A 54,791-nucleotide genomic window follows, 5' to 3' on the forward strand; every position below is an offset into this window, starting at 1 on the left:
TTCATCTAATCATCTCTTTCGAAGGGACAAAGATAATGATAAATATGAAGCTTGCCCCGGTAGGTCTGCCGTAAATCACAATTTATCGCAAACTAAGCCGTTTATAATATGCAAGTAACAATAAAACAATATAGAATGGAAACACCGGAAAACAAAAGCTGGAAAGTACTGAAAAGCGAATATCTGTCCCGTAAACCCTGGTTTACCGTACGCCGTGAAGAAGTGGAATTGCCGAATGGGAACAAAATACCCGAATATTATGTGTTTGAATATCCGGAATGGATCAATGTAATCGCAATTACCAAAGACCGGAAATTTGTCTTTGTAAGCCAGTACCGTCATGGACTGGGGATTGCAGCCTATGAACTTTGTGCCGGTGTCTGTGAGAAAGAAGACGCATCCCCGCTTGTTTCCGCCCAGCGGGAACTGTTGGAAGAGACCGGCTACGGAAATGGGAACTGGAGCGAACTGATGGTAGTCGGCGTTAATCCCAGTACACATACCAATCTGACATATTGCTATCTTGCCACCGATGTAGAGCCTGTCACGGCCCAACATCTCGAAGCAACGGAAGATCTGAGCGTCCATCTTTTGACACTCGATGAAGTAAAAGAACTCCTAATAAACGACCGGATCAAACAAGCGCTTCATGCCGCCCCGCTCTGGAAGTATATGGCGTTAAATCATCTTATCTGATTATTGTAGTACCTCACGAAGTACAATAGGTTCAGTTTTTGCCAGATATGAAACACACAGACCTCGTAGGGGCGGTTCGCGAACCGCCCTCCGTGTCAACAAATATGTCCTTTGTCGCTACCCGGGCAGTTCGCGAACTGCCCCTACGAAGCCTGCTCTTTTGATTCAAATATTCTTAAATACGAATTTCTATTTCTTAAATATGCTCCCTTTCAACTTTCAACTCCCGGGGGGGCTTATTGTATAAAACGCATTTTTCAAGCTCAAAAGACATCCGAAACAAAACAAATGTTAATCCGTTTTTTTGACCTCAAAAAAGGACTTTTTCCTCTTTTTTGAGTGTTTTCAACAATTACGACCGTCCTCTTTGCCATTATGACCGTGCTAATAGGTAGTGCACTCGGCACCTCGCGAAGATTAGGACGGTCGTAATGGCGATTTGCACGGTCGTAATTGAAAAGAGGACTGTCTTTAGGGCAAAAAAGTCCCTGAATTTCCTTGGGATATTCGGAACGCCGTCCGTTTTATTTTTAAATATTCGATTCTCCGGGAGTTAAGCTTTATCACTTTGTCGCTGTTTCCGGTTTTCGACAAACAAATTGCATACTTTTTGGAATGGGTTCGGCAGCTCATTTTCTCTGTTGTCATCCGTAAAAGCTAAAACCATGAAAAGAGTCAATCCAAAATCGATCAAGATTTCGGACGAAATAGAAAAACGGCTGAAATAGGGGGTTATTGTAATCTTTTTATTAGCAATAGGGTTCAGTATTGCCGATTTTTTCTATCTTTGCAGCCGTAAAAAGTAATTATAAATTATGGACGACAGTATTCCGCGAGAAACAAAAACAGTAAGTAACAAGTAACGTCGGAGAGGTTGTAGCATTGCCTCTGCGCGTTGTAAAACAACGAAAGGAGGCAATAATGAGATCATTTCTTTATTGTGAAGCCGGTTTTGTGGAAAAAGACCAATGGCTTCCAAACAGCTGGATTAATGTAGAATGTCCCACACCGGAAGATATCCATTACCTGACAAACGAATTCAATGTTCCCGAATCTTTTTTAAGTGATGTGGCCGATACGGACGAACGCCCGCGTATCGAATACGAAGGCAACTGGTTACTGACAATTATCCGTATCCCGGTACAAAGCCAGGAGCACGGCATCCCTTTTACGACTATTCCTTTGGGAATCATGACTAACAACGAAGTGATCGTTTCTGTCTGCTATTACAAGACGGAACTGATCCCCGATTTCATTCGCTATACACGTCGTAAGGAAGTGGTGGTACGCCATAAATATGATTTGATCCTGCGACTTATCCACTCGTCTGCCGTCTGGTTCCTGAAGTATCTGAAACAGATCAATAATGAGGTGGCACATGCTGAGAAAGCCCTGGAAAAGAGCATCCGGAATGAAGACTTGCTCCGGCTGATGAAACTGGAAAAAAGTATGGTTTATTTCAACACTTCCATTCGTGGCAATGAAGTGATGCTTACCAAACTGCAAAGTATTTTCCAGGAACCGATCTATATGGATAACGAGCTATTGGAGGATGTGGAAACCGAGTTGAAACAGGCGCACCTGACAGTCAATATCTACAGCGATATCCTGACCGGTACGATGGATGCTTTCGCCTCCATCATTTCCAACAATGTGAACACCATCATGAAGCGCATGACCTCGATCTCTATCATTCTGATGGTCCCCACTCTTATCGCCAGCTTCTACGGGATGAACGTCCCGGTTTATGGTGAAGGTATGCCCCACGCCTTTGCCCTGATCGTCCTGGTATCGATCGCATTGTCTGCGTTGTCGTTCCTTATTTTCAGAAAGATCAAATGGTTCTAAGAACAAGCTACTTTTGATTACCAATATGGCTCGAACCGTATTGGTAATCAATTTCGATGTTCATGCCGCTATATCTTTTGTATTTTATTTGTCTGGTAACCCAAATACCTTGAAACATTAAAATATACTGAAGCGATACATCGTCCACGCGGGTAAAAAATTTAATGGTCATTTTCGTATCTCCACTGACCTTTGCGATACCCAATGGGACATCTGTTTCGCTAATCCCCGCTAAAGAGCCGTTGACAGAGGCTAAAACTTTGTATAAGGATTTAGTTGTATATTCGCAATCACTGTCTATCAGCCCCGGATAAGTAGAATAATAGGAATCCATATCAGACGTAATCTCCCAGCCCATTTTTTGTTTTGACATGATCTCGACCTCTTTGGCAAACAAACTACCCAAGTTATCGATGACCACCTCTCCCGCGCTTTCGAAAGATGTTAGAATAGTGTCCACCTCCAATTTAGGTCCTATCGAATGTATCGCATAAGAGGACTGTATAGTCGCCTCATGAATATTACGCAGCCAGTTAAAAGTTCCAATCGTTCCCGCCATCTCTTTCCATTGCCCGTCCACTTCTACGCAATGCACAAGCTGTCCGACGTGCAAGAGAGGGTTCGCCTGGTTTATTATTTCTACCGGGAGCGTTTTCTCCGGCCCGGACACTTCCAGATCAAAGGTAACCAAACCGGCATGCTCGATATCTACCATAGGACCGTTGATAAACTCTGTAGCAGAGACATCTATCGGTTGATCGGATATACCGGCGGGGAATATAATGGAAGTCCGTTTATCCGCTCCCGGATAAACAATAACCGTATCCCTGGATGGATCAATCGTAACAACAGGATTCTTTTTTGCCATCTGCAAGGGAAGTGCCACACTGCTTCTGGTTTGCATTTCTTCCGGTATCGAGACAGTTGTAGTAATCGGGATATACCCTTCTTTCATATACGAAACGGTACATTTTCCCTTTTGGTTTACAGGTAATTGATACCATCCATTGTATGAGGTTTCAACTTGGGTGTCGGGAGAACTCACCACTACACCTTCAACAGGGCTATTTTCCTCTTTTATTTGCCCGATAATATAATAGACTTCTTCCTCTAACGGGTTATTCACGATCTCCGGCCTATAGCCTCTGCTACAAGATATAAATCCCATGCCTGCCACAAGCACAGATATGATAGCCATTATTATTTTCTTGAATTTCATATTAGATTTATTTATTCTGTAAATGTAGTAAAAAAACGGTAGCAACCCCTTGTTTTTCAATAAAAAAATCCGCTTTACCTTCACAGGCGAAGCGGATTTAATCGATAAGCTTTTTCTAATCAAATATCTAATCAGAAAACAATATCTCGGGAAGGATAATATCTAATTCTGATAATAATAAAACAAAGAGTGTGCCGGAAACGGTCAATGAGATGCCATACATGCACTAATAAACTGAAATACAATACAATAAAGCGCGATTAAAGAAAACGGGGGAAATAAGAAAAGTGTGGAGTCGATTGTAGAATGTGTGTAAAAATTCCACACTCTATGGGGAATGCTTATTCTTTAGCGTAGAAATAACAATAGCGGTCAACCGCCTTTTTCAGCAACTCTTCCGGAATATCGGAAACATCATTGAAGAAAGAGACTTCAGGCGCCAGAGCTTTTTTCTTTACAGCTTTTTTCCAATTGCCGATGATGCGGCCATTATGGAGGATAACCGGATAGAAAATGCCGAAAGTATTGAACGCCTTGGGATGATGCTCCCGGAGCAGGACGGTTGTCCGGTCTTTGTAGCTGATCAGATATTCGTCGTAGGATGGCAGCAAGTGGAGCACTTGCCGGCAACGGGCTTTCAGGTCACAGGAAGTATGCAGGTAGAAAATTTCCGAATCATACTGTTCCGTAAGCAAATCGCATTCGATCAGGCCGACCGCATGGCGGGCATCGGTCGTTGTCAGGCCGGACCACCAGATAAAATCGGCTAACGTAGCAGGGGAATGGCTTTGGAAATAGAGGGTAGCCAGACGGGCAAGCGCCTCTTCCCGGTGCAGCTCCTTTACCGGCGGCACCCGTTCATCCAAGAGGGCATAGGTAGGCTTTTTCCCTTTGTCGACACCGCTGCAAACAAGTCCATCCACTTCTGCACGGATCAAGAAAAGATGCATAGGGTAATTGCCGGCCTCGAGTCCGGATCGTGCAAACTCCTCTCCCAGCTCTTGCTTGGTTAAGCTCTTATTGCCAGCCAACAGCTTTTCCAAAAGATTATAGCTCTGGATATAAAGGCTTTCGGGGATTTCAATTTTATTGCTTCTGGCATACGACTCAAAAGCCGTCTTTATCCGCCCACCGGACAATTGCAGCATCCAACGGATATCCCCGGCGGCAACAAAATGCCAGGTCGGACGCAAGATATGGGTGCGCAGGATTTCGCCTTTTGCAAGTGCATTGTCTACAGCTTGCAATGTGGCAGACTTCAAACGGCAACCGACCGCCCATTTCGCCATTGTGTACTCCTGAGCCTGGATAGCGCCCATCCAGGCAACCACCTCTTCAGGAGTTTTGAACTTTGGTTTTGCCAATTGCTGGCTTAACAGGCGGATATCGGTCAGCATATTTCTTTCTATTAGCAGGATTTGCCGGTCATAATGTCCAACACCAACTTATCGGTCGCTTCCATCCCTTTGGAGCCGATAGAGGTCAGATTGATGATCGATTTGTCTACATCTTCGTCGATAATGCCTTCAACGGGAGTGACGACTTTGTTTTCCATCGCCATCAACGCAGACAGCATGGCTGTTGAAACACCGCTGGAAACTTTCATGGCGCAACTGGGCTTTGCGCCGTCGCAGATCATGCCGGTTATGTTACCGATCATATTCTTGATGGCATAAGAAATCTGCACCTTATTACCTCCCATCAGATAGGTAATCCCGCAACTGGCTCCTGTAGCCGCCACCACGCATCCGCAAAGGGCGGACAGGCGTCCTAAGCTTTGCTTGATATAAATGACCATCAAGTGGCTTAACATCAGGGCGCGGATCAACTGCTCTTCCGTACATTCGATGTCTTCGGCAAAAGAGAGAACAGGAAGCGTCGCTGCAATTCCCTGGTTACCGCTGCCGGAATTGCTCATTACAGGGATCATCGCCCCGTCCATGCGGGCATCGCAGGCTGCAGCAGTCATCGCCAGCATATGCGTATAGGCGGAATCGCCCATATATTTCCGTCCGTAGACACCGGAAACAGTCTTGCTCACCGTATGACCGAAATTACCTTTGAGCGAAGCTTCGGCAGCTTTCCGATTCAGGTCGGCGGTTTCCAGGATGAAACGGATTTCATCGAGCGGCATCTCCATCGCAAACTCATAGACGGTCGAGAAAGAGAGTTTCAGTTCGTCTTCTTCGGCGGAAGCATCGCAGGTGACACCTTCCTTCCGCAGGTCGGTCAGAACCGAGCCGTTCTTCTCCACATAGACGATATTCGTATGTTCATGGCAGATAATCACCCGGGAGGTTTCGTCTCCGGCTGAACAGAGCACTTCGATATACAGTTTATCTACATTCTCCTTTAAAGCGATATGAATACATTTATCTTCAATCATCTGCTTACCTCCAGTAAGCGCTTCCGGCGTCAGGTCGCGCAAGACTTCAAGGCCATAAGCCGACTTACCGATCAACGTACCTAAGGCAATCGCGATCGGCAACCCGACCATTCCGGTTCCGGGGATTCCGACACCCATTGCGTTCTTCAGGATATTGGCACTCAGGAATACTTCCGTCTTTTCCGGACGGCAACCTAAAACTTCGGCAGCTTTAGCAGCAGCCAGTGCGACAGCAACAGGTTCCGTACAGCCGATAGCCGGGATTACTTCCTGATGTATAAGCTTGATGATTTGTGTTTGAGTTGTTTTGTTCATGGACTTAGAGTTTTTTCCTTAATTATCCGGCAAAGATAGTTATTTATCATTATTGCCTGCGGTTTCGACGGTGAAAGTTTCTTCATCCGTCCCGTTGCCGCGTCCTTCCAGAAGGCGAACACTGAAGACGACTTCGCCGGTACGCAACTTCGGTGATGCCTGTACGGTAACGTTGTATGTGATACGGTCTTCACGCGTGATTTTCGCTATCCGCACCGGATCGGACAGTTTGATGTTTTTCCCCTTCTTTACTTTCACTACCGGTTCGACATCCAAAGCATCCTGAAAGCTGTTGTTGACAATCACTAAGGAGATATGACAGGTTTCCCCGGCATCGATCTTTTGGTTACGGGCGGTGCTGTCTTCCACCAGGAAAATATCTTCTATCTGCAAATCGGGAAGAAGGACATGTGACGAAGGCGTATAGTTTCCGGGCTCTCTTTTCTCTACCTTCACTTCGCCTGCATTGGCAGCAATCGAAGCGCCGGCAATTCCTCCGACAGCTGTCCCGACAAAAGAGCCGATATCAGCCCCTACTTCGTCGTCAATAGCATATCCGACAGCCCCGCCAAAAAGCCAGCCGACAAACGACCCGATCTGCGCACCAAAGCCGACCCGGTCTTCCCGACTCATGTTCTTCATCGATCCGCAACCCGTCAGAATCAACAAAGACAACGATATAGACAGTACTTTATTTTTCATATTTCACTCTTTTAATCCTTCTTATTCCATGAACAAAGATAGTCATCTGTTCGACTTTATGACACCGGAAAGGGCGAAAACCCCTATCCGATTGCATTTTTTTATGTAAGTTTGCGACCGATTAAAACGAGAATAATGACAATTCAATATAAGACTCCATCCGCAGACTTGCAGCATCAGTCGGATCTTCTGCAAAAAGAATTCGACTACGAAAAGGAGATGTACAGGGAACAGACCGAGCGGACCGGAATACACCGGCGCATCCAGCAGGGACTTTGCTGGTATCCCGTCTTGCCGGGAAGGAGTTACTATAATTCACTTAACCAACTCGTCATCGAGATCGAACGGCGGGAAGACAAAGAGATAGAACACAACTTCGAATACGGGCGCCCGGTTTGTTTTTTCACAACGGGCGCAAACGGGCAACCTCAAATCCTGAACTTCTCAGCAGTTATCAGTTACGTGCAGGACGACCGCATGGTTGTAGTATTGCCCTCGCCTTCCGCCCTGTTCGATATTCAGGGAAAAAGCGAGATCGGCGTACAGCTCTATTTCGATGAGACCAGCTATAAGACGATGTTCAGCGCCTTATCTGCCGTCATAGGTGCCAAAGGAAACCGCCTGGCTTACCTGCGCGATGTGTTATTAGGAAAGACACCGGCAGGCAGGCGCACGCTTTTCCCGATCCGTTTCCCCTGGCTGAACGGGTCGCAGGAAGAGGCTGTCAACCATGTGCTGGCGGCCAAAGACGTTTCGATCGTACACGGCCCTCCCGGAACCGGAAAGACAACGACTTTGGTAGAGGCGATCTACGAGACTTTACACCGGGAAAACCAGGTGATGGTCTGTGCACAGAGTAATACGGCCGTAGACTGGATCGCGGAGAAGTTAGTGGACCGCGGCATAAACGTCCTGCGTATCGGCAATCCGACGCGGGTAAACGACAAGATGCTTTCCTTCACCTACGAACGGCGTTTCGAATCGCATCCCGACTATGCCGAACTGTGGGGCATCCGCAAAGCGATCCGCGAGATACAATCCAACCTGAGGAAGAAAAGCCACAGCGAGAAAGAGACAGCACGCAACCGTCTTTCCCGTCTCCGCTTCCGGGCAACGGAGTTAGAGGTGAAGATCGATGCGGAACTGTTTGCCGAAGCGCGCGTCGTTGCTTGCACACTGGTCGGCTCAGCCAACCGGGTGCTGATGAACCGTAACTTCACTTCCTTGTTTATCGACGAAGCGGCCCAGGCGCTCGAAGCAGCCTGCTGGATCGCCATCGGAAAGGCGGACCGCGTTATCCTGGCCGGCGACCATCACCAGCTCCCGCCTACTATTAAATGTATAGAGGCGGCACGGGGCGGACTGGACTGTACGCTGATGCAAAAAGTGACGGACAGCAAACCGGAAGTTGTCTCGCTGCTGAAAACACAATACCGGATGCACGACGACATCATGCGCTTCCCCTCCCACTGGTTCTATAACGACGAATTACGGTCTGCGCCGGAGGTGAAACATCGCGGCATCCTGGAATACGACACGCCTGTCGTCTGGCTCGACACGGCGGACTGCCATTTCACGGAAGACCAGCTTGCCGACAGCATGAGCCGTATCAATAAAGACGAAGCGAACCTGCTGGTCTCAACCTTGCAGACTTATATAGGGAAGATCGGAAAAGAGCGCGTCCTGGACGAGAGCATCGACTTCGGACTGATCTCGCCCTATAAATCCCAGGTGCATTATATCCGGGGACTGATCAAACGCAATGCCTTCTTCAAACCTTTCCGCCGTCTGATCACCGTCCACACGGTAGACGGTTTCCAGGGGCAGGAACGCGACGTGATCATGATCAGCCTCGTCCGTGCCAACGACAAAGGACAGATCGGCTTCCTCGGCGACCTGCGCCGCATGAACGTAGCCATCACCCGCGCCCGGATGAAACTGATAATCTTAGGCGATGCACCGACGATGACACGGCATGCTTTCTATAAGGCGCTTTTCCAATATATCCGGCAGAACGGGCAAGTGATAACGCTTACACCTGAAGAATAGTTCGCCCGGCAGGAAGGAAGGGAAATAAATTTTCCCTATATTTGTATCATTAACAAAAAATACAGAGAGGCCATGAAGTATAAATTATTAGTTCTCGACGTAGACGGGACGCTGCTCAACAATAACAAAGAGATCAGTCCCCGTACCCAAGCTGCCCTGTTGAAGGTACAGCAAATGGGCGTACATATCGTATTGGCATCAGGAAGACCGACAAATGGCGTCATGCCCATCGCTGAAAAGCTGGAACTGAATCATTACGGAGGTTATATCCTTTCCTACAACGGCGGTCAGATCATCAACGCGCAGACCGGCGAACTTCTATTTGAGAAACGTATCGATCCGGAATGGATTCCCTATTTCGAGAAGAAAGCGAAGAAAAACGACTTTGCCATCTTCACCTATCACAAGGACTTTATCCTGACGGATAAGCCGGACAACAAGTATGTCATCCAGGAAGCAAACCTGAACAAGATGCAGATTATCGGTGTCGACAACTTTGCCGAAGCCGTCGACTTCGCCCCCTGCAAATGTATGCTGGCAAGCGATGACGAGGAGGCGTTGGTAGGACTGGAAAACCATTGGAAGAAACGGCTGGACGGAGTCTTGGAAGCCTTCCGTTCGGAGCCCTATTTCCTTGAGGTCGTGCCCCAGTTTATCGACAAAGGAAACACGTTAGGCGTGCTGATGACCAAATTGGAGATTCGCCCGGAAGAGGTGATTGCCATGGGTGACGGCGTTTGCGACGTAACAATGTTACAGTTGGCCGGCGTCGGCATCGCAATGGGCAACGCACAAGATTCGGTGAAAGCCTGTGTGGACAAAACGACGCTCACCAACGAAGAAGACGGCGTTGCCTTCGCCGTAGAAAAAGCAATCCTGGCAGAAATACGTCCGACGGAAGTTCCGCTCGACCAGCTTAATATGCGCGCCAAGCATGCCTTGATGGGCAACCTCGGCATCCAATACACCTACGCATCGGAAGACCGTGTGGAAGCAACGATGCCCGTGGACGAACGTACGCGCCAGCCTTTCGGAATCCTGCACGGCGGCGCAACGCTTGCACTGGCTGAAACGGTTGCCGGACTGGGTTCGATGATCTTGGCAAAGCCGGACGAGATCGTTGTCGGCATGCAGGTCAGCGGCAACCATATGTCGTCCGCCCACGAAGGAGACACGGTCCGCGCCGTCGGAACCATCATTCACAAAGGTCGCTCCTCGCACGTATGGAATGTGGATGTCTTCACATCAACCGACAAACTGGTATCATCCATCCGCGTGGTCAACAGTATATTAAAGAAGAAATGACTCCCGACGAAATCAGCACTTGCCATATAATAGACGCATTAATCAACGAGAACCGGAGTTTTGCACTCTGGCGCATACCGGGAGAATCGCCCTGTTTCGCCATGCAGACCTCCGGTTCTGCACGTCTTCTCTATAACATCGAGGAACTGGACGGGCAAAGCGGTTTCGTCATCGCTCCGTTCCATGTCAGCGAACAGCATCCGATTGTCCTGATCCGTCCCGACACAACCGTTGTGCCATCGGCATGGCACAGCCGTGCCAATAGCATGACACAACCGTGTCACCGTCATGGCACAACCGTGCCAACAGTGGGAAATGACAAGGAAGACTACGCTTATCGCTTCAACCTCTTTATCGAACCGCTCCGCAAGAAGGCATTCGACAAACTCGTCCTGTCGCGCCATCAGGTCGTGGACGGACAGCCGCTCTCCTTCTCGCCTGCCGCCACGTTCTACGAGGCTATCAAGCGGTATCGGTATTCATATGTCTACCTTTGCCATACGCCGGCAACAGGAACCTGGCTCGGCTGTACGCCCGAAATCATCCTCTCCGGGGAAAAGGGCGAATGGCACACGGTGGCCCTTGCCGGGACACAGCCGCTTCAAGACGGAGAGTTGCCGACGGAATGGGACGACAAAAACAGGGAGGAACAGGAATACGTGGCATTCTACATCCGCAAACAGCTACACGCATTAGGCATCAAGCCGGAAGAGTCAGCCCCGTCTCCGGTTCGCGCTGGGGAGTTGGCGCATCTGAAAAGTGATTTCAGCTTTCCCCTGCCCGACAATAGAAAGCTGGGCGACCTGTTGAAACGACTGCATCCCACACCGGCCGTCTGCGGATTACCAAAAGAAGAAGCATACCGTTTCATCCGGGAGAATGAGGGCTACGACCGGAGCTACTATTCCGGTTTTATCGGTCTCCTGGCTCCCGAAGGCAGAAGCGACCTGTATGTAAATCTACGCTGCATGAACATCCTTGCCAATACGCTTGTTTTGTATGCAGGCGGCGGCATTCTCGCCTCTTCCGAGCCGGAAAGCGAATGGCTGGAAACAGAAGCGAAAATGCAAACCATGAAACGGTTGCTGGAAATATAATTCATAATTCTTAATTCATAATTCGTATGGCACATATAGCAAAAAAGCTGACCGACCTCGTCGGTAACACACCGCTGTTGGAGTTCTCTAACTTTAACGCAAGTAAAGGGCTGAAAGCAAAAGTAATCGGCAAGCTGGAATATTTCAATCCGGCTGGTAGCGTGAAAGACCGCGTGGCACTCGCCATGATAGAAGATGCAGAAGAAAGAGGGCTCCTGAAACCGGGCGCTACCATCATAGAACCGACCAGCGGAAACACAGGTGTCGGACTGGCTTTCGTCTCGGCTGCGAAAGGTTACAAATTGATCCTGACAATGCCCGAAACCATGAGTCTCGAACGGCGTAACCTGTTGAAGGCATTAGGTGCAAACCTCGTTCTCACTCCCGGAACGGAAGGGATGAAAGGAGCTATCGCGAAAGCGGAGGCTCTGCGCGACAGCACACCGGGCTCCATCATCTTGCAGCAGTTTGAGAACCCGGCAAACCCGGCGCAGCACGTAAAAACGACCGCACAGGAAATCTGGCGCGACACAGACGGTCAGGTCGATATCTTTGTGGCCGGTGTCGGAACGGGCGGAACTGTCAGCGGTGTCGGCAAAGGCCTGAAAGCCCACAATCCGAACATCAAGATCGTTGCCGTCGAGCCAAGTGACTCGCCTGTCCTCTCCGGCGGCAAACCGGGACCACATAAGATTCAGGGAATCGGCGCCGGCTTTATCCCCAAAGCTTATGACGGTACGGTTGTCGATGAGATCATACAAGTAGAAGGAGACGATGCGATCCGTACATCCCGCGAACTGGCACAAAAAGAAGGTCTGCTGGTTGGCATCTCATCCGGCGCTGCTGTATATGCTGCTCTCCAACTGGCCCGGTTGCCGGAAAATGAAGGAAAAACGATTGTCGCATTACTGCCCGATACGGGAGAAAGATATCTTTCGACGGTCTTATATGCGTTCGAAGAATATCCGCTTCTTTAATTAACAATGGACAATTGACAATTTGAATGACTTTGATGATCGTTTCTTTAATTGTCAATTGTCCATTGTCCATTGTCAATTCTCTTTGTAGTTCTTACGAAGAGAGCAACTTGTCTCCGTCGGGAAGTCTTTCGGGACTTTCTGTGTCACCTTGCCGGTAGCAGCCCATTCGGCACCGCGAAGCAAAAGAACCTGGAAACCGGTGCATTGCATGGCGATGTTGTCTTCCGACGTCGGACCGGCATGGCCGAGCATCGTGTGGAAAATACGGGCGTTACCGTAATCGACCGTAAAGACCAGCGGTTCTTCACGTCCGGAGCCATTCGTTTCTTTCTCCGAATAAGCGGTGTATAGAATATCCTGGATGTTGCCGGGGCCACGCATGCGGTCGTAGAGTTCGTCCTGGGCATGACGCCATTTCACGGGCAGGCCTTTTACGATCGGATGTACTTTGTTACGGCCGTTCAATACATATTCATGCTGGCGTCCGTGCGAACCGCCTACACCTGCCGAACTGTCCTTGATCAATTTGCCATCCTGCCAATAGACATAAGGACCTGCATTCTCATTACGGCCTTCCCAACCGCCCAGAGCGCAAATCTTATTAAATTCCGGCCATTTGGAGAAAGCATTATCGGCGGCATGATAAATCACGACACCTCCGCCGTTCTGCACAAACTCCAGAAAGCGTCGGTTTGTTTCTTCCGGCCACGAATCGCCGTTATAATCCAACACAACTAACTGGTAAGGGGTGAAATCGAGCACAAAACCGGACATATCTTTTCCCTGCCCGGGAGAGACTGCAAAGTCGACATCAAAACGGCCGGAGTTCTCCAATATCTGCTTCAACACGACATGGCTCACTTGCCAGTTATGGTTGTTTTGTCCGGTGATTAATAATGTTTTAATCGGTTTACGCGCTGAAACCGTACAGGCTAACAGAAGGGAAAAAACTACTAATAAGAGCTTTCCTAAGTGTAAATGTCTCATGGTATTTTATGGTTTAAAGATTTGTATGAGACAAATGTAGTAAATCAATATGAAATATGTACTTTTGTTGCCGAAAGAAAAGAACCCTCTATATGAAATATCTATCTCAAACACTACTGATTGCACTTGTAATTCTATTTTCAGCACTTGATTGCCATGCCGATGATTGGCGCGACAAAACGAAACTGCTTATTTACTCCCCTCGTTATTTCGGTCCGAATGCATTCCCGATTCCGGAAATGAGGGACGGACAGGTCAGCCAGCGCTATGAAGTGGAAGTGCGGGGCGAATATCATTATTATACAGGTGATAAGACCTCGGATATAATAGGACGCGCCTTGTTGCCGTTCTTCCGGGGACGCGCCGGAATAGAAATAAACTGGTGCTTCAAGGAAAAATATAAGATGACGCCGGAGACACGCGACGAACGTTTTGCCGTAGAGACGGAAAGCCCGATCAAATATAATGGCGATATCGTCATCAGTTCCTTCTTTCAAGTCCTGAGTAGTGAGAAATGGGTGGATGCTGTTGTCAGCGCCAATATTAAGACAGCCAGTGGCGGACGTTTGTGCGACGCCCGTTTTACGGATGCCGCCTCTTATTGGTTCGATGTAAACGTCGGACGAAACCTTTGGAAAAGTACAGACGGAAAGGCGTCGATCCGTATGCAGGCATTGGCGGGCTTCTACTGCTGGATGACGAACGACATGGTACACCGGCAGAACGACGCAATCTCATACGGAGTCGGTTTCACAGGCAAGTACCGGGGATTTACGCTCGCTACCAACCTGGCGGGTTTCTACGGATATGAAAACAATGGCGACCGCCCCATCCATTGGCGAAACAACCTGAGATATGAGATCAAGAAGAACATTATCTCTTTCCGCTACACACACGGAATGAAAGACAACCTCTATGAAACCTATTCGTTAGGATATATCCGCTGCTTCTAAACCAACCGGAACGCTCCCTTGTTTAAAGGGGAATGAAGGTTAATCGGATAGTAAAGCTGAAACTGGTAGACGCCAGGCTCTATTTCGTGAGCCTGATCGTGGGGCTGCTGACCGGACTGGTGGCAGTGCCCTATCACTATTTGCTGCAACTATTCTTCGATATGCGGAAAGAGTTCTTCCGCTCTTCCCCTCCCTGGTATTATCACGTCGCCCTGTTCCTTGCCTTGTGGGGAATACTTTGCTTTGTCGCCTGGCTGGTCAGGCGATGGCCGTACATATCGGGCGGAGGTATTTCCCAAACACGCGGAGCCATCAACGGACGGATCGAATATAAGCATTCCCTCCGGCAATTGCTGGCCAAATTTACAGGCGGCGTCCTGACACTCAGCAGCGGATTGTCGATGGGCCGTGAAGGCCCTTCCGTACAGATGGGTTCTTACATTGGCGACCTGGTAAGCAAATGGGGACATATCCTGAGCGGAGAACGCAAACAGCTTCTTGCAGCAGGCGCAGGTGCCGGGTTAGCTGCCGCTTTCGCAGCTCCTCTTGCGGCAGCCACCTTAGTTATCGAGTCGATCGAACGTTTCGATGCACCCAAAACAGCCATTACAACGATTCTGGCAGGTGTCGTCGCCGGAACGATTGCGAGCACTATCTTCCCGATCAACCCGTATCACGAGATACAAGCCATTGTCCCTGATCTTGCGTTAGGGCTACATATAAAGCTGTATCTACTCTTTGCGGTTATCGTATCGGTTTTCGGTAAGTTCTATTCCCTCCTGATGCTCTATGCCAAACGTATGTATCCGGCTATCCGGCAACCGGAATACATCAAACTGTTGGCCCTTCTGGTCATGGCTTACGTCATCTCGCTGACAATAACCGACCTGACGGGCGGAGGTGAACAGTTTCTGATGCAACAGGCGGAAGGGGGCAACAACAATATTTACTGGATTGCAGGCATGATGCTCCTTCATATGGTGTTTACCGTTTTTTCCTTCTCTTCGGGACTGCCGGGAGGAAGTTTCATTCCGACACTGGTGACAGGCGGACTGATCGGCAAACTGTTCGCCCTCGTGTTGGTGCAGCATGGCGTGATCGAGATGGAGAATGTAAGCTATGTCATGCTGATCGGAATGGCTGCATTCCTGATCGCCGTCGTCCGTACGCCTATCACGGCAATCATACTTATCACGGAGATAACTGCACATTTCGAGGTGTTCTATCCTTCCATCGTGGTCGGAGGCCTCACCTATTATTTCACGGAACTGCTGGAGATAAAGCCGTTCAACGTCATGTTCTACGAAGAGATGATCAATAAGCCGGTATTCCGTGAACAGAAACGACTGATCCTGAATATCGAAATCATGGCAGGCGCTTACTTCGACGGGAAAGACGTCGACACACTCGAACTGCCCAATCATTGTGTAATCCAAAATATCCACCGCGACCATAAAGACATCTCTCCCGCCGGGCAAACCATTCTCCCCGTCGACCAGCTCACGATCGAACTGGATGCCCAGGATATAGAGAAGCTGTATGAGCCGTTAGTGAGTATGGCTAATATCCACTAAAGGCTTTCTACAGGCAAAAAGTCCCCGTTCATTGATTTGTTTTTCTCTTCTCGCAATAAGCCCCTACATTCGTTTCCGGCAAAATATTAGCGAACGGCTTATAGTGCCCGGTGTGTTTTTACGTACCTTTGCAGGATACGGACAGAGACACCGGTTACCCGTATAAATTCTGACAGATATGGAAAGACAGGAACGCAGGCTCCGGCTATTGGAAAATCTCATCTACCTGATTATTTGGGTAGTGGTGCTGGTCGCGCCTATATGGGATTTTAATGCAACAGAAAACTCATCCGGAATTGACTGGAAAGCGACTATTTATGCATGGAAAATGGTCTGCCCGCTCCTGATATTATTCCTGGTTAACAACTACGTCCTGCTCCCGTTCCTGCTGATCCGTAAGAAATCATGGCTATATTTGCTGTTCACCCTTTGTGCGATCGCATTGACTGTGACCGTCTGTGTCTATAACAGGCCTAACCGGGATATGCCCAATCGTCCTCCCTGGGAAAACCGGCAACCGGAACAAATGATATCGGGACAGCGTCCTCCGGCTCCATCCATGCCGGCTCCCCAGTTCAGGCCGGAAGACCGCCCGATGAGGGGATTCTGGTTTCCTCTACTTTTCCATTTCCATATTCCGACAATCCTGTTGATTATAGGACTGAACGTGGCAATTAAGTTCCTCTTTAAGTCTATCCGTGACGACCATCGGATGAAGGATTTGGAAAAACAGACCTCGGAGACGGAACTGGCTTATCTGAAACACCAGATCAACCCGCATTTCTTCATGAATACGCTGAACAATATTCATGCACTGATCGATATAGACAAGGAAAAGGCCCAACAGACCGTTTTGGAATTATCGAAGATCATGCGATACGTCCTATACGAAGCATCCCTTCCTTCCGTCCCACTCGAGAAAGAGATTCATTTCCTCTCGAATTACATCGAGCTGATGAAGATCAGATACACGGAACAGGTCGATATCCGTGTCTCCCTGCCCCAACAGATTCCGGATACACAAATCCCGCCGCTGCTCTTCATCTCGTTTTTGGAAAATGCTTTCAAGCATGGCATCAGCTACCGGAAAGCCTCTTTTATCCACCTCTCGATGGAGATAAAAGAGCTGGAGTTGCATTGCCTGTTCGTAAACAGTAACTTCGATACGCAAAAGGCACAGGAGGCAGGCTTCGGATTGGAAAACACCCGCAAACGTCTCCATCTGCTTTATAATACGAATTACACATTGCACATAGAGAATAAAGACAATCAATATCGCGTACTTCTGATAATCCCCATACAATTATGATACGATGCATAACTATTGACGACGAGCCCCTGGCACTCATACAGCTGACAGGATATATACAAAAAGTTCCTTTCCTGGAACTGGTCAAGGCCTGCAACAGTGCGCTTGAAGCACTCGACCTGTTGGCACGGGAACCTGTCGACCTGATCTTTGCCGACATCAACATGCCCGACCTGAACGGGGTCGACTTTGTCAAGTCGTTAGTGAACCGGCCTATCGTTATCTTTACAACCGCTTATACGGAGTATGCCATAGAAGGATTCCGGGTGAATGCCCTCGACTATCTGTTGAAACCATTCGGTTACAACGAATTTCTTACGGCAGCCAACAAAGCATTGCACCAGTACGAGCTTCAGTCGAAAGTACAGCTTCCTTCCACGCCCTCCGTACAGGAAACACCGGCTGAAAAAGAAAGTCTCAATCTGTTTATCAAAGCTGATTATAAAATGATCCGGCTGGACATGAATAAGATTATCTATATGGAAAGCCAGAACGAATACATCCGTATCTTCCTGGAAGAACAAAAGCCGATCATGACGTTGCTGAGCATGAAGAAACTGGAAGAGCGGCTTCCGGCAAGCCAGTTTATGCGCGTCCACCGTTCCTATATCGTCAACCTCGAAAAAATAACGGCCGTAGCGAACAACCGCATCATATACGGCAAGGATACTTACATTCCCATCGGCAATCAATACAAGGATAAGTTCAACGAATACCTGGAAAAACATTATTTAGGGAAATTATAAGGCAACTATAGGCATTGACTCCATTATTTTATACTTTTGTCGGAGTAACAAACGCCATATGCTGCCATGAAAGTATTTATTTGCTGTTTCAGCCTTCTGCTCCTGTTCCTGTTTCCCCCGCTTTTTGCCATGGAGGGCGCCGGTGTCGCTTTTAAGGTCAGCTTATCCGGGAAAATATACAAACGGTTTTCATTCCTGCTGGAAGAAGATGTCCGTCCCCGTGATGATTTCCGGGAAGCCGGCTGGTTTCTCTCCACAGGGGAAATTAATTACCGTATCCTGCCGAACCTGCGGGCAGGTGCAGGTTATATGTCGCTGGTGCGGTATAAGGCTTCGGAAGAGGTACGCAACCGTTATTACCTGTACGCATCCGGCTCACACCGGTTCGGGGCATTCAAAATCGCCCTTCGGGAACGCTTCCAAAGCACTTATAAAAAGGGATGCCTGCATCCGACCAACTACCTGCGCAGTATGCTCACACTTTCCTATCGCATCGCCTCTTCGGGATTCGAGCCGTTTGTCTATATCGAGCCATTCAATAATACGGGTTATAAAGGAAAGATGCGCGCCGACAAAATTCGTTACTCTACAGGTTGCGACTACCGGATGAACCCCAAAAACAATTTGCAGCTGTACTACCGTTACCATACATTTAACGTATATGATCCGGTCAACTACCGCCACGCGATCGGGCTGACCTATTCACACAGGTTCTAATATTGCGATCAATCAGGAAATAAATTACTATCTTTGCCGCCTGAAAAAGCAATCCTTTTTCTTATTATTTATTCACCGAGTGCTTGATAAACCTCGTTAAAAACAAGAATTATGCAGAAGACATCTACTGTAACCGTACCGTTCATGCTGTTGGGCATCCTGTTCAACATCTGCCTGGTAGCTTCCAACCTGTTAGAAACCAAAGTAGTCCAAGTATTCGGGATCACCGCTACCGCCGGACTGATCGTATTCCCGATTTCCTATATCATCAACGACTGTATTGCCGAAGTGTGGGGATTCAAAAAAGCACGTCTGATTATATGGAGCGGATTCGCCTCCAACTTCCTGGTAATCGGGTTTGCACAACTGGCCGTCATGTTGCCGGCAGCCCCGTTTTGGGAAGGCGAAGAAGGGTTTAACTTTGTATTCGGCATGGCACCGCGTATCGCTATTGCCAGCCTGATAGCCTTTTTGGTCGGTTCGTTCCTGAATGCTTATGTGATGAGTAAAATGAAAATTGCTTCCGCCGGAAAGAATTTCTCGTTGCGTGCCATCGCCTCTACGCTTGTCGGTGAGAGTGCCGACTCATTGATCTTTTTCCCGATTGCTTTCGCCGGGCTGATCCCAGCAGGCGAACTGTTTATTATGATCGGGACGCAGGCGGTCCTGAAATCGCTCTATGAAGTAATAATCCTTCCCGTCACCATCCGTGTAGTGAAATACATCAAGAAGGTAGACGGGAATGATGTGTACGATGTGGGGACATCATACAATATATTGAGGGTAAAGGATATTTAAACCCGGGGATTATATCGCAGGAGGAAAATCGATTATCTCGGTACTTTCCGTCCAGTTCTCTACCTCAAAACCGTCGGCAGAGGTCTCTTCGGAATACAGATCACCCAAGGTAATACTAAGATTTAAGCGGTTTCCGGCAGTCAAAGCATCTGTTAACGGCTTCCGGAAATGCTTTACCTGCCCGTTTTTCAACGTCAGCAAGATTGTGAGCGGAGGATTGGCCGAAGATGGAAAAACCATCACAGTTGAATTGGCTGACATCGAAAGGCTGTCGACAGACATACTCAGCGGGAAAGCGATCGTCTTGGTGAAGTCGCTGGGTTCGGCTGTGTAATAATCCAGTTGGGATGCGATATTACCGACCAAAATACGGGCGGATGCGATACTGGAATCCATCTTCGTACCGTTTTTATTAGTCAACTTTATTCTCAAACCGGCCGAGGCATGCTTCAGAGTTGCCCGCATCTTGTCGGTACCCACCTTGATAGGACTTACGGCATGCAGAAAATCATAAACCGGCATATAAGTCGTATCAGAATAATTATCCAGATATAAAGTCATATATAACCCGGATAAATTAGCCCCCAAACGTAACCCCGGTTCCCTGATGGCAGCGGCAGCATATACAGAGTCAGTCTGGCTATTCTTGGATAAACCCCAGTACAGGAAATTATAATTCCCTAAAGGAAGCCTGACGGGAGCAGTCGCTTTATAGATAGAACCATCTTTTATGCTATATGTCGCGTTGACCGGCATTAAAGTTCCATTACTTGCATAATTCCCATAATAAAGGCTGGTGTCTTCCGAACAAGGATAGACCATCAAAACGCCGGTAAATGAAGTAGTCTGACCACCGGATGTGACCGTCATTTCTGCTAATTCCGGACTGATCAGATCGTCATTATTCACACATCGGCAGTCATCATCTTTTGAACAACTACCCAGAAACAGGGCCAGCAACAGCACATAAAAAACCATCTTATTCATAATCACCAAATGTTTGTTTAGATTTGTGCTTATTAAACAGCTAACCTGCTATTTGGTTTTTAGAATAAGGCGAATTAACAATGCCCGGCGTTACTTAAACAGGAAAGACCAGTCTTCGCGAGGTTCCGGCGTGTAGGTATGAAGCCCTAATGATTCTGCGGTGCGGCAGTTGGGCGTAGCGTCGTCGATGAATAAGGTTTCTTCGGGCTTTATCCCGGCATCCTGCAAGACATATTCGAAGATATCGGCATTCGGCTTCAGCATGTGGAGCTTATAGGAGAGATAGATGCGGTTGAAAAAATCGGAAACATGGTGGCCTTTATAAGAGAAGCAAGTCCGCTCGGACCATTCCCAATGAATTTCATTCGTGTTACTGAGCAGCATCGTGTTATAATGCTTACGGAGGTCGAGCAGCAGATTCAGCTTATAATCGGGTACATCGTCGAGCATCGCAATCCAGGCGTTATCGATCTGTTCGTCCGTCAGCGCCTGTCCGGACAAGCGACGGATACCGTCACGGAATCCGGCAGTTGTAATGGAACCGATCTCCACCTGCATAAAGAGATCCTTATGCTGATAGTTGTTTACGATCTGTTCCCGGATATCTTTGACACCCAGACTCTCGAACGCTTCAATGCAGCGGTTACGGGTGAGATTGATAATCACACCGCCAAAATCAATAATCAAATTCTTAATGCCTTCCATATTATCCTCCTTATGCGGAAACTTATCCCCTTCCCTGTTTACCAGCGGCGACGGCGCCTGTGGTGGCGTTTCCGCTGTTTATATTCACGTATCCTGCGATATACCAACCATACGAACAAAACACCGAATACGGCAAATATTAATAATACGATTCCTGTATTCAGATTATCGCCCTTTACACGACTCCACATCTCGAGCACCAGTTCCGTCCTGTCTCCGAAATCCCGGATCATGGCACAACGTTCCACCACCTGCCGGTCGGGATATTGCACCGGATTGATCCGGATGCTGTCGGCCCCCGGACCAAAGAAATAGCTCAGGTCGGAAACCTTCTCCACAGTCGAATCGATCTTGGCTTCCAATATCTCGGGAGTGGCAATGGCACTGACATAACCGATTGCATCCATGTTACGCAAAGCCACATCCGGACGACAAAGATAATCAATAAAATAACTGGCTGCCTTCACATTGCGGGCATATTTTGGGATTGCCCAGCCGTCGTACCAGATATTACTGCCTTCGCGGGGGACCTCGTAGTCCAGCTCCACACCGACCGCCTCCGCTTCCTCCATTGCCCAGACTGCATCGCCACTCCAGGTAAAGTTGAGCCAGGCCTTGTTTTTCGTCATCATCTCCTTACCGAAGTCGGCTTCCCAACCGGCGATATTCGGTTTCATCTTTTTAAGGTAGTCCTCTGCAATGGCAATCGCTTCGGGAGAGTTATCGTTCATTAGCTGCTCGACTGTCACCGTTCCGTCTGCTAACTCTTTCGCGTGGGCATAGATAATGGCCGTGCCATAGGCGTCACGGTAACTGTCCTTCATCAGGATCTTATTCTTGTATTTGGGGTCCCAAAGGCATTCCCAGCTCTCGACAATATCTTCGGTAACAAACTTCTTGTTATACAGCAGGCCCGCCGTTCCCCACATATAGGGCACGACATAATCAGTCGTTTTCCTTCCCGGTTGGCTCAGTTTGTTCAACTGTTCCTGAATATAAGGAGAGACGTTATCCAGATAGTCCGGCGTTTTACCAAAGTTCCGGTCTATCGGGACGAGCAGGTTCTTCTTTAACATCCGCTCGATGATATATTCGGAGGGACAGATCAAGTCGAAATCCTCATGCCCGCGCTCAATCTTGGTCAGCATGATTTCATTGATATCGAATACTTGATAGATGATGCGGATATCCTCGCCGGTTTGTTCCTTATACCAGGCGGGGAACTCGGCCAGGACATCTTCGTCGATATAGTCCGCCCAGTTATAGACTTTCAGGATATGGCTGCGTTCTTCCTCCGAACGTCCGCATGAAGACATGATGCCTAAAAAGAGAATCAGCCCTGTTGCTATTTTTAATAATCTGTTCATTTCCTGTTTTCCCTTTATTAGCTTTCGGATTTCTCCGCCCGTTTATTAATCACAATCAGAAGGACGAGTACCGTCACAAAGATAATCGTCGACAACGGACGCAGTTCCGGAGTCAATCCGCCTTTACGTGCATCCGCATAAATAAAGGTCGAGAGAGTTTCCAATCCTTCATTGCCGATCGTAAAGATTGTTACGGCAAAATCGTCGATCGAAAGCGTAAAAGCAAGTATAAACCCGCTGATCATTCCCGGGCGTATCTCCGGTAATATCACCTTGCGCAATGCCTGGAAAGGCGTTGCTCCCAAATCGAGCGCCGCCTCATAGACATTCTGGTTCATCTTCTTCAAGCGCGGCATCACACTCAGCACTACATAGGGAGTACAGAACGTGATATGCGCCAATACGACTGTCGTAAAGCCCTGCGAAACGCCAAAGCTCACAAACAGCAGGAAGAGGGAAACACCCGTAATGATATCGGCGTTCATCATCGGGATGGCATTTGCGAAATTCATCACCTGACGCGTCCGTGACCGCAGGTTAAAAATCCCGATTGCCGCAATACTGCCTAACAGTGTGGAAACGGTTGCTGCAATCATTGCAATCGCAAACGTATTCCAAAGAGCGCTCACTAACGAACGTTGTACACCGCCTGTAAACAACGAACTATACAGTTTGGTTGAAAATCCCGTCCAATTTCCCAACACCTTGGCTTCGGTGAACGAGAAAATCATGATAATCAGAATCGGGGAATAGAGCAGCACCAACAGGAGCCAAAGGTATCCTTTCGCCATTAACTTCGTCATCATATCACACCTCCTCCTTCGTTAGAAGCGTTGTCCTCTTCATTGGTAAAGAGAATGGTAACGCCGATGAGCAACAACATAATCAGGGAAAGCGCCGCCCCATAGTTCCACATACCGTTATAGATATTCTCCTGCACGGTCGTACCGAACAGTTTGATATTATTCATCGTCAGCAACTCGGCAATGGCAAAAGTAGAAACAGTCGGCATAAAGACCATCACGATCCCGCTCATCACACCAGGCATGGAAAGCGGCAATATCGTTTTCATAAAGACCTGGAAAGGGTTTGCCCCCAAATCCTGCGCCGCCTCGATCAGGCTGCGATCCATCTTCTGCAACGTATTATAAATCGGATAAATCATAAACGGAAGGAAGTTATAGACCATACCGAACACCAACGCCCCCTCTCCCAACGGCAGGTTCAGGAAGTCGAACAACGCCACGGTTGCCAGCGTACGGATCAGGATATTCACCCACATCGGCAGGATAAAAAGAACGACCATCGTACGGGAAGTATTGAAACGCTCATGGCTCAGGATATAAGCCGCCGGATACCCCAGAACCAGACAGGCCAATGTCGTGATAATAGCAATCCCGATCGAATACACAAACGTATTGATAGCCTCGGGATGAATCATAAACTTACGGAAATTGGCAAAGGTGAAAGCGCCGTCGGCATCTGTGAAAGCATAGAGCACGATCAGCAACAAAGGCATCACCACAAAGACAGCCAGAAACAGGGCATAGGGAATCGTCCAGTTCCTGCGCCGCATGAAAAAAGACGAAATTTTACTTATTATCACTTCCTTCCTTATTATTAGATTGAACAATCCGTATATTTTCGGGTGCGATGGTAATGCCGACCCGGTCGCCGTCGTCCCAGACATCGTTCGTATCGACAAAGATATCCTCGTCCCAGTCGGTAAACACCGTCAGGTGATAATGGTTGCCTTTATACAAGATAAACTTAACTTCACCGGTCAGACGTCCGTCTTCCTCATTATCTTCCAGGATAACATCTCCGAAGTCGATCTCCACCCGGACCGGAGTCTCGGGTTCGATACCGGACACTTCTCTGCATTCGAACGTACATCCTAAGAACTCCACATGTGTAGCGTCGATCATTTTTCCTTCGAACGTGTTGCAGACACGTTCCTTCTTCATCACATGGATGTCGAACGGCTTTACTAATAAACCGACTTCCTGTCCGGCATCGAAGCAATGGTAATCCTGTACCATGAACTCAAAGCCTTCGGGCGTCTGTACCATCATTTCATAATGAACACCTTTAAAGATGGAGGAAGTGACCGCTCCGGTAAGCATAGCCGCTTCCGAAGGTTCGAATATATAAATGTCTTCCGGACGGATCACGACATCCACCGGTGTCTGCTCGCCGAAACCTTCGTCCACACACTCAAACTCGTGTCCGGCAAAAGAAACCGATTTATCTTTAATCATCAACCCGTTCAGGATATTGCTCTCGCCGATAAAGTCGGCGACAAACGAATTGATCGGTTCGTTATAGATGTCGATCGGTGTCCCGATCTGCTGTATCTTTCCTTCACTCATCACCACGATGGTATCGCTCAAGGTAAGCGCCTCTTCCTGGTCATGGGTAACATAAATAAAGGTTATCCCTAAGGATTTATGCATCTCTTTCAGCTCCATCTGCATATCCTTACGCATCTTGAGGTCGAGAGCCGCCAACGGTTCGTCCAGCAAAAGCACCTCCGGTTCATTCACGATGGCACGGGCAATGGCTACACGCTGCTGTTGCCCGCCGGAAAGGGAATCGACATCGCGGTCCTCGTAATCGGTCATCCCCACCATTTTCAACGCTTGCTTCACTTTCTTTTCAATAACGGCAGCCGGCAGCTTCTTCAACTTCAGCCCGAAAGCAATATTATTGAAGACATTCAAGTGAGGAAAAAGGGCATACTTCTGGAATACGGTATTGACCGGGCGTTTATGAGGAGGCGTTTGCGTGATTTCCTTTCCCGCAATGGTGATCACACCCTCCGAAGCGGTCTGAAATCCGGCAATCAGACGCAACAACGTCGTCTTTCCACAACCGGACGGCCCCAGAATAGTTACGAACTCGCCCTTACGGACAGACAAATTGACATCATTCAATACGGCCTTGTCCCCGAAAAACTTCGAGACATGCTCTACACCAATGATGCAGTCAGACTTTTGCATAGACTATACCTCTTTTTACCAATACAGATTAAACATATTCCGATTTTTCTTGCCTAAAGCGGCACAAAGGTATAGTAATAAATTGAAAATCGAGAATTGAGAAATAAACTATTTTGTTGTCCAGACTTCGCAATCCAATTTCTTTTCCTAATTTTGCCTGTACTACAAATAATACACAAACATTATGAAAACGATCCCATTCGCCATTGTCTTAGTCTTCCTGTCAATAAGTACCGGATGCAAGATGAATCCTGAAAAAAAAGAAAGACCTCTTCCCGTCTTCGATTTAGGTGAAGCTATCACAAAGCATGTTCCGGACACATTTACCTGGAACAACATCACTAAACATATCACCTATATTCCCATATCGAGTACATCCGACCTTCTCTTCGCATCGGCCCAGCCAGTATATAGCGGCAAAGATTTCTACTGCGTGGTCGATCATAGAACCAGTACAATCTTCTGTACTGATAAAAACGGGAAAGTGATCCATTCTTTTTCAAAGAAGGGACAAGGTCCCGGTGAATACACCATGATCACATACGTACATGTCAACCCGCAAGAATCAACCATCCGGGTTTTCGACCAAAGAGCTAATAAATATATTGTTTATGACCTGGATGGAAACATGAAACAGGAGATTTTCCTGAAAGATAAAGAGATCACCACCCCTCTTTTCATCTCCGACAATTACACCGTAGCCAAAGGTCAAAACGATGCGCCTTATAGACTGTATATCACCGATAAAGAATTGAATATCCGGGAAGGTATGTTTCCTGCAGATACATCTCTAACAGAAATGGAACGTATGTGTATGACCTGGCAACTTAATTTCTGCCGAAACCGAGACCAAGCAATTGTCCATTATGTAAACGAAGACACGGTATTTACCGTCAACGGAACCGGTTTACAACCTCTCTGTATCTTTAAAAAAGGAGAATACAAACTTCCTGAAGAAGAAGCGAAGAAACCGATGGAGATGACTACCAATGGTTCACCCTATATCCGGAGCATGTGGTTATCCTCCATACCGGGCTATTATCTGATTGCCTATTTGCGGGAAAACCATTTCTTTTATGAAGTATGGGACCAGACTAATAATGAAATAATATCACGTTTTTCAAATGAAAAAGGAGAATGGGGCTTGCCTTTATGCCTTCCTTCCGGAAAAAAGGTACGGATAGATACAAGAAATATCTATATTAATGGCAATACGGTTATCTCCTATATCGATGCAGCAACAGCTGCTGAAGGAAAAGTCCCGGGAGTAGAGGAAGATGATAATCCGGTTCTGGTCGTAATGGAATTATAGTAATAAGCGACAGGACAGTTCATGTCGTTTAATACAATAACCCCCTTTTGATGCTATTTTTCTATTTCGTCCGAAATCTTGATCGATTTTGGATTGACTCTTTTTGCGGTTTAAGCTCCCCTTTCTGACAACAAGAAAAACGAGGTGCGCAGCCCATTTCGAAAAGCGTGCAATTTGATTGCCGAAAGACGGGAACGCAGACAAAGTGATAAACCTTAACTCCCGGAGAATCGCCTGTAGCAAAACAAAGACGGACTGCGTCTCAAATATGCAAAGGAAGTTCCGGGAGCTTGTCGCCACGACGACCGTCTTCATCGCCCTCGCGACCGTCTTCATTGGAATGGCGACCGTCTTCATAGGGTAAGGTGACCGTCTTCATGGCGATAAAGTACCTCGAAAATGAAATAAAGGTTGACTTCCCTGCCTAAAGACTCCCGGAAAAGAGTACAAAGTCCTTTTTTGAGGTCAAAAAAGCGGATTAACATTTGTTTTGTTTCGGATGCTTTTTAAGCCTGAAAAATGCGTTTTATACAATAAGCCCCCCAGGTAATCCCAATAAAAAAGCGGTTTGTGTGAAAAAGTTTTCAGAATTACTTACATTTGTCGATTATATTAAAATGAATCAGTTATGATCTGTTTTCCTAATGCCAAAATAAATCTGGGACTGAATGTCGTAAGCAAGCGCCCGGACGGCTACCACAATATCGAAACTATTTTCTATCCGGTTCCGGTGAAAGATGCACTGGAAATAGTCGGAGCCGACAGTTTTTCCTTCACGCAGACCGGGATTCCCGTCGATGCCCCGGCAGAAAAAAACCTGGTAATAAAAGCGATGAATCTGCTGAAAAGCCGGTACAAAATTCCTGAATTGAATGTCCATCTGTTGAAAGCAATCCCTTTCGGGGCCGGACTGGGCGGAGGATCGGCCGATGCCGCTTTTATGCTGAAGCTGCTCAATGATTATTGTAAATTGGATATTTCGCAGGAGGAGCTGGAAAAGTTAGCATCCTCTATTGGGGCGGACTGCCCGTTCTTTATCCGCAATACACCGGTATTTGCTTCCGGCACGGGGAACATATTCGAGCCGGTGAAGCTGTCGTTAAAAGGTTACCACCTTTGCCTGGTGAAACCGGATGTAGCAGTCTCCACACCCGAAGCCTATGCAAACGTGACGCCGCAAGCGCCCCATGTCTCGCTAAAAGAGATTGCCGGAAAACCGGTGACGGACTGGAAAGAGCTGATGATAAACGATTTTGAAAAGAGCGTTTTCCCGAAATATCCGGTGATCAGCGAAATAAAAGAGACGCTCTACAGGGAAGGTGCGCTGTATGCCTCGATGTCCGGTTCCGGTTCATCCGTCTTCGGGCTGTTCAGGGAAGCAACCGGATTGAAAGGACTGTTCCCGGATTGTTTTGTCTGGGAGGGACAATTGCCATGAATAAAATAGCGGAATTCTTTGATACCCTGGCAGACCGCTGGGACGAATTGTGCACGCATGATCCGGAGAAGCTGAACCATATCCTGCAAAACACCGGACTCCGGAAGGGGCTTCGTATTCTGGATGTGGGATGCGGCACGGGAGTATTGGAAAGTTATCTCCTGCCTTATTCTCCGCAACGGATTGTCGGAGTCGACATATCGCCGGGCATGATTGAAAAGGCACGGAGCAAGTATGCGACACCGGTTGTCGATTTCCGTTGTCTGGACGTGCTGGATCTGCAGGGGGAATCGTTCGACTATATCATTGCCTACAGTGTCTTTCCCCATTTTCCGGAACCGGAAAAGCTTATCTCCCATCTCGCCGGACTGCTTACGGCAGGGGGTGAACTGGTGATTTGCCACAGTGAAAGCCGTGATAAGATCAACGGTCATCATGATAAACACGCCGGAAAACTATCCGAAGGATTGCCTCCGGTGGAAGAATTGACCGGCATGTTGTCCCCTTTCTTCACCGTGAATAAGGCTGAAGACAACGAGCGACTCTATATGATTAGCGCTACACGTAAACAAACATTATAAACATACACAAATATGAATCAAAAGATTAAACTTATCCCGGTACTCCTCTTCTCGGCTTTCGCGGCACAAGCTGCGGACGACGTAAAAGTGATGCAGTACCTGCATGCCGGCCCCGTCGCGGTGAACAAGCCCATCCTAACAGACAGCCTGAACGTCAACGGCAAACCTTTCGAAGCAAAAAACCTGGTCAAGTCGACTGTCCCGTTCAACCGGGCATTGAGTAATGCAACCGTTATCGATGCAGACACGGCAGGACTGATCACCGTCCCTGCCCCCGAAAAAGGATATGCCCTGCATCTTTACTCTTTCTACCTGAACAGTGACCGCTACACCAAAGGTTCATTGGAGGTATCCGGCCCGGGCACATTCGAGGTATTCGTCAACAACAAACCGGTCGGCGCGACTTCCGAGCTGACGCTGGAACCGCATCGCTATGAAGTGGTAGTGAAATATCTGACTGCAGAGACCGACACTTGCCCCTCCACGCTGAAAGCGCTTTTTAAAAGTGAAGAAGAGGCTCAGGTTACAGCGTCCCTCAATCCGGAGAAACGATATACCTCGCGCGACATCCTCGAAGGAACACAGTTTCGCGGGACAAGCGTCTCCCCGAACGGTAAATATGTATTGGTAAAATACTATACCCGCATGGAAGGCGGCAAAAGCGAACAGTATGCCCAACTGCGGGACGCGGCAACCGGACGTGTATTGCTGCAGGACAAAGGTTTTATCCTGAGTGCCGACTGGATGCCGACCAGCAATAAGATGTATTTCACCCGTACGGGATTGAACGGAAGCGAGCTGGTCACCGTAGATCCTGCCACCATGCAGGAAGAAGTCCTGGCTGAAAACCTGCCGGAAGGAAGTTTCAGCTTTACGCCGGACGAAAAGACTCTGCTCTACACGATCCAGGAGGAAGGACCGAAAGACGGGCCGGACATGCTCCGCATATTGGAGCCGAACGACCGCCTGCCCGGTTTCCGTAACCGCTATTTTATCTGGCGTTACGACCTTCAGACCGGCCTGTACGAACAGTTGACATACGGGCATAACAACACGTTCATCAACGATGTAAGTGCAGACAGCCGTTACCTGCTGTTCAGCACCAGTGAACAGGATTACACTGCGCTGCCCAGCTCAAGCAACTCGATGTATAAACTGGACTTGCAGACAATGGCTGTCGACACTCTGTGGGAAGGCGCCAAATACATCAACGCAGCCACTTTCTCGCCGGACGGCAAACAACTGCTGGTGTTCGGCTCCGGTAACGCATTCGACAATATCGGTCTGAACATCAAGGAAGGACAAATCTCCAACACATACGACGGACAGATTTTCCTGTATGATCCGGCAACCCGGAAAGCGAAAGCGCTCACCAAAGACTTCAATCCGAACGTCACGACCGCACAGTGGAGCAAATATGACGGACAAATCTATATGCTGACGGAAGACCAGGATTACCAGCGCGTCTATACCTGCAATCCGGCAAACGGGAAGATTCGCCGGATAAACCTGCCGGAAGATGTGATTTACAACTATTCGTTGGCCGAAGCCGCCCCGGTAATGTACTATTACGGCCAGAGCGTATCCAATGCCAACCGCCTGTACTGCTATAATACGAAGAGCAATAAGAACCAGCTGATCTACGACCTGTCTGCCGACAAGCTGAAAGACATCAAGTTCGGCGAAGTCCATGACTGGAACTTTACCTCTGCCGACGGAACCGTGATCCAGGGACGCTACTACCTCCCGCCCAATTTCGATGCGGCAAAGAAATATCCGATGATCGTCTACTATTACGGAGGTACATCCCCGACGAACCGCGCGCTGGAATTTAGCTATTCCATGCATATGTACGCAGCTCTCGGTTATGTGGTCTATACGCTGAATCCAAGCGGTACGACCGGCTTCGGACAGGAATTTGCAGCCCGCCATGTCAATGCGTGGGGAACCAAGACTGCCGACGAGATCATCCAAGGCACGGAACAGTTCTGCAAGGAACATTCCTTCGTCAATCCGAAAAAGATCGGTTGTGCAGGCGCCAGCTACGGTGGTTTCATGACCCAGTATCTGCAAACAAAGACCGATCTGTTTGCCGCCGCCGTCAGCCATGCAGGCATCAGTGCCCTGAGCAGTTACTGGGGCGAAGGATATTGGGGATACGGATATTGCTCGGTTGCCAATACGGGCACTTATCCCTGGAACAATCCGGAGTTCTTCACCCGACACAGTCCGCTGTTCAATGCCGACAAGATCAAAACTCCGCTCCTGCTGCTCCACGGCAATGCAGATACAAACGTACCTATCGGCGAAAGCATCCAGATGTTCCTGGCGTTGAAGATACTTGGAAAGACAGTTGAGTTTGTCCAGGTAGACGGTGAAAATCACGGAGTGGCCGACTATAAGAAACGGCTGGAATGGCAGAACACGATCTTCGCCTGGTTTGCCAAATACCTGAAAGACGAACCGCAATGGTGGGACGCTCTTTATCCGGAAAGACATCTATAAACCAAAAAGGTACATCTAAAGGGAAAGCCCCTCCGGATGTACCTTTTTTTAATAACCTAAATCTTTTTACCTAATTACAACCTTCTTATTTAATATTCGGATTCAATGCATGCCATTCGGAGATCGGAGGCAACACGCCCATTGCGATCACCTCGTCACGCAAAGCGCAAAGGTGTTCGTAGCTCTTTTCCAAAGCAGCCTCTTCTTCCGGAGTTCCTTTCACATCCTTCAGGGCTACACCGTCTTTTGTAATGGAAGTTTCCCATGCCATCATGATATGGTCGAACTTGCCATTCGATACGTAAGCGCCTGCCGGCCAACGGAACGGTTTACCTCCCATAGCGGCGGCAATCATTTCGATAGAAACATAAGAGGGGCTCTGGAAAGAAGAACGGCCACGCAAAGCAATGATGTTGGCACCGCCTTTTGTCACCTTCGTCTGGATTTCAGCCCACTGTTCTTTGGTCAACTTATCAGTTCCGATCATATCTGTCAACGGTTTGCCGCTGACTTTAGCGGTAGAAGCGTAGACAGCCATCTGTTCGCCATGACCTCCGTATGTGCGGCAGTTTTCGACTACATCCATAGATACGCCGAAATGTTTTGCCAGTTCGCTACGCAGGCGGGTAGAATCCAAAGCGGCCAATGTCGTTACCTGCGACGGTTTCAAACCGGCATACAATAAAGTGATCAGACCGGTAATATCAGCCGGGTTGAATATCACGACAATATGTTTAACATCCGGACAGTAAGCCTTTACGTTCTTTCCGAACTCTTCCGCGATAGCAGCATTGCCTTTCAGCAAATCTTCACGGGTCATGCCGGCTTTACGGGCAGCACCACCTGAATTTACGATATACTTGGCACCGGTCAGCGCTTCTTTGATATCGGAAGTGAACGTAATATTCACGCCTTCAAAACCACAATGGAATAATTCTTCCGCCACTCCTTCCAAACCCGGAGCATACGGGTCATACAAGCAAATATTAGAAGTAAGTCCCATCATGATGGCAGTCTGTGCCATGTTTGAACCAATCATACCTGCTGCACCTACGATCGTGAGCTTTTCGTCTGTTAATGTTTTCATATTGTATTGTTTTTAAATATATATCTTCTTATGTAACACTTCGGGCTCCATAAAGTTCGCCCGGAAACCTTAATTCTTATTTCCTTTGCAAAGATAAACAGTTTAAAAATCCCTTGCCAATCATTAATTCCTATCTCCCATAAGCAAAAGTTATATCGGCTCAGTCCGTATCTTCCAGTTGGAAGATATCATCCACATGCTTCCCGAAAATACCGGCAATCTTCAATGCCAGGACAGTAGAGGGAATATACTTGCCCGACTCTATCGCATTGATCGTTTGGCGGCTCACACTTGTCGCTTCCGCCAACTGCTGTTGCGTCATCTTCTTGATTGCTCTTTCCACCCGTATCGTATTATTCATCTTCTACTCCATTCTTTTTAAATTGATACAAATCCCATCTGTATTTTACAATAAAAAATATCAGAACAGTGAACAACCCGACAAATGCGACACTCAGATAGGCAGCGCCATATATAAATATGGTAGCCAGGATCAGCAATAAATAATTAACCAATATAGCCCAAACCAAAGAGTTCATACGAATCCTGGCTATGCACTCATCTTCATCTTTCTCTCTTGAAAAACCTACAAACAAGAGAGAAACGGCCAAACCGATCGAAGCAATTTCATCCAAAGCCCCATTTTCACCCACATCCAGCAAAACATCGATAAAACCCCTTTGCTCGGGAGAATGGTTAAACGGCGGAAACTGAAACAATTGAAATCCATCCGATCCGTAATTAAATACATACAAACAGTAAATGCTTAACAACCCGAACGGGATTAATAAGCTCCAGCCTATCTTCCTGAAGACGGCAGGAAAAAGATAATTTGCTTTCATAATATTCAAGTATTTGTAATGCCACAAATGTAAAGTGTATTTTACATTAAAACAAATAAAACAGACAAAAAGTAAAGTAAACTTTACTTTTAAGCAAACTCTCTCTTCTCTACAATCTTAATCTTGTAACTCTATTTCGGCAGGAAATTCGTATCTTTGCAGATATGAAGACATTCAGACCGGAGGCTTGGTTGCCGACTACCAAGAAAGAAGTTGAAGCTCGCGGATGGGATTATATAGATGTGGTGCTTTTCAGCGGGGATGCGTATGTGGACCATCCTTCGTTCGGGGCGGCTGTTGTCGGACGGACGCTCGAGTCGATGGGACTGCGCGTTGCCATTGTGCCACAACCGGACTGGCGCGGAGATTATCGTGATTTTAAGAAGTTAGGAGCTCCCCGCCTCTTCTTCGGCGTCTCTGCCGGAGCGATGGATTCGATGATCAATCACTATACGGCTAACAAACGACTGCGCAGCGACGATGCTTACACACCGGATCGCCGGGCAGGTATGCGCCCGGATTATCCCAGTATTGTTTATACAAAGATATTGAAAGAGATTTACCCGGATGTTCCTGTCGTATTAGGAGGTATCGAAGCCTCCTTGCGCCGTGTGACGCATTATGATTACTGGCAGGACAAATTGCTTCCGGGTATTCTGAAGGACAGCCCGGCCGACTTGTTGATTTATGGTATGGGAGAGCTTCCCCTCAAAGAACTGGTCACCCGGCTGCAGGCAGGAACTCCTTTCCATGAGCTCAAAGACATTCGCCAGACAGCTTATCTGACTGATACGATAGAACCGCTACCGGACGACATCAATCTCTTTTCGCACGAAGAATGTCTGCGCGACAAGCTGAAACAGGCAAAGAACTTCAAGCATATAGAAGAAGAATCCAACAAGCAGCATGCCTCGCGCATCCTGCAAAAAACAGGGAAACAGACCATAGTCGTGAATCCTCCCTTCCCGCCGATGACGGAAGAAGAGATCGACGCTTCATTCGATCTGCCCTACACGCGCCTGCCCCATCCCAAGTATAAAGGGAAGACGATACCGGCTTTCGAGATGATCAAATTCTCGGTAAATATCCACCGGGGATGCTTCGGCGGCTGCGCATTCTGCACGATCTCGGCGCATCAGGGAAAGTTTATTGCATCCCGCAGCAAGGAATCTATTTTGAAAGAGGTGAAAGAGATTACCCAAATGCCCGATTTCAAAGGCTACCTGAGCGATCTCGGAGGCCCTTCCGCCAATATGTACCGGATGAAAGGGAAGAATCCGGACATCTGTGCCCAGTGCAAGAAACCATCCTGCATCTCTCCCGTCGTCTGCAAAAACTTGAATGCAGACCATTCACCGTTATTAGATATCTATAAAGAGGTGGACAGTCTGCCGGGAATCAAGCGTTCTTTTATCGGAAGCGGTATCCGTTACGACCTGCTCTTGCACCGCTATGCAGATGAGAATCTGAATAAGACAGCCCAGAGCTATACGGAAGAGCTAATCGCCCGCCATGTATCCGGCCGCCTCAAAGTGGCGCCCGAACACACCGAGGATAATGTATTGAAGATGATGCGTAAGCCCTCTTTCGAGCTTTTCGGACAATTCAAAAAGATATTCGACCGTGTAAACAAGCAACACGGCTTGAACCAGCAGCTGATTCCCTATTTCATCTCCAGCCATCCCGGTTGTACGGAGGCGGACATGGCAAACTTAGCTATCCAGACCAAGAAACTGCATTTCCAACTGGAACAGGTACAGGACTTCACGCCTACGCCTATGACGCTGGCAACCGAGATGTATTACACAGGCTATCATCCCTATACGCTCGAAAAAGTGTACACCGCCCATACCAAAGAACAAAAGCTGGCACAACGGCAGTTCTTCTTCTGGTATAAGCCGGAGTTCCGCCGCCAGATCACGCAGGCGTTGCAAAAGATCGGGAAGAAAGACTTGGTCGGAAAATTATTTGGTAAATGAAATCTTATATAACCAATATGAATATAACACTTAGACTTGAGCAACCTTCGGATTATTCCGAAACGGAATATGTAACACGGGAAGCCTTTTGGAACCACTATTCCCCGGGCTGTTATGAACATTACTTACTGCACATCATGCGCAACTGCCCGAGCTTCGTGCCGGAACTTGACATCGTTGCAGAGTGTGACGGCAAAATCGTCGGAAACGCCGTCTGCCTCAAAGCAGTTATCAAAGCGGATAATGGCAACGACTATGAAGTGCTGAGCTTAGGCCCGATCTCCGTCCTTCCCGAATACCAACGCAAAGGTATTGGCGGCAAGCTGATAGAACAGACTAAAGACATCGCCCGTAAAATGGGATTTCGTGCCATCTTATTGTGCGGAGACCCGGACTATTACCTGCGGCAAGGATTTATACCGGCCGAAACCTTGGGCATACGGACTGCCGATAATATGTATATGACCGCACTCCACGTTTGCGAATTATATGATAATGCACTGGCCGATGCCAAAGGGCGTTATTTTGAAGATACGATCTATGAGATTGATGAAACCGCAGCCGCTGCGTTCGACAAGAATTTCCCGCATAAAGAATTAGTAACCGGAACACCGATGCAACGACGCTTCGAGGAGCTTTCGGCCATGATAAGAAAAGCGTAACACTTTTAAATTTTAATTCTCATGAAACATGTATGCACTAAGTGCCCGTTACGGGCCAAGTATGACAAAGCCCCAAAATCATTAATCGGAAGATTCTGGCGTTGGCACATCGACTATTGTCCGGGATGGAGAAAGTATTTTACTTCCTTGAGCAAGGAAGAGCAGGCAGAACTGCGTAAGCAGTATAAATTCACCAGATATGCTTAAGTGAAAGAAAAGTTTCACGCCGAAGAAACTTTTGTTCCCTCTGGAAGAAACTTTTGTTTCATGCCGGAGAAACTAAAGTTTCACCCTAAGGAAACAGGTGAAACTTTAGTGTCCTATTTTTATGATTTTACGGCAATGACTTCGATCTCGACCAGGCCATTCTTCGGCAGCGTCTTGACAGCTACAGCCGAACGGGCAGGAAATGTTCCTTCGAACTGGGAAGCATAAACTTCATTCATGGCGGCAAAGTCACCCATGTCGGCCAGGAAAACAGTCGTCTTCACAACATCGTTGATGCTGAGCCCGGCTTCTGCCAGGATTGCATGGACATTCTTGAATGCTTGCACAGTCTGTTCTTTTACTCCGCCTTCAACGAAGTTGCCTGTTGCCGGATCCATGCCTAACTGGCCGGAAGCAAAAAGCATATTCCCTACTTGTACAGCTTGGCTGTACGGGCCGATAGCGGCAGGCGCGTTTTTTGTTGCGATTACTTTCTTCATTGTCTCTTTATTTTAGTGATGTTTATTGTGCTTGTTCGTTCATCCGCTGGCGGACTACTTCATAAATCAGGATGGAAGAGGCCACCGAGACGTTCAACGAGCCGATCGTGCCAAACTGCGGTATCTTCACCATGCTGTCGCAGATGCGGAGGTTATCCATGGAAACGCCCGTATCTTCAGCTCCCATCACGATGGCAACAGGACCTTCATATTTAATAGCGGTATAATTCTCGTAAGCCTTTTCGCTGGCGGCATAGACTTTCACTCCGGATTCCTGCAGGAAACGGATTGCCTGCGAAATACTCTTTTCCTTGCAGACGGGCAAAACGTGAAGCGCACCGGCCGACGTCTTGATCGCATCGGCATTCACCGTAACGCTTCCTTTCTGGGGAATCACAATGGCGTCCACACCGGCACACTCGCAGGTACGGGCTATCGCTCCGAAATTGCGGACATCGGTAATGCCGTCCAGCAACACGATAAAAGGATTCTTCCCTTGTTCATACACAAACGGTATGATATCTTCCAGACGCTGATAGGTAACAGCCGGGATGAACGCGATCACTCCCTGGTGGTTCTTGCGTGTCAGACGATCCAGACGTTCAGCCGGCACACGCTGCACGGGTATGTCGCGCCCTTTCAACACGTCGAAAAGTTCACGGGACAAGTCACCCTGCAATTCGCGTTTCACCAATATTTTATCAATCTCTTTATCGGCCTGGACAGCCTCGATCACGGCACGGATGCCAAACACCATTTCGTTTTCCTTCATTATTCTATGTCTTTTCTTTTCGTCGGGCAAAGATACAAAGATTTAGCTATATCAGCTACTTTATCTTAGCTATTGCCCTCCAGCTTTTGGTGGGGAAATAAATAAGCCCGCCGCAGAAACAGCAGACCGGTAATAATCAATGCAGACGAAAGACCGGTATAGAAAACGGAAATAAACGAGTTGGGAAGCAGATGGAAGTGACGGATGGTGATTCCGAAAGTAATCATAAAGATCATCACGATCCAGCCTTTGACATCAAAGAAGGAGAAAGGACAATTCTTTTCTCCTTTTTGTGAAATACGTTCCGAATGCTTGACAAACAGGCGGCGGAATACGAATTGGAAGAAGAGTAGAAAAACAACAGTCGCCTCTCCCATCTTAAACAACCAATAATGGGCATCATTCAGCCAAGTGACGATGCCGATCCGTAAGATATTGACGCCTGCTATTATCCAAATGCACCCGGCTATAAAAAGCAGGGTGCGTCTGTTCACTCTAAAACCCATTTATCAAACACTTTTCTCCATGCTCTTTCGAGTGTTCGTACGTTGACGACTGTTTGTACGATCCTTGTCCGAGCGTTTATTATCTTTATTATCCTTTTTACTCTTGTCGTAATGTTTGTCTTTATCACGGTCCGGGCGCTTCTTGTCGTATTTGCCGTTATCGCGCTTATCCTTGTTCTGTTTATTTTTATGGTCATCGAAATGGGGACGACCTCCGTCATGATTGGGGCGATTGTTATTGTGGGGCGGACGGACATTATTAGGTGCCGGTTTTGAATGGTTATGCCCCGGGCGGTCATACTTGCCGGGATACCATTTTCCATCGTCAAAGTGATTAGTCCACCGGTTGTTCGCATATTCCCACTGGCCATGCCAGTAATGATCTTCGTAACGATGACAGATATTCGACGGGCGGTAATTCGGATAATGCGGATTATCATACCAACCGCGCCAGTCATGGATACGTGTCGGTGTTTCGCGGACGAAACGGACATACAACCGGAACTGCGAAGGCGAAAGGATACGCTGCAATTTCCGGTCGCGTTCCATCCTTAACTTGTAAATCTTCTGGGCTGACTGGTCCCAATAGCGGTAATTCCGGCGTGCCTCACGTTCTATCTTCTCTCCGTATTTATGGATGATCTTGTGATACTCGGCTGCCTGGCGGCTTGTCATACGGATTGCCTGTTCCATCCAAAGGCAATTCTGGCAATGCGGTTCGTTCCATCCGAAGCTGATCCAGAATTGTGCGTGTCCCTGCAAGCTGCAGAAAAGGACTACCATTAATATAATACTCAATCTCTTCATGTCACTCTACTTTTTAAGTTAGCAATTATATCATCTTGCTATTATGACCATCCATCGATGGAAAGGTTTAATTCTTCGCTTTCAATAATTCTTTCGCATTGGCAATGGAAGCACCGGTCAACGAAGCGCCACTCAGCATGCGCGCGATCTCCTTCACACGTTCTTCCTTATTCAATTTCTTGATACGGGTTACTGTCCGGTCCTCCGTATCTTCCTTATAAACAAAATAATGCTCTTTTCCTTTTGCTGCGATCTGGGGAAGATGGGTAATGGCGAATACCTGCATCTTTGTTCCTAATTCCTGCATGATATCGCCCATTTTATCGGCAATATCGCCGGAAACTCCCGTGTCGACTTCATCAAAGATAATAGCAGGCAAAGCCGTAAATCCGGCAATCATAGCCTTGATGCATAACATCAGGCGCGATATTTCACCACCGGAAGCCGTCTGCGCCACCGGTTGCAGTTCCGCACTCTTATTGGCAGAGAACATAAACCGGATTTCGTCCATTCCATCGCTTTCCGGCTCCGGTCGGGCAACAAAGTCGATGGCAAAACGCGTATTCGGCATCCCTAACGGAACGATCATCTCCACCAGTTGCGAAGCGATTGCCCTCGATGCGATCTTGCGCTGTTCGCTCAACACGGCGGCTTGCTGAAGCAGCTCCTGATGAGAGACTTCCAACTGCTTCTTCAACGATTCGATCTGATCGTCAAACGAATCGATCTCTTTCAACTGTTCCGTATATTTATCCTGTTGCTCGATCAGCTCCTCGACGGTCGAAACACGGTGTTTCTGTTCCAAGGTATAAAGCGTATTGAGGCGGTCGTTCACCCAATCCAGACGTTCCGGGTTAAACTCGATGTCTTCCTTTTGCACCTCCGTTTCGGATGCCAGGTCGTTCATGTCGATATAAGCAGAGCGCAGTCGTTCCGCGATTTCCTTTGCTTTCGGATAGTAGCGTTCCAGGCTGTCTGCGGTGGAAAGGGCTTCTTTGATCAGTTGGACAGCTCCCTGCTCTTCTCCGTTCAGCAATTGTGTGATCTTATAGAGAGAACCTTTTATCTCTTCCGCATGGGAAAGGGTTTCCAGTTCCTGTTCGAGTTCTTCCTGTTCGCCGACAACAAGATTGGCTTCTGTCAACTGTTCCAACTGGAAACGGACATAATCTTCTTCCTGCTTGGTTTGGGCTGCTTTCTCTGTCAGTTCCTTCAACTCCCTTTTCAAAGACAGGTAACGGGTGTATTCCTTGCGGTAAAGGATCAGCAATATATCATTTTCGGCCATTACATCGATCACTTTCAACTGAAAGCGGTTATCCCCCAACAGAAGATTCTGGTGTTGCGAATGGATATCGATCAGGCGGCTTCCCAGTTCCTTTATCACCGTGAGCGAAACGGGAGAATCATTGACAAAAGCGCGGGATTTACCCGAAGCAAACAGTTCCCGGCGGAGGATACAGACCTCTGCGTCATATTCCAAGTCGTTGGACTGGAAGAATTCTTCTAACTTATACCGGGACACATCAAAGACAGCCTCTATCACGCATTTTTCCGAACCGTTCTTAATACTCTTTCCGTCCGCACGCTGTCCGAGCACCAGCGACAGGGCGCCCAATATGATGGACTTTCCGGCTCCCGTCTCACCGGTTATCACCGAAAAGCCTTTGTCAAACTTAATATCCAGGCTATCTATCAGAACAAAGTTCCGTATAAATAAAGATTTCAGCATAGTTGTTTCAGATTACTTTTTAAGCGATTCCATACGTGTCGTAAGAGCCGGATAAAGGTTGGACAGCATTTTATAGCCATCCTGCTTCTCCTGTGTCGTTGCCTTCGAATAGATCAGGACAACTTCATCCAGTTTCGCATCGGCAAACATCTGGAGCAATGGAGAAGTCGGACGGGCACTTTTGATCTGTTCCAGGACAGGAAGCAGACCGATGATGGTCGTACGTCCGCGATCCGGATTTGCCGCCATTTCATCGAGACCTTTACGATGATAATTGTACCACATATCACGGAAAAGATCGGAAGTATTATCGCTCAATGCAGTTGCCAATGCGTGACGGTTCCGGTCGTTCTCGAAGGCTTTCCAGCCGGTCCACGAAGGCTGTGACTGTGCCAGGCTGACGATCTGTTGCGCCTGCTGCAGGAAAGCACCGCCACCTTTCGGTGAAAAGCTGTCGAAATCGAGTCCGAGGATCGTGTAAATATAATAGACAACGGTAGCAATCAGGTTGCTGCTCAACGTATTTTCCGTATATTCCAACGGCTCGAATTCGGTATAATCGAAAGAAAGATCCGTATCGCGGTAGTTCAGTATCGTAGTCGTATAACTGGAATTATAGACCGGGCGGCGGGCCTGTACCTGAATTTCGCCCTTAAAACTATTGTCCGACACGACTTCATTGATGATAAGAGTCATGGTACAGTCGATGCGTTCGTTCACTGCGAAAGTAGCGTCCGTCCACTTCTTGTTATTGACAAACTCGTTCAACGCAGTTTGCAGGGTGGTGAATACCTGTTTGTTGGTACTCTGTATCTTATCACTGTTGATCGTGATACGGGCATTCAACTCCTGCGCCTCGCCCCAAAAGGGAGCTGCGCCCAGCAAGCATATACATAACAATCTCCTAATCATTTTCATTTTAATAACGTTGCCAATTTGTTTACGATATCGGTAGCCACTCCCTGTTTGCTCTTCAGCGGATAAGCGACCGACTCTCCTTCCTTGTCGATGATGGTGATCTTGTTCGTATCGCAACGGAAACCGGCACCTGCATCTCTCAACGAGTTGAGCACGATGAAATCGAGATTTTTCCGCTTCAGCTTACCTTCGGCATGAGCAGCTTCATCATTCGTTTCGAGCGCGAACCCGACCAGCACCTGCCCTTCCCGCTTGATAGCTCCCAGCGAGGCGGCAATGTCCTTGTTCGGGACCAGGCGAAGCGTCATCTCTCCTTTCGTCTCCCGCTTGATCTTTTCGGCAGCCTGCACATCCGGACGATAATCCGCGACAGCGGCACAAAGGATACCTGCATCCGCCTCCGGAAAAGCCGCCATAGCAGCCTGATACATCTCTTCGGCAGACTCGACATCGACCCTTTTAATGTTCGGATGAACCGTTTTCAGGGAAACCGGACCCGCTATCAGCGTTACCTCCGCTCCCTGCTGCGCACAGGCTTCCGCCAGCGCAAATCCCATCTTTCCGGAAGAATAGTTACCTATAAAACGTACAGGATCGATCTTTTCATATGTCGGACCGGCAGTTATTACAATCTTTTTTTTTTCGAGTTGTGTTTGGGAAGCAAAGAAATCCTCCAATGCAGCCACGATCTTATCCGGTTCTTCCATACGTCCCTTGCCAACCAGGTGACTGGCAAGCTCTCCTTCGGCAGGCTCGATGATACGGTTTCCGAATGAACGGAGACGATCCAGGTTCTGCTGTGTGGAAGGATGTGCAAACATATCCAGATCCATTGCCGGAGCAACGAATACAGGCGCTTTACAAGACAGGTAAGTGGTAATCAGCATATTGTCGGCAATGCCGTTTGCCATCTTCCCGATCGTCGAAGCCGTAGCCGGAGCGATCAGCATGACATCCGCCCAAAGGCCAAGATCGACATGGCTGTTCCATGTCCCGTCGCGGTTCGAGAAAAACTCGCTGATCACCGGATGGCTGCTCAAAGTCGATAAAGTAAGCGGCGTAATAAATTCTTTCCCGGCAGGCGTAATGACAACCTGGACCTCCGCCCCTTTCTTGACCAGCGAACGGATGATATAAGCTGCTTTATAAGCCGCAATACTCCCGGTTATACCTAATATGATATGTTTACCTTTTAAATTATTCTCCATAACCCATTTCTGTATCTCTCCGGACAAAACCGGAATTTCATAAGCATGAAACTTTTGTTCCATGGGCATGAAACTTTATTTCCATAGGCATGGAACTTTTGTTTCATAGGCATGGAACTTTTTTCCCATAAGAACGGGAGAGTGATTACAAGCGCAGCGCCATAATCTCGCGAGCCACCTTACTGTCGATGTTATGATGTTCGCCTAACTTCCATCCCTGCTTGTCGACAGGGGCAGCCAGTGCATCCAGATCTTTTTCCGTGATGCCGCACTCGTCGAGGCGTGTTTTCAATCCCATCCGGCGGAAGAAGTCTTCACAGGCTGCAATGGTTTTATGCGCACGTTCCTCTTCCGAACCTTCGGTAATACCGAATACGACCTCACCCATACGAGCCAGTTTCACCTGTTTCTCTTTAAACATATAAGTCATGACGCCCGGCAAAAGGATGGCAAGTGTCTGTGCATGATCCAACCCGAACTGCGCCGTCAGCGAATAGCCCATACGATGCGACGACCAGTCTTGCGGAACTCCCTGGCCTATCCAGACATTCAGCGCATTGGTTGCCGCCCACATCAGATTGGCACGGATATCGTAATCGTTCGGCTGATCCAGTACTTTTAATCCTTCTTCGTGGATAACACGCATCAGACCTTCTGAAAAAGCATCCTGCACTTTCGCATTGACCGGATAGGTCAGATATTGTTCTACGACATGAATAAAGGAGTCGACAACCCCGTTCGCCACTTGACGGGCAGGCAATGAATAGGTTACTTCCGGGTCCAGGACAGAGAATTTCGGAAAGATCAGCGGACTGGCGAAATTCAGTTTCTCACGGGTCGACACACGCGAAATAACCGAACGTTCGTTCATCTCCGAGCCGGTAGCCGCCAACGTAAGCACCGTACCCAAAGGCAACGCACTCTTTATCTGGCCGCCTTTTGAAAGAATATCCCAGGGATCACCTTCAAAGCCGACGGAAACGGCAATAAACTTCGTAGCGTCGATCACCGAACCACCGCCTACAGCCAACAGAAAATCAATCTTCTTTTCCCTGACGATCTCCACTGCCTTCATGCAGGTCTCGTAATGCGGATTCGCCTCTATGCCGGGAAACTCCGTTACATCAAAACCTTTCAAGGCATCCGTCACTTGCTCATAGATGCCGTTTTTCTTAATGCTTCCGCCTCCATACACCATCAAAACCTTGCTCCCTTCGGGAATCAAAGCAGACAAACGGGCAATGGAACCTTTGCCAAAAACAACCTTTACAGGGTTACAGAACTCAAAATTATTCATTGTTCTTATTTTGAATTAAAACCTCTCAATTTAATTTCTGTCAACATCTTCTTGGTGTTCAATGGGAAATCGCCATTCATGATCCAGGAATAATAGCCCGGATCGTTCTTCAGCACCTCTTCCACCAAACGGCCTTTATATTTACCGAAGTTAATCACCTCTTCTCCCTTGTCGTTGTAAACCATACGGCCTGCGAAGTCCACATTATTGCCATAGCTCGAATATTGGGAAAGGAAATTGATGTCGTTCTGCAACTCCGGATAGCGGTCCAGTTGCGCCTTCAGCACTTCATAAGTTGCCATTGTATCGGCCTCCGCCGTATGGGCATTTTCAAGGCTTTTGTCGCAATAGAACTTATAGGCTGCGGCAAGCGTACGCTGTTCCATCTTATGGAAAATGGTCTGCACATCCACAAACTTGCGTTTATTGAGATCGATATCAACACCGGCACGAAGAAACTCTTCTGCCAACAATGGAATATCAAAACGGTTGGAGTTGTATCCGGCCAGGTCGCACCCTTCAATCTGGGCTGCCAGCGATTTGGCTATTTCTTTAAAAGTAGGACAGTCTTTTACATCTTCATCCGTAATGCCATGGATAGCCGTAGATTCCGGTGGAATGGGCATTTCCGGATTGATCCGTCTCGTTTTAGACTCTTCTTTTCCGTTCGGGTGAACCTTCACAAAAGAGATTTCGACGATACGGTCTTTTACAATATTAATACCCGTAGTCTCCAAATCAAAGAAGACTAACGGGTTTTTCAGGTTTAACTGCATTTCTTATGTATTAATCATTCAACATCATAGGCATCAGCAGCATCAGCAGGTCTTCATTCTCTTCGTTTTCAGAAGGAACGATCAGGCCGGCGCGTGAAGGATCAGCCAGTTCGAGTATCACCTCTTCCGAGTTGATGTTGCTCAATATTTCAATCAGGTAAGTAGCTTTAAAGCCAATGCTCAATTCCGTTCCGTCGAAGTTGCAAACGATCTTTTCTTCAGCGGAAGTAGAGAAATCGATGTCCTGGGCGGAAACCACCATCTCGCTTTCTTTCAACTGCAACTTCACAAGGCTGCTTGCCGGATTAGAAAAGACGGATACACGCTTCAGGGCGTTCAGGAAAGACACGCGGTCGATCGTCACCTTGAACGGGTTTTCCTGCGGGATCACACTGTTATAGTTCGGATAACGTCCTTCGATCAGGCGGCAAACCATTTCGAAGTTCGAACAGCGTACATAGGCGTTATTATCGTCGAACTTGATGACAACCGCTTCTTCCTCTTTCGAAAGCAACCCTTTCAGGATGTTAGCCGGCTTCTTCGGTAAAATGAAAGATGCTCTTTCCGGCGATTTCACCGAAAGATTGCGCAGGCGCACCAGTTTATGCCCGTCGGAAGCGACAAAAGTCAGATCGTCCGTATGGATATCGAAGTAAACACCGTTCATGACCGGACGAAGCTCGTCGTCAGCAGTGGCAAAGAGAGAACGACTAATACCGTTCAACAACATCTGCGCATCCATCGTAACGGAAATAGCATTCTCGTTCAAGGGTTTCTGCTGCGGATAAGTATCCCCTTTCTGCCCGATAAAATTATATTTACCATTCTGGAAATGGATAAAGATCTCCAGGTTTCCGTCGTTGATATCGAAAGTCAACGGTTGCTCAGGCAACTCTTTCAACGGGTCAAGTAAGATTTTTGCAGAAACGGCAAAAAGCCCGCTTCCCTGTGCATTCATCACGTCGACAGATGTTACCAGACGTGTTTCAGCATCCGAAGCTGTTATAGTCAGTTTATTACCTTCCAGGTTAAAAAGGAAACTGTCCAGGATAGGCAATGAATTCTTAGAAGCAATAACTTTGCTAATAGACTGCAAGCGTGATAACAGCGCAGTGCTGGATACATCAAATCTCATGGTTCTTAATTATTATATTGTTTTTATTATATTCGGCCACACAAAATTAGGAAAATATTCCATATAACCATCCGTACGGGAACAAAAAAAGAGGTTTCTCCCATCATCGGGAAAAACCTCTCTTTCTATTATCTATTACGCTCTATTATTTCGCGAAATAATCTTTAACAGCTTCGTTAGGAATCATTTCTTCCTGGAAGATGTAAGCACCGGTCTTCGGGGACTTAACCATCTTGATTACTTTAGAATAGGTACGACCGTCACCTTTCTTAAATGTTGCAACCGCTTTTTTTGCCATTGTTTAATCTCCTCTTACTTAATTTCTTTGTGTAACGTCATCTTCTTCAGGATAGGATTGTACTTCATCAGCTCCAATCTCTGAGTTGTATTCTTTCTGTTCTTAGTTGTGATATAACGAGAAGTACCCGGCATACCACTTTCTTTGTGCTCAGTGCATTCAAGAATCACCTGAACTCTGTTACCTTTTGCTTTCTTTGCCATTTCTTATTTCCTCCTCAAATTAAGCGTTTAAATAACCTTTTTCAGCAGCTTTCTTAATTGCTGCATCCAAACCAAGTTTATTGATAGTACGCAAGCCAGCGGCTGAAATATTCAGGCTAACCCAACAGTCCTGTTCTACCCAGTAGAACTTTTTAGTAAACAGGTTCACATCAAACTTACGTTTCGTTCTTCTCTTAGAGTGAGAAACGTTGTTGCCAACCATTGCTTTCTTTCCGGTAATTTGACAAATTTTAGACATCGCTAATCTTTCTTTTTAATATTACGAAATTTAAGTCAACTCCTGCTATCTGTCTTCCCTTTTTGCACTGCATCTTGAACAAAAACAAAGATTCTAATAGAGTTTCTCTTCTTTTACGGGGCACAAAGGTACTAATTATTTTGATTTAAACACAAGAAATCAATAAATAAATCAGCTCTTTCTGCTATTTTTCCTTAATTTATTCTGTATAAGAGTATCAAACCCTGCTGCCGCATAAACCGTTATCGCAAAAAGATAGGGATAATGATAGCGGGACGTGATCACAAAAAGCAACGTCACAGCCGTTCCCAAAACAGGGATCAGCAAATAGACATTCCGCTGCCGCAACAGGTCGCGCCGGTTCACCCAAACGTAGTAAAGGAAGAAGAAAAGGACCAGATAATAGACCAGACTCTTCAAAAACAGCGCTACTATTAACTCCATCATTTTTAACCCATTGCCCTCTACATTCGAAAGTACCACTCTAAATCCCATATCGGGCTTTACCCGTTCCGTCCAAGTATCTTCGCAATACAAAGCCGCCAACTTGAACGGCACCTGCGAAAGATATTTCAACGGATTATCCAGTATCCAGCGAACCGACGCACGCTTCAGCAAACTGTCGCGCTCCATGTAGGTATAATCGCCGGGAGGCAGATAAATGTAATTATCAGGATCAGCGAAACCCTTAAAGTTAACCAGCCCGTTTGCATCGTCAAATGAGCTCATCGCCAGATTAAATCCGCCGGAAACCGCCTGATAAACGAAATGGCCGGTTCTTGCCTTTGCACTCTGCCCGATCAGAAAAACAGTCAGCACGAGCGGTAATGCCAATGCCGCATACTGGCGCCATCCCCTCTTTTCCACGATGAAATGGACAATTATCACCAATAAAAAGACAATCGCCAACGGCCGGAACCAGTTCGCCAGACTGATCATCACACCCGCCACCGCTATCGGCAACAGCTTACGGCTGGTACACAGCAGCAACGCTGTCAGCAACAGGAACGTAAACGGCAGATCGGTCAACATGGCAATCGGAGTATAAAGATTCGAATAGATCAACATATAAATAATGGAAGAGATATACCCGATTCGCTCATTAAAAAGTTTCCGGGCCAAGATCAACACCTCGAACACCATCGCAATGTTCAATAACAGATTCAGCAGGCGGACAAAAGAGAATGATCCGAGAAGAGAATGAATACCGATAAGCAGATTGACATATCCGGGGCCAAAAACAAACGGGTTATACAGGTTATGCGGTGCCGGATACCAAGTCCCCGCCTCTATACATTCCGTCGCATATTTGGCATAAAAATAGGCATCATCATGGTTCGGCATATCCCAATACTTCACCACCAGGCAAACCTGTATGATCACCCACACCACAAACACAATCCCAAAAACAGCAGGTAACTTCCTCCCAATCATTATCTTTCCATTTTTGCCAGACAAAGATAGCCCTTTTCACCGGAAATCTTTCCATCATAGATTATTTCTATGGCATCATATCAAAAACGGCCGGTCTTTTTCGCAACAAATCCAATCATCCGAAGGTTCTTATTTAAAAGGAACATAAAATAAAACAAATTAATTATGGCACGAGATTTTAAAGAAGCATTGAGACATCGCAGAACGTATTACCATATCACGAACAGTTCTCCGATATCAGACGAACAGATCAAAGAAATAATAGACTTCGCTGTTATGAACGTCCCTTCCGCCTTTAACTCACAATCAACCCGCATTGTGTTGTTATTAGGCAAGAACCATAAACGGCTTTGGGAGATCACAAAGGAGACACTGCAACGGCTGGTTTCAGCCGAAGTATTCAAAGGGACAGAAGCCAAAATCGACGGTAGTCTGGCTGCCGGATACGGAACGATTCTGTTTTTCGAAGATAAAGCCGTAATCGAACAATTGCAGGATTCATTCCCGACCTACCACGATAAATTCCCCATCTGGGCGCAACAGACTTCCGCCATGCACCAATTAGCCATCTGGACCATGTTGGAAGATGCCGGCCTGGGCGCATCCCTGCAACATTACAATCCGCTAATCGACGACACCGTATGCGCAGAATGGAAACTCGACCCTAAATGGGAACTCATCGCCCAAATGCCTTTCGGAACGCCGACAGAAGAACCGGGACCGAAAGAAATCAAACCGTTGGACAAAAGAGTGCTGGTATTCAAATAAAAAGAAAATAAAGCAGAAGTAGAAAAGGATGCCCATTGTCGTGCATCCTTTTTCATGTTTAATATAAACAACGACTAAAGTCTATTTTACTTCTGCTTAAATCTGAAATATCGAAATATAATATAATAATAGAGTACAGCTTGAAAAACAACTGATATTCCCCAAAATAAAGTATTCGTTATTTCATCATTCACCCAATGCGACGGTCCCAGTTCTATCCAAAAATATTTTTCCAGCAAAATAAACAATGCACCGAACGGAACATTTAATATTCCATATACCACCGATGCAAATTCCCATTGCCATCTCAACACCCCAAGAAGATAAGAACCCACAAAAACTACTGCAAGGACAGTAAAGAACAATTTTAAATTAACCTTTTTCATTTCCTTAAAATTTAAATTAAACAATTATGTATATAGATTAGAACTCTATTTTCCGAAACTACATTTCCTTAGAACTTTCAGTGTTAGAGCTATTGTTTCTTCCCTTGAGGTCATCATTCTTTATAGTACGCTGTACTTTCTTTATTTTTTCCTTCAATGCTCCAAAACGATAAGAAACACTTAAACGAAACTCTCGTGAATTGCGCCAGTTAGTCGAAACATAAGAGAATCCATCTCCGGTTGTTATCATTTCCATTCTCATTGTTTTCCAGAATGGATTCTGCATGCTTACCGATACGGACAATCTCTTTTTGAAGAAACTTTTACCAACATTAATCCCTGCAAAATAGAATGAAGATTGCTTTCCCTGTAGCATAATTGCGGGAGTAAAATAACCACCTTGCAGATTGATAGAAAACTCTTTTGGCAGGGTAAATTGTGCTCCGGCAATCACCCGACCGGCAAAACCACTGTTTTTTAGATTCCTCGCTTTATTGTCCAAGTCCGTATAGTCCACTCCTCCATTCAGGAATACCCGCACAAATCCGGCGGGACTTAAATTTCCGTAAACAAACAGCCCTACCTGACTTTTCTTCCCGATATTACCGTAACTGTTCCATAACACCCCGTTATATAAGGAACGTGGATCTGAAATCTCAAAATCGGCAATCTCGCTATATCTTTCTATCGCATTATCAATATAAGTATAATAAAGGCTTGCATTTATACTGAACTTTCTTCCGAATTTACTAAAATTCAGATCGTAGTTGTTACTCTTTTCCGATTCCAGATTCGGATTTCCTTGCATGATGGCTTGCGGATTCGTGTTATCAATATAAGGATTCAGATACGATATTCCCGGACGCTGGATTCGCATATTATATCCGATGCGCACTTGTGATGTCCTGTCAAGCTGATAAGCAAGTGCCACATTAGGGATTATATCAAAATAGTCGACATTGAAATTCATATCGGGAGCTTTCACATATTTAACGGATAAACTTGTTCCTTCACCGCGTAATCCCATCTTGACACCCAGCTTCTTAATCTTCATCTGATAACCTATATATGCAGCATAAATATGTTGAATATGTTTGAATTTACTATTTTCGGCAGAAACATCTTCCCAACTCTCCGAATCAGGCCGGTAAACTTGTTCCAACGTTTTACTTTTACTCTGACGGTTTATATATTTCACACCTCCCTCAATCGTTTGATTTTTCCATGTTGGAGTTGTATAATCAACTTGTGCAGTATGTTCCGAAGTGGCGGCATCATTAATATTCCATTGTGGAAATTCGTTTACAAGGTAATAATTTGCGACATCCGACAATTTGGTATGATTATCGTTATCATCGGGCGAATGACTGAAGCGATAAGATAAAGTCAGAAATTCATTTTTTCTGTTACCCATATGTTGGAAATCCATATTTACATCTGTTGAACCGAAATTATTTTTAAAGAGGCTTTCACGATTATATTTATATACTTGTGACGATTCTTTACCCCCAATCATATTCAAGCTCGCATCCAATTCAGATTGTATATTTGAATTTCCCCTAAACAGATTAAACCCTATACTTAACAAGTTCAGAGAATCTATTTCGTAATTGGCTTCCAAAAAGCCAAAATGGAACGGTGCCCTATTTTTACTACGCCCCTTTTCAATCAATCTCGACGGCATATCCCCTGCTATCACATCTTTTTCTGTTTCACGGACAGTATGTGAATCATACCATGGTATATTGCGATTATTATATCCGTAATTTGCAGTCAGTCCGAGTTTGTCGCCCTTCAAAACCAGATAACCGCCAGCCCCGAACGTTCCGAAGCTGCTTGTATTGGCACGGACAGTTCCGGCGTATCCTTGCAATTTGCTCTTTGCCGTAACAATATTTATAATTCCTCCGATACCTTCGGCGTCATATTTTGCGCCCGGATCAGTAATCACTTCTATGTTTTTGATAGAGCTGGCAGGCATACTTTTTAAAGCTTCCGAAGCATTGTTACCGCTTAATAGATTAGAAGGTTTACCATTCAAGAATATTTGATAATTGGAAGAACCTTTCAGTCGGATTTTATCGTCCCCGTCCACTGTTACCAACGGGACCTTACGAAGCATCTCCAGCGTATTATTCGTTTTAGATTCGGGATCATCCTCCATACGATATGTCAATTTATCTATATCGACTTTCACTAATGGTCTTTGGGCACTTACGGTTACTTCTTTTATTTTCTGAACATTCTCCTTCATCAACAACTCCCCCAGATCTATTTCATTCCTTTGTCCCTCCAAAGTGAAATACCTGATTAGCTTTATTTTCCCTACCGATTCTACCAGCAGCAAGTAGTTGCCCGGCTTGGCTACTTTTGCGGTAAAATTTCCGTTCTCGTCACAGACAAATGAATGGATCGCTTTTTTCAGAGAATCCGCATATGTAATCCTCAAGGTTGCATATGGCACAGATTCATTTGACACTGAATCCAATACGCAACCGCTGATTTTATAACCGGCATTACTCGTATTTCCGCTTTGCGCAAACAAATTAGTTAACATTAGCCATGCCAGTAACAGATAGATAATTTTTGTTCTCATGAATATTAATATTTGAATTAAACTTCTCATTCTTCAGCTCGATTCCAAGCATAAAAAAGCCCCATATACCCCACTCGGAGACCGAGTTTGTATACAGAGCAAAAATACAGCCTAATTATTTAATATTCAATGAATTAGAATTAACTTCAAGCAGTTTGAAATTAATCCGGATTAAGTAATTCGTTTCCGAATGCAACTAAGAGCTTGCGGCGTTATTCCTATATACGAAGCAATATATTTCAATGGAATATTTTGTAACAACATTTTATCTCCTTCAAGCAGTTTTACATATCGTTCTTCCGGCGTATATCTTAACAAACTTAATTCACGGACTGTTTTTCTTGCAAAAGCATATTCTAATGTAACCCTCATTATCTTATTTATATTAAGCGATGTCTTATATAAATAAGATAAGTTACGCTTGCTCAAACGCCAAATAACAGATTTACACAACGCCTGTACGTTAAAGACAGAAAGCTCCTTATTATTCAGGGAAGAATAAGCATTTGCAAATTCACAGGAAAAGGAAAATCCACAAGTTACCTCTTTATCGCTATCCATACCGGACACCCAGTAGCGGAAAATCCCCGATTCAATAAAATAAATATAATTCTCAACTTCTCCCTTCCTTATCAGATAATCATTTTTATCAAGTTCAACCCGTTCAAAGTGCTTGCATAAAAATAACTGCTCTTCATCAGTCAGGCGAATACTCGTATTTAACGTATCTGTGTCAACCACATTTACAGCCTGTTCGATTAATAGTGCAATATTCGTGCGCATATCCATATTATTTATCATTGTATGTCTAAAATTGCATCACGTCCAGAACAAAAAACTTGAAATCGATGTAACTAAAAGGGATAGAATACCTGATAACATAAGGGAGATAAAACGGGTTTTCTTCCTTTTACTTTTCAGGAACAAGTACAGACCGATACAAAGGACAACAACAGAGAGCACCGTAGAGGGCAGCATCCACATTGAATGTATTTCATCCGTAAAGAACGATACAAATACAGGGGCAAAACCGTAAAGGGCAAACACCACCAAAACCGGATCATCCTTTGTTTTCTTTGCCAACGCTTCTAATGGCTTAATCGAACTATTGAACATTAAACCGATAAGTATAGTAAGAAATAACGGGAACCACGACCATAATCCCAACTTTTCATCGCTGAATGAAGGTATTCTCACATAAGAAAAAAGCGCACTGAAAAGCAGACAGAAACCAATCGCGGGAAAACTCCAACGGGGAAATTCTTTTATCCATCCAATACACAAAAGGGCATACATCAGAATTACCGATGCCAGGAACGTCATGGATAGTATGGAATAGGGAGCATTTATTCCCATATCCAATGTCCACGCCAAGCCGAACACACCAAAAGGAATGACCGCAAGTAAAGAGGTACGGGTTGAGAACGAAGTTTCCATATTGAGCAACTTTAAGGTGAATAACTCTATATTTTTTAGTCTTAGCCCCGTTTGCTGTTCCAGCGTATGGCTCAGTGAATTTTCAAATGTATCACCATTGTTCATTCTTTCCTCAATCAGACAACAGATATGATCGAGCAAATCACTGAACACTAACGGACTTTCAATTCCGGTTTTAACCAGATAAGTTTCTACTTCCCGAGTTTGGTTTTCATTTAGTGTCATAAGCAGATTGAGGAATATCAAATAATTGTACAAGTATTTGAATGGACTGCTTTATTTCGTCCAATTTAGAAGTTGCCGCTTGCATCTGTGAGCAAGAAAGAGAATAATATTTCCTTTCCCGGTTTCCTATCTGTTCAGTTTCCACAATTAAAATACCCTCGTTCACCAATTTATGCAAAGCCGGGTACAACGCACCTTCCGTGAGAATGATATTATCAGAAGACAGTTCTTTAACCTTTTGCGTAATCTGATAACCATACATTCTGCCATTATCGTTTATAAGTTTAATAATTAACGGCTTAATCGTTCCTTTTAAGATTTCATTCGAGAACATGACATACAATTTTAAGTTCAACACCAAGTTTACTCCGCAAATATAGAAATAAATTAAATACATAAGTTAGTTATGTATAAGAATTTTAGGCATCAAGTATAATTAGCTTGAAATAATGGCTCACCCGGATAACCACAAGGATGAGGCAAATTATACAATAACCCTCTTTTTTGGCGTTTTTCTATTTCGTCTGAAAAGTTGATCCATTTTGGATTGACTCTTTTCACGGTTTTAATCTTCTTTACTGACAACAGATGGAGTGAGGTGCGCAGGTTGTCTGAAAAAGCGTACAATTTGATTACCGAAAACAGAAAATATCGGCAAAGTGATAAAGCTTAACTCCCGGAGAATCGAATATTTGAAAATAAAACGGACGGCGTTCCAAATATCCCAAGGAAATTTAGGGGCTTTTTTGCCCTAAAGACGGCCCTCTTTTCAATTACGACCGTTCTAATCTCCATTACGACCGTCCTAATCTTCGCGAGGTGCCGAGTGCACTACACATTAGAACGGTCATGATGGCAAAGAGGACGGTCGTAATGACTAAAAACACTCAAAAAAGGGGAAAAAGTCCCTTTTTGAGGTCAAAAAAGCGGATTAACATTTGTTTTATTTCGGATGTCTTTCGAACCTGAAAAATACGTTTTTTACAATAAGCTCCCTCTGCCGCAGGCTCTCTTTTGCCAAATAATGAATTTATTTATCCCCAATGATTATCGGGTGAGCCGAAATAATCTCTGTTAGATAGACTAATTGCGTCATTTGGGATTATTCTCAAAAAGAGGTGAACAAAATAACCTCCACATACATTTACTGTAAAACAAGAATTATTTCAACACCTCATC

54 protein-coding genes (1 of these 54 only partly in view) are annotated in these 54,791 nt (G+C 46.4%); 20 read left to right on the forward strand and 34 right to left on the reverse strand.

What is annotated here, in order from left to right; genetic code table 11:
- Nucleotides 1–5: the 5' portion of a hypothetical protein gene (locus tag DWW90_RS04010; RefSeq protein WP_122344085.1), read on the reverse strand. It extends 1,444 nt beyond the left edge of the window; the window shows 5 of its 1,449 coding nt (coding positions 1–5); its start codon is at nucleotides 3–5; its stop codon lies off the left edge, out of view.
- A gap of 130 nt (nucleotides 6–135) precedes the next feature.
- On the opposite strand from DWW90_RS04010, the gene DWW90_RS04015 reads away from it, so the two are divergent.
- Together DWW90_RS04015 and DWW90_RS04020 are read left to right on the forward strand one after the other, a co-directional pair.
- Nucleotides 136–696 carry an NUDIX hydrolase gene (locus DWW90_RS04015; protein ID WP_122344086.1) on the forward strand — a complete coding sequence of 187 codons (561 nt, stop codon included), beginning with the start codon at nucleotides 136–138 and terminating at the stop codon, nucleotides 694–696.
- 921 nt (nucleotides 697–1,617) lie between these two features.
- Nucleotides 1,618–2,544 (forward strand): magnesium transporter CorA family protein, encoded by a 927-nt coding sequence (locus DWW90_RS04020; RefSeq protein WP_122332671.1) that lies wholly within the window; start codon nucleotides 1,618–1,620, stop codon nucleotides 2,542–2,544.
- Nucleotides 2,545–2,551: 7 nt separating this feature from the next.
- On the opposite strand, the gene DWW90_RS04025 is transcribed toward DWW90_RS04020, so the two are convergent.
- From DWW90_RS04025 to DWW90_RS04040, 4 genes are all read right to left on the reverse strand, one after another.
- Nucleotides 2,552–3,763 (reverse strand): hypothetical protein, encoded by a 1,212-nt coding sequence (locus DWW90_RS04025; protein ID WP_122344087.1) that lies wholly within the window; start codon nucleotides 3,761–3,763, stop codon nucleotides 2,552–2,554.
- A 341-nt stretch (nucleotides 3,764–4,104) separates the two neighbouring features.
- Nucleotides 4,105–5,160, reverse strand: coding sequence for a winged helix DNA-binding domain-containing protein (locus DWW90_RS04030; protein ID WP_122344088.1), 1,056 nt, complete (start codon nucleotides 5,158–5,160; stop codon nucleotides 4,105–4,107).
- An 11-nt stretch (nucleotides 5,161–5,171) separates the two neighbouring features.
- Nucleotides 5,172–6,464 carry a serine dehydratase subunit alpha family protein gene (locus tag DWW90_RS04035; RefSeq protein ID WP_122344089.1) on the reverse strand — a complete coding sequence of 431 codons (1,293 nt, stop codon included), beginning with the start codon at nucleotides 6,462–6,464 and terminating at the stop codon, nucleotides 5,172–5,174.
- Between the two features lie 39 nt (nucleotides 6,465–6,503).
- Nucleotides 6,504–7,166, reverse strand: a complete 663-nt coding sequence (locus DWW90_RS04040; protein WP_122344090.1) for a glycine zipper family protein — start codon at nucleotides 7,164–7,166, stop codon at nucleotides 6,504–6,506.
- A 135-nt stretch (nucleotides 7,167–7,301) separates the two neighbouring features.
- Between DWW90_RS04040 and DWW90_RS04045 the strand changes: the two genes are divergently transcribed.
- The 4 genes from DWW90_RS04045 (at nucleotide 7,302) to cysK (ending at nucleotide 12,594) form a co-directional block, all read left to right on the forward strand.
- Complete coding sequence (locus DWW90_RS04045; protein WP_122344091.1) at nucleotides 7,302–9,215, forward strand: AAA domain-containing protein; 1,914 nt, start codon at nucleotides 7,302–7,304, stop codon at nucleotides 9,213–9,215.
- Between the two features lie 72 nt (nucleotides 9,216–9,287).
- Nucleotides 9,288–10,520 carry a Cof-type HAD-IIB family hydrolase gene (locus DWW90_RS04050; RefSeq protein ID WP_122332664.1) on the forward strand — a complete coding sequence of 411 codons (1,233 nt, stop codon included), beginning with the start codon at nucleotides 9,288–9,290 and terminating at the stop codon, nucleotides 10,518–10,520.
- Entirely contained in the window at nucleotides 10,517–11,617 is a 1,101-nt protein-coding gene (locus DWW90_RS04055) for an isochorismate synthase (RefSeq protein WP_122344092.1), read from the forward strand. The genes DWW90_RS04050 and DWW90_RS04055 overlap by 4 nt, the downstream gene beginning before the upstream one ends.
- A gap of 26 nt (nucleotides 11,618–11,643) precedes the next feature.
- Entirely contained in the window at nucleotides 11,644–12,594 is a 951-nt protein-coding gene (cysK, locus tag DWW90_RS04060; protein WP_122344093.1) for a cysteine synthase A, read from the forward strand.
- Nucleotides 12,595–12,669: 75 nt separating this feature from the next.
- Here the strand turns inward: cysK and DWW90_RS04065 are convergent, their stop codons facing one another.
- Nucleotides 12,670–13,584 (reverse strand): ThuA domain-containing protein, encoded by a 915-nt coding sequence (locus DWW90_RS04065; protein ID WP_122344094.1) that lies wholly within the window; start codon nucleotides 13,582–13,584, stop codon nucleotides 12,670–12,672.
- A gap of 92 nt (nucleotides 13,585–13,676) precedes the next feature.
- On the opposite strand from DWW90_RS04065, the gene DWW90_RS04070 reads away from it, so the two are divergent.
- The 6 genes from DWW90_RS04070 (at nucleotide 13,677) to DWW90_RS04095 (ending at nucleotide 19,681) form a co-directional block, all read left to right on the forward strand.
- A complete protein-coding gene (locus tag DWW90_RS04070; RefSeq protein WP_115497742.1) occupies nucleotides 13,677–14,537 on the forward strand; it encodes a hypothetical protein in 861 nt (286 codons plus the stop codon).
- A 32-nt stretch (nucleotides 14,538–14,569) separates the two neighbouring features.
- Nucleotides 14,570–16,111 (forward strand): ClC family H(+)/Cl(-) exchange transporter, encoded by a 1,542-nt coding sequence (locus tag DWW90_RS04075; protein WP_122344095.1) that lies wholly within the window; start codon nucleotides 14,570–14,572, stop codon nucleotides 16,109–16,111.
- Nucleotides 16,112–16,289: 178 nt separating this feature from the next.
- Nucleotides 16,290–17,420, forward strand: a complete 1,131-nt coding sequence (locus tag DWW90_RS04080; protein WP_122344096.1) for a sensor histidine kinase — start codon at nucleotides 16,290–16,292, stop codon at nucleotides 17,418–17,420.
- Complete coding sequence (locus tag DWW90_RS04085; protein WP_122344097.1) at nucleotides 17,417–18,166, forward strand: LytTR family DNA-binding domain-containing protein; 750 nt, start codon at nucleotides 17,417–17,419, stop codon at nucleotides 18,164–18,166. Before DWW90_RS04080 ends, DWW90_RS04085 begins: the two co-directional genes overlap by 4 nt.
- A 66-nt stretch (nucleotides 18,167–18,232) precedes the next feature.
- A complete protein-coding gene (locus DWW90_RS04090; RefSeq protein ID WP_122344098.1) occupies nucleotides 18,233–18,883 on the forward strand; it encodes a DUF2490 domain-containing protein in 651 nt (216 codons plus the stop codon).
- 111 nt (nucleotides 18,884–18,994) lie between these two features.
- On the forward strand, nucleotides 18,995–19,681 hold the full coding sequence (locus DWW90_RS04095) for a queuosine precursor transporter (RefSeq protein ID WP_115497747.1): 687 nt from the start codon (nucleotides 18,995–18,997) through the stop codon (nucleotides 19,679–19,681).
- Nucleotides 19,682–19,690: 9 nt separating this feature from the next.
- On the opposite strand, the gene DWW90_RS04100 is transcribed toward DWW90_RS04095, so the two are convergent.
- From DWW90_RS04100 to potA, 6 genes are all read right to left on the reverse strand, one after another.
- Nucleotides 19,691–20,668, reverse strand: coding sequence for a FimB/Mfa2 family fimbrial subunit (locus DWW90_RS04100; RefSeq protein WP_122344099.1), 978 nt, complete (start codon nucleotides 20,666–20,668; stop codon nucleotides 19,691–19,693).
- Between the two features lie 90 nt (nucleotides 20,669–20,758).
- Nucleotides 20,759–21,373 (reverse strand): HAD family phosphatase, encoded by a 615-nt coding sequence (locus tag DWW90_RS04105; RefSeq protein ID WP_122344100.1) that lies wholly within the window; start codon nucleotides 21,371–21,373, stop codon nucleotides 20,759–20,761.
- A gap of 38 nt (nucleotides 21,374–21,411) precedes the next feature.
- Complete coding sequence (locus DWW90_RS04110) at nucleotides 21,412–22,740, reverse strand: ABC transporter substrate-binding protein (RefSeq protein WP_122344101.1); 1,329 nt, start codon at nucleotides 22,738–22,740, stop codon at nucleotides 21,412–21,414.
- 17 nt (nucleotides 22,741–22,757) lie between these two features.
- The gene (locus tag DWW90_RS04115) at nucleotides 22,758–23,546 is read right to left on the reverse strand and encodes an ABC transporter permease (RefSeq protein WP_115497751.1); all 789 of its coding nucleotides are present in this window, start codon (nucleotides 23,544–23,546) and stop codon (nucleotides 22,758–22,760) included.
- Nucleotides 23,543–24,316, reverse strand: a complete 774-nt coding sequence (locus DWW90_RS04120; protein WP_115497752.1) for an ABC transporter permease — start codon at nucleotides 24,314–24,316, stop codon at nucleotides 23,543–23,545. The genes DWW90_RS04115 and DWW90_RS04120 overlap by 4 nt, the downstream gene beginning before the upstream one ends.
- 16 nt (nucleotides 24,317–24,332) lie before the next feature.
- Nucleotides 24,333–25,742 (reverse strand): polyamine ABC transporter ATP-binding protein, encoded by a 1,410-nt coding sequence (gene potA / locus DWW90_RS04125; protein WP_122344102.1) that lies wholly within the window; start codon nucleotides 25,740–25,742, stop codon nucleotides 24,333–24,335.
- Nucleotides 25,743–25,926: 184 nt separating this feature from the next.
- On the opposite strand from potA, the gene DWW90_RS04130 reads away from it, so the two are divergent.
- The 4 genes from DWW90_RS04130 (at nucleotide 25,927) to DWW90_RS04150 (ending at nucleotide 31,578) form a co-directional block, all read left to right on the forward strand.
- Nucleotides 25,927–27,054: a 6-bladed beta-propeller gene (locus DWW90_RS04130; protein ID WP_122344103.1), complete on the forward strand. Its 1,128-nt coding sequence runs from the start codon at nucleotides 25,927–25,929 to the stop codon at nucleotides 27,052–27,054.
- Nucleotides 27,055–27,682: 628 nt separating this feature from the next.
- Nucleotides 27,683–28,492, forward strand: coding sequence for a 4-(cytidine 5'-diphospho)-2-C-methyl-D-erythritol kinase (gene ispE, locus DWW90_RS04140; protein ID WP_122344105.1), 810 nt, complete (start codon nucleotides 27,683–27,685; stop codon nucleotides 28,490–28,492).
- The gene (locus DWW90_RS04145) at nucleotides 28,489–29,073 is read left to right on the forward strand and encodes a bifunctional 2-polyprenyl-6-hydroxyphenol methylase/3-demethylubiquinol 3-O-methyltransferase UbiG (RefSeq protein ID WP_122344106.1); all 585 of its coding nucleotides are present in this window, start codon (nucleotides 28,489–28,491) and stop codon (nucleotides 29,071–29,073) included. The genes ispE and DWW90_RS04145 overlap by 4 nt, the downstream gene beginning before the upstream one ends.
- Nucleotides 29,074–29,085: 12 nt before the next feature.
- The gene (locus DWW90_RS04150) at nucleotides 29,086–31,578 is read left to right on the forward strand and encodes a prolyl oligopeptidase family serine peptidase (protein ID WP_122344107.1); all 2,493 of its coding nucleotides are present in this window, start codon (nucleotides 29,086–29,088) and stop codon (nucleotides 31,576–31,578) included.
- Nucleotides 31,579–31,663: 85 nt separating this feature from the next.
- Here DWW90_RS04150 and DWW90_RS04155 read toward each other — a convergent pair whose 3' ends face one another.
- The 3 genes from DWW90_RS04155 to DWW90_RS04165 all read right to left on the reverse strand — a co-directional run bounded on the left by DWW90_RS04155 (nucleotide 31,664) and on the right by DWW90_RS04165 (nucleotide 33,507).
- Complete coding sequence (locus tag DWW90_RS04155; protein WP_115497759.1) at nucleotides 31,664–32,665, reverse strand: malate dehydrogenase; 1,002 nt, start codon at nucleotides 32,663–32,665, stop codon at nucleotides 31,664–31,666.
- Between the two features lie 160 nt (nucleotides 32,666–32,825).
- Nucleotides 32,826–33,026 (reverse strand): helix-turn-helix transcriptional regulator, encoded by a 201-nt coding sequence (locus DWW90_RS04160; protein WP_122344108.1) that lies wholly within the window; start codon nucleotides 33,024–33,026, stop codon nucleotides 32,826–32,828.
- Nucleotides 33,019–33,507 carry a hypothetical protein gene (locus DWW90_RS04165; RefSeq protein ID WP_115497811.1) on the reverse strand — a complete coding sequence of 163 codons (489 nt, stop codon included), beginning with the start codon at nucleotides 33,505–33,507 and terminating at the stop codon, nucleotides 33,019–33,021. Before DWW90_RS04165 ends, DWW90_RS04160 begins: the two co-directional genes overlap by 8 nt.
- Nucleotides 33,508–33,671: 164 nt before the next feature.
- Between DWW90_RS04165 and DWW90_RS04170 the strand changes: the two genes are divergently transcribed.
- From DWW90_RS04170 to DWW90_RS20620, 3 genes are read left to right on the forward strand one after another with little or no spacing between them, the layout of a single operon-like run.
- Nucleotides 33,672–35,486, forward strand: coding sequence for a YgiQ family radical SAM protein (locus tag DWW90_RS04170; RefSeq protein ID WP_122344109.1), 1,815 nt, complete (start codon nucleotides 33,672–33,674; stop codon nucleotides 35,484–35,486).
- Nucleotides 35,487–35,503: 17 nt separating this feature from the next.
- Complete coding sequence (locus tag DWW90_RS04175; protein ID WP_122344179.1) at nucleotides 35,504–36,148, forward strand: GNAT family N-acetyltransferase; 645 nt, start codon at nucleotides 35,504–35,506, stop codon at nucleotides 36,146–36,148.
- Nucleotides 36,149–36,169: 21 nt separating this feature from the next.
- A complete protein-coding gene (locus DWW90_RS20620; RefSeq protein ID WP_115497762.1) occupies nucleotides 36,170–36,355 on the forward strand; it encodes a hypothetical protein in 186 nt (61 codons plus the stop codon).
- A 119-nt stretch (nucleotides 36,356–36,474) separates the two neighbouring features.
- Here DWW90_RS20620 and DWW90_RS04185 read toward each other — a convergent pair whose 3' ends face one another.
- The 14 genes from DWW90_RS04185 to DWW90_RS04250 all read right to left on the reverse strand — a co-directional run bounded on the left by DWW90_RS04185 (nucleotide 36,475) and on the right by DWW90_RS04250 (nucleotide 48,200).
- The gene (locus DWW90_RS04185) at nucleotides 36,475–36,855 is read right to left on the reverse strand and encodes a RidA family protein (RefSeq protein ID WP_122344110.1); all 381 of its coding nucleotides are present in this window, start codon (nucleotides 36,853–36,855) and stop codon (nucleotides 36,475–36,477) included.
- A gap of 22 nt (nucleotides 36,856–36,877) precedes the next feature.
- A complete protein-coding gene (gene rlmB, locus DWW90_RS04190) occupies nucleotides 36,878–37,627 on the reverse strand; it encodes a 23S rRNA (guanosine(2251)-2'-O)-methyltransferase RlmB (RefSeq protein WP_122332633.1) in 750 nt (249 codons plus the stop codon).
- A gap of 65 nt (nucleotides 37,628–37,692) precedes the next feature.
- Nucleotides 37,693–38,133 carry a hypothetical protein gene (locus DWW90_RS04195; RefSeq protein WP_115497766.1) on the reverse strand — a complete coding sequence of 147 codons (441 nt, stop codon included), beginning with the start codon at nucleotides 38,131–38,133 and terminating at the stop codon, nucleotides 37,693–37,695.
- 3 nt (nucleotides 38,134–38,136) lie between these two features.
- Complete coding sequence (locus DWW90_RS04200) at nucleotides 38,137–38,940, reverse strand: hypothetical protein (RefSeq protein WP_122344111.1); 804 nt, start codon at nucleotides 38,938–38,940, stop codon at nucleotides 38,137–38,139.
- Nucleotides 38,941–39,007: 67 nt separating this feature from the next.
- Nucleotides 39,008–40,672 carry a DNA repair protein RecN gene (recN, locus tag DWW90_RS04205; protein WP_122344112.1) on the reverse strand — a complete coding sequence of 555 codons (1,665 nt, stop codon included), beginning with the start codon at nucleotides 40,670–40,672 and terminating at the stop codon, nucleotides 39,008–39,010.
- A gap of 12 nt (nucleotides 40,673–40,684) precedes the next feature.
- Nucleotides 40,685–41,590: a DUF4835 family protein gene (locus DWW90_RS04210; RefSeq protein ID WP_122344113.1), complete on the reverse strand. Its 906-nt coding sequence runs from the start codon at nucleotides 41,588–41,590 to the stop codon at nucleotides 40,685–40,687.
- Entirely contained in the window at nucleotides 41,587–42,798 is a 1,212-nt protein-coding gene (gene coaBC, locus DWW90_RS04215) for a bifunctional phosphopantothenoylcysteine decarboxylase/phosphopantothenate--cysteine ligase CoaBC (RefSeq protein ID WP_122344180.1), read from the reverse strand. The genes DWW90_RS04210 and coaBC overlap by 4 nt, the downstream gene beginning before the upstream one ends.
- Before the next feature lie 145 nt (nucleotides 42,799–42,943).
- Nucleotides 42,944–44,095: an iron-containing alcohol dehydrogenase gene (locus DWW90_RS04220; RefSeq protein ID WP_122344114.1), complete on the reverse strand. Its 1,152-nt coding sequence runs from the start codon at nucleotides 44,093–44,095 to the stop codon at nucleotides 42,944–42,946.
- Between the two features lie 5 nt (nucleotides 44,096–44,100).
- The gene (locus tag DWW90_RS04225) at nucleotides 44,101–44,871 is read right to left on the reverse strand and encodes a 3'-5' exonuclease (protein WP_115497771.1); all 771 of its coding nucleotides are present in this window, start codon (nucleotides 44,869–44,871) and stop codon (nucleotides 44,101–44,103) included.
- Between the two features lie 10 nt (nucleotides 44,872–44,881).
- Nucleotides 44,882–46,006 carry a DNA polymerase III subunit beta gene (gene dnaN, locus DWW90_RS04230; protein WP_122332627.1) on the reverse strand — a complete coding sequence of 375 codons (1,125 nt, stop codon included), beginning with the start codon at nucleotides 46,004–46,006 and terminating at the stop codon, nucleotides 44,882–44,884.
- Between the two features lie 145 nt (nucleotides 46,007–46,151).
- Nucleotides 46,152–46,304: a DUF4295 domain-containing protein gene (locus DWW90_RS04235; RefSeq protein WP_005638125.1), complete on the reverse strand. Its 153-nt coding sequence runs from the start codon at nucleotides 46,302–46,304 to the stop codon at nucleotides 46,152–46,154.
- Between the two features lie 14 nt (nucleotides 46,305–46,318).
- Nucleotides 46,319–46,507: a 50S ribosomal protein L33 gene (gene rpmG / locus DWW90_RS04240; protein WP_005642977.1), complete on the reverse strand. Its 189-nt coding sequence runs from the start codon at nucleotides 46,505–46,507 to the stop codon at nucleotides 46,319–46,321.
- 19 nt (nucleotides 46,508–46,526) lie between these two features.
- Nucleotides 46,527–46,766 (reverse strand): 50S ribosomal protein L28, encoded by a 240-nt coding sequence (gene rpmB / locus DWW90_RS04245; RefSeq protein WP_005638129.1) that lies wholly within the window; start codon nucleotides 46,764–46,766, stop codon nucleotides 46,527–46,529.
- Between the two features lie 171 nt (nucleotides 46,767–46,937).
- Nucleotides 46,938–48,200 carry a glycosyltransferase family 39 protein gene (locus DWW90_RS04250; protein ID WP_122344115.1) on the reverse strand — a complete coding sequence of 421 codons (1,263 nt, stop codon included), beginning with the start codon at nucleotides 48,198–48,200 and terminating at the stop codon, nucleotides 46,938–46,940.
- Between the two features lie 165 nt (nucleotides 48,201–48,365).
- On the opposite strand from DWW90_RS04250, the gene DWW90_RS04255 reads away from it, so the two are divergent.
- Nucleotides 48,366–48,968, forward strand: coding sequence for a nitroreductase family protein (locus DWW90_RS04255; RefSeq protein WP_115497774.1), 603 nt, complete (start codon nucleotides 48,366–48,368; stop codon nucleotides 48,966–48,968).
- 86 nt (nucleotides 48,969–49,054) lie between these two features.
- Here the strand turns inward: DWW90_RS04255 and DWW90_RS04260 are convergent, their stop codons facing one another.
- From DWW90_RS04260 to DWW90_RS04280, 5 genes are all read right to left on the reverse strand, one after another.
- On the reverse strand, nucleotides 49,055–49,354 hold the full coding sequence (locus DWW90_RS04260) for a hypothetical protein (RefSeq protein WP_122344116.1): 300 nt from the start codon (nucleotides 49,352–49,354) through the stop codon (nucleotides 49,055–49,057).
- 58 nt (nucleotides 49,355–49,412) lie between these two features.
- A complete protein-coding gene (locus tag DWW90_RS04265; protein ID WP_122344117.1) occupies nucleotides 49,413–51,950 on the reverse strand; it encodes an outer membrane beta-barrel family protein in 2,538 nt (845 codons plus the stop codon).
- A 171-nt stretch (nucleotides 51,951–52,121) separates the two neighbouring features.
- Complete coding sequence (locus DWW90_RS04270) at nucleotides 52,122–52,733, reverse strand: Crp/Fnr family transcriptional regulator (RefSeq protein WP_122344181.1); 612 nt, start codon at nucleotides 52,731–52,733, stop codon at nucleotides 52,122–52,124.
- Nucleotides 52,734–52,769: 36 nt separating this feature from the next.
- Nucleotides 52,770–53,612 carry a hypothetical protein gene (locus DWW90_RS04275; RefSeq protein WP_122344118.1) on the reverse strand — a complete coding sequence of 281 codons (843 nt, stop codon included), beginning with the start codon at nucleotides 53,610–53,612 and terminating at the stop codon, nucleotides 52,770–52,772.
- Nucleotides 53,599–53,946, reverse strand: a complete 348-nt coding sequence (locus tag DWW90_RS04280; protein ID WP_122344119.1) for a PadR family transcriptional regulator — start codon at nucleotides 53,944–53,946, stop codon at nucleotides 53,599–53,601. The genes DWW90_RS04275 and DWW90_RS04280 overlap by 14 nt, the downstream gene beginning before the upstream one ends.
- Nucleotides 53,947–54,791 lie beyond the last annotated feature (845 nt).

Origin of the sequence: Parabacteroides sp. AF17-28 (genome assembly GCF_003479205.1) — a bacterium.
Lineage (GTDB): Bacteria > Bacteroidota > Bacteroidia > Bacteroidales > Tannerellaceae > Parabacteroides > Parabacteroides acidifaciens.

Excerpts from the sequence above, each read along its gene's own strand:
- DWW90_RS04015 (WP_122344086.1), top strand. The coding sequence starts at position 136 with ATGGAAACACCGGAAAACAAAAGCTGGAAAGTACTGAAAAGCGAATAT.
- DWW90_RS04020 (WP_122332671.1), top strand. The coding sequence starts at position 1,618 with ATGAGATCATTTCTTTATTGTGAAGCCGGTTTTGTGGAAAAAGACCAA.
- DWW90_RS04025 (WP_122344087.1), bottom strand. The coding sequence starts at position 3,763 with ATGAAATTCAAGAAAATAATAATGGCTATCATATCTGTGCTTGTGGCA.
- DWW90_RS04030 (WP_122344088.1), bottom strand. The coding sequence starts at position 5,160 with ATGCTGACCGATATCCGCCTGTTAAGCCAGCAATTGGCAAAACCAAAG.
- DWW90_RS04035 (WP_122344089.1), bottom strand. The coding sequence starts at position 6,464 with ATGAACAAAACAACTCAAACACAAATCATCAAGCTTATACATCAGGAA.
- DWW90_RS04040 (WP_122344090.1), bottom strand. The coding sequence starts at position 7,166 with ATGAAAAATAAAGTACTGTCTATATCGTTGTCTTTGTTGATTCTGACG.
- DWW90_RS04045 (WP_122344091.1), top strand. The coding sequence starts at position 7,302 with ATGACAATTCAATATAAGACTCCATCCGCAGACTTGCAGCATCAGTCG.
- DWW90_RS04050 (WP_122332664.1), top strand. The coding sequence starts at position 9,288 with ATGAAGTATAAATTATTAGTTCTCGACGTAGACGGGACGCTGCTCAAC.
- DWW90_RS04055 (WP_122344092.1), top strand. The coding sequence starts at position 10,517 with ATGACTCCCGACGAAATCAGCACTTGCCATATAATAGACGCATTAATC.
- cysK (WP_122344093.1), top strand. The coding sequence starts at position 11,644 with ATGGCACATATAGCAAAAAAGCTGACCGACCTCGTCGGTAACACACCG.
- DWW90_RS04065 (WP_122344094.1), bottom strand. The coding sequence starts at position 13,584 with ATGAGACATTTACACTTAGGAAAGCTCTTATTAGTAGTTTTTTCCCTT.
- DWW90_RS04070 (WP_115497742.1), top strand. The coding sequence starts at position 13,677 with ATGAAATATCTATCTCAAACACTACTGATTGCACTTGTAATTCTATTT.
- DWW90_RS04075 (WP_122344095.1), top strand. The coding sequence starts at position 14,570 with ATGAAGGTTAATCGGATAGTAAAGCTGAAACTGGTAGACGCCAGGCTC.
- DWW90_RS04080 (WP_122344096.1), top strand. The coding sequence starts at position 16,290 with ATGGAAAGACAGGAACGCAGGCTCCGGCTATTGGAAAATCTCATCTAC.
- DWW90_RS04085 (WP_122344097.1), top strand. The coding sequence starts at position 17,417 with ATGATACGATGCATAACTATTGACGACGAGCCCCTGGCACTCATACAG.
- DWW90_RS04090 (WP_122344098.1), top strand. The coding sequence starts at position 18,233 with ATGAAAGTATTTATTTGCTGTTTCAGCCTTCTGCTCCTGTTCCTGTTT.
- DWW90_RS04095 (WP_115497747.1), top strand. The coding sequence starts at position 18,995 with ATGCAGAAGACATCTACTGTAACCGTACCGTTCATGCTGTTGGGCATC.
- DWW90_RS04100 (WP_122344099.1), bottom strand. The coding sequence starts at position 20,668 with ATGAATAAGATGGTTTTTTATGTGCTGTTGCTGGCCCTGTTTCTGGGT.
- DWW90_RS04105 (WP_122344100.1), bottom strand. The coding sequence starts at position 21,373 with ATGGAAGGCATTAAGAATTTGATTATTGATTTTGGCGGTGTGATTATC.
- DWW90_RS04110 (WP_122344101.1), bottom strand. The coding sequence starts at position 22,740 with ATGAACAGATTATTAAAAATAGCAACAGGGCTGATTCTCTTTTTAGGC.
- DWW90_RS04115 (WP_115497751.1), bottom strand. The coding sequence starts at position 23,546 with ATGATGACGAAGTTAATGGCGAAAGGATACCTTTGGCTCCTGTTGGTG.
- DWW90_RS04120 (WP_115497752.1), bottom strand. The coding sequence starts at position 24,316 with ATGCGGCGCAGGAACTGGACGATTCCCTATGCCCTGTTTCTGGCTGTC.
- potA (WP_122344102.1), bottom strand. The coding sequence starts at position 25,742 with ATGCAAAAGTCTGACTGCATCATTGGTGTAGAGCATGTCTCGAAGTTT.
- DWW90_RS04130 (WP_122344103.1), top strand. The coding sequence starts at position 25,927 with ATGAAAACGATCCCATTCGCCATTGTCTTAGTCTTCCTGTCAATAAGT.
- ispE (WP_122344105.1), top strand. The coding sequence starts at position 27,683 with ATGATCTGTTTTCCTAATGCCAAAATAAATCTGGGACTGAATGTCGTA.
- DWW90_RS04145 (WP_122344106.1), top strand. The coding sequence starts at position 28,489 with ATGAATAAAATAGCGGAATTCTTTGATACCCTGGCAGACCGCTGGGAC.
- DWW90_RS04150 (WP_122344107.1), top strand. The coding sequence starts at position 29,086 with ATGAATCAAAAGATTAAACTTATCCCGGTACTCCTCTTCTCGGCTTTC.
- DWW90_RS04155 (WP_115497759.1), bottom strand. The coding sequence starts at position 32,665 with ATGAAAACATTAACAGACGAAAAGCTCACGATCGTAGGTGCAGCAGGT.
- DWW90_RS04160 (WP_122344108.1), bottom strand. The coding sequence starts at position 33,026 with ATGAATAATACGATACGGGTGGAAAGAGCAATCAAGAAGATGACGCAA.
- DWW90_RS04165 (WP_115497811.1), bottom strand. The coding sequence starts at position 33,507 with ATGAAAGCAAATTATCTTTTTCCTGCCGTCTTCAGGAAGATAGGCTGG.
- DWW90_RS04170 (WP_122344109.1), top strand. The coding sequence starts at position 33,672 with ATGAAGACATTCAGACCGGAGGCTTGGTTGCCGACTACCAAGAAAGAA.
- DWW90_RS04175 (WP_122344179.1), top strand. The coding sequence starts at position 35,504 with ATGAATATAACACTTAGACTTGAGCAACCTTCGGATTATTCCGAAACG.
- DWW90_RS20620 (WP_115497762.1), top strand. The coding sequence starts at position 36,170 with ATGAAACATGTATGCACTAAGTGCCCGTTACGGGCCAAGTATGACAAA.
- DWW90_RS04185 (WP_122344110.1), bottom strand. The coding sequence starts at position 36,855 with ATGAAGAAAGTAATCGCAACAAAAAACGCGCCTGCCGCTATCGGCCCG.
- rlmB (WP_122332633.1), bottom strand. The coding sequence starts at position 37,627 with ATGAAGGAAAACGAAATGGTGTTTGGCATCCGTGCCGTGATCGAGGCT.
- DWW90_RS04195 (WP_115497766.1), bottom strand. The coding sequence starts at position 38,133 with ATGGGTTTTAGAGTGAACAGACGCACCCTGCTTTTTATAGCCGGGTGC.
- DWW90_RS04200 (WP_122344111.1), bottom strand. The coding sequence starts at position 38,940 with ATGAAGAGATTGAGTATTATATTAATGGTAGTCCTTTTCTGCAGCTTG.
- recN (WP_122344112.1), bottom strand. The coding sequence starts at position 40,672 with ATGCTGAAATCTTTATTTATACGGAACTTTGTTCTGATAGATAGCCTG.
- DWW90_RS04210 (WP_122344113.1), bottom strand. The coding sequence starts at position 41,590 with ATGAAAATGATTAGGAGATTGTTATGTATATGCTTGCTGGGCGCAGCT.
- coaBC (WP_122344180.1), bottom strand. The coding sequence starts at position 42,798 with ATGGAGAATAATTTAAAAGGTAAACATATCATATTAGGTATAACCGGG.
- DWW90_RS04220 (WP_122344114.1), bottom strand. The coding sequence starts at position 44,095 with ATGAATAATTTTGAGTTCTGTAACCCTGTAAAGGTTGTTTTTGGCAAA.
- DWW90_RS04225 (WP_115497771.1), bottom strand. The coding sequence starts at position 44,871 with ATGCAGTTAAACCTGAAAAACCCGTTAGTCTTCTTTGATTTGGAGACT.
- dnaN (WP_122332627.1), bottom strand. The coding sequence starts at position 46,006 with ATGAGATTTGATGTATCCAGCACTGCGCTGTTATCACGCTTGCAGTCT.
- DWW90_RS04235 (WP_005638125.1), bottom strand. The coding sequence starts at position 46,304 with ATGGCAAAAAAAGCGGTTGCAACATTTAAGAAAGGTGACGGTCGTACC.
- rpmG (WP_005642977.1), bottom strand. The coding sequence starts at position 46,507 with ATGGCAAAGAAAGCAAAAGGTAACAGAGTTCAGGTGATTCTTGAATGC.
- rpmB (WP_005638129.1), bottom strand. The coding sequence starts at position 46,766 with ATGTCTAAAATTTGTCAAATTACCGGAAAGAAAGCAATGGTTGGCAAC.
- DWW90_RS04250 (WP_122344115.1), bottom strand. The coding sequence starts at position 48,200 with ATGATTGGGAGGAAGTTACCTGCTGTTTTTGGGATTGTGTTTGTGGTG.
- DWW90_RS04255 (WP_115497774.1), top strand. The coding sequence starts at position 48,366 with ATGGCACGAGATTTTAAAGAAGCATTGAGACATCGCAGAACGTATTAC.
- DWW90_RS04260 (WP_122344116.1), bottom strand. The coding sequence starts at position 49,354 with ATGAAAAAGGTTAATTTAAAATTGTTCTTTACTGTCCTTGCAGTAGTT.
- DWW90_RS04265 (WP_122344117.1), bottom strand. The coding sequence starts at position 51,950 with ATGAGAACAAAAATTATCTATCTGTTACTGGCATGGCTAATGTTAACT.
- DWW90_RS04270 (WP_122344181.1), bottom strand. The coding sequence starts at position 52,733 with ATGCGCACGAATATTGCACTATTAATCGAACAGGCTGTAAATGTGGTT.
- DWW90_RS04275 (WP_122344118.1), bottom strand. The coding sequence starts at position 53,612 with ATGACACTAAATGAAAACCAAACTCGGGAAGTAGAAACTTATCTGGTT.
- DWW90_RS04280 (WP_122344119.1), bottom strand. The coding sequence starts at position 53,946 with ATGTTCTCGAATGAAATCTTAAAAGGAACGATTAAGCCGTTAATTATT.